Genomic DNA, 56,241 nt, shown 5'->3' with positions numbered 1-56,241 from the left:
AATCGAGGAGAGGAGAAACGTCCATCGGCGGATTCTAGCAATCTCTGCGGCGGAGCCCTAACCGATCTGCTTCCGTCGCCTGGAAATTTGGCTCGGTGAAACGGAGGTTGTAATGTGCTCAAAGGACCGGTTCTTATAATTAATTTAAGCCTTAAATTTGTAATAATAAGCCCTGTGGATAACTCGTAAATTCATTTTTTTACATCTCGAACATAGGGTTATGTGACATAAAATAACCACTAATCCTGTGGGTAAGCCGTGGATAGAATTAAGCGTGCAAGTTACCCACAAGATATCTACAGGCTTGATAACAGATTTGTAAACAACGCAATCAACGACCTAAGTCGTTGATTTTGAATAAGGCAGGATGTTCGTTCGGAAGAAGAGGGGAGGCGCTATGTCCCTTTCGGCCCGATCCGCGCCCGAAACAGCGGCCCCGTAGTAGAATGCGCGGCTCGACTCGACCATTCGGGTCTTTTCACTACACACATTTCGGGCACTGCTTCATGACGCAACTGACCAATGACACCTTTCTCCGCGCCTTGATGCGCGAACCAGTCGATTACACGCCGGTTTGGATGATGCGCCAGGCAGGCCGATATCTCCCCGAATACCGCGCGACCCGAGCCAAGGCCGGGAGCTTCATGGATCTGTGCAAGAATCCTGAGCTTGCCTGTGAGGTCACTCTGCAACCGCTTGAGCGCTATCCGCTGGATGCCGCCATCCTGTTCTCGGACATCCTCACGGTGCCCGACGCCATGGGTCTGGGTCTCTACTTCGCGGAAGGCGAAGGTCCGCACTTCGAGCGTCCTGTACGCACGCAGGCGGATGTGGAACGGATCGTCGTGCCCGATCCGGAAGGCGAGTTGAAATATGTCATGGATGCGGTCTCGACCATTCGCCGCGAGCTGAACGGTCGGGTGCCTCTCATCGGGTTCTCGGGTAGCCCTTGGACTCTGGCCACCTACATGGTGGAAGGTGGAGGTTCCAAGAACTTCTCAAAAATCAAGGGCATGATGTTTGATCGCCCGGATTTGCTGCATGCCTTGCTTGCCAAGACGGCGGATGCGGTGACCGCATATCTCAACGCTCAGGTCGCCCGGGGCGCGCAGGCTACCATGATCTTCGATACTTGGGGTGGCTCATTGGCGCCGGCCCACTATCGTGAGTTCTCGCTGGCCTACATGCAGCGTATCGTCGAGGGCCTGACCCGCGAGGCGGAGGGACGCAAGGTTCCGGTGATTCTCTTCACCAAGAACGGTGGTCAGTGGCTGGGCGATATGTCCAAGACAGGCTGTGACGCGCTCGGTCTCGACTGGACGACCGATCTCGCTGACGCCCGTCGCATGGTGGAGGATCGGGTGGCGCTGCAGGGCAATATGGATCCCTGCACGCTGTACGCCTCACCCGAGCGCGTCCGGGAGGAGGTCGCGCGCGTGCTGGCGAGCTACGGAAAGGGCCCCGGCCATGTCTTCAACCTCGGGCATGGCATCACCCCCGACGTGGATCCGGAGATTCCGGCTGCGATGGTTGCGGCCGTCCATGAGTTGAGCCGGCCCTATCACGCTTGATCTGGATCGGAAAGGCGGCAGTCTCCTCGTTGGGAGTCACGCCGCCAGGAACGAAAAAAGGGGTCCTTGCGACCCCTTTTTTCGTTCCTGTATTGGTCGGTCTCGAACGGATCAGACCGCCGTGGCCGCCTGGGCTCTGTCGATCGTGCTCGCGGCGATCCGGGTTTCAGTGCCACGGGTGTCTTCGAGCCCCATCAGCATTTCGCGCTCGAAGGCGGCCTCGTCGATGTGCGCACCAAGATAGCGGGCGATGGCGCGCATATCCGCCTCTCCGCTGCCGAGACAGCTGGTGCCGCCGGGGGAGGGGGTCATGTTGAAGATGATGCCCGCTCCATCGGTGATCTTGGCCTCGCCCATGCGCAGCTTCTTGGCCTCCTTGTCGATCAGCTGTGGACGGATGCCCCCGAATCCCTCGGCGTAACTGATATCCGACACCGAGATCGAGGGGACGATCTTGCGGATCTCCTTCACGAACAGATGGCGGTTGAGCTTGGGGACCTCGTAGAGAAAGTTGCGCAGGATGTAACGGCGGATGTCGGGAACCTTGATCTGATCCCAGAGCACGGCCGCGACCCGTCGATCGAAGCGCAGCACCTTGAAGAATTCGGCGATCGATGAGCGGTCGTAGCGTTCGAGCATGGGCAGCATGAGCGCGGTGGGTCCGAAGCGGGTCTTGCCGCGCTCCTTGACGTCGTGATCGCCATGTACCGCAGCGAAGGGCAGGTTGGGGTTCTGTACCGTATAGACCTTGCCGTTCAGGGCCTCCGGGGCGAAATAGAAGGACCCGGCGACCGGCAGGCAGGAATAGTTCAAACCCAGGCCCATCGCCTGGGCCATCAGCAACGAATGTCCGCCTGCACAGACGACCACGGCGCGCGCCTGTAGCAGACCTCGATTGGTCGAGAGAACGTAGAGGTCGTTCTCCTTGCGAATCCAGTCGACCTTGGTCGAGAAGAGCTGGCTGATCTGCTTGCCGTTGGTGCGATCCATACGCGTACAGGCCTGCGAGAACGACTGTGCCAGGGCCTGAAAATCGACCGCGCAATAGTCGTTCGGGGTTCCTGTCGCAACGATCTCCTCATTGCGCCAGTTCCCGTTCGTCAGGGCCACATTGGGTTCCAGCTCGGCGATCTGCTCGCGTTCGAGCAGCTGCATGCGCGGAAAGAGGTCCTTGAAGGTCTCGTAGCGTTGGCGAATGAGCTGACATTCGTCGCGACCGACGCCGAGCAGCATCTTGGGCATCGCGTGAACGATGCCATCGCGCTCGCTGGGCGCCAATTTGGTCGCGTAGTTGATCACCATGTAGGCGGTGCGTTTGACCGCCCTGGCCTTTTCCAGGGTGTAGTTGGTCTCGATGTCGCCACAGTGGATGGTCTGGCTGTTGCTGTGGGCGTGTGAATTGACCTTGGCGACACTGTCGTACTTCTCGACCAGACAGAGTCGGTTGAGGTCGGTGAACTTGGCCAATTCGTAGAGCAGGGCCGTGCCGGTGACACCGGCACCGACGATGAGGACATCGTAGTGAGTCGAAGCGGGCATCTTTCTGTCTCCTTAGAACGGCCTAATGCCGATCGCAGCAGTGCTTGTGCGGCGCAACAATGCATCACACTAGCCCATATGGAGCATAGAGAGAATGCGGGGATACGGATTTAATAGATTGATTTAGTCAATTATTCAGGCATTGAAATCGCTTCACGCCTGATGCCTGGCGGGCGCAGCCGGGGTGGACGGAGACCTCGGTGCGGCGATTGCCGTGAAATATGTATGGTCGCTGGCAGCCGAACATGGGTGTTACGCGATCCGAAGCCGGTCCAGCCGCAGTCGTTCGCGTCGATCGAACAGACGTTTGGAACCGAGCCAGACCGCCGCGACCGAACCGAGTCCGGTCCCGCCCGACAGCAAGAACATAATCAGCAACTGATACTTGGCCGCCTCCAACGGAGGGCTGCCGGCCAGGATCTGGCCGGTCATCATGCCGGGGAGGCTGACCAATCCGGCGGTTCCCATTGCATTGACGATGGGGATGAGGCCCGAGCGTAGCGCGTCGCGGCGGATATCCTCGATCGCCCGCTCCCAGCTCCCCCCGGCCAGCAGTCTGGCCTCGATCTGTCCGCGAGCCTCCCAGGCCTGGCGTGTGAGGCTGTCGAGCGCGATCGCCACCCCATTCATGGTATTGCCCAGCATCATGCCGAGGAGTGGAATCAGATACTGAGGTTCGAACCAGGGATCGACCCGGATGACGACCGTGAGGGCCAGAAAGATGACGGTGAAGGAGGAGAGGAACATCGAGAAGGCGCCGATTCCATAGCTCCAGATCCCGCGATAGCGTCGTTTCTGACGCTGCATCACCTCGAAGCCCGCTGCCGACAGCATCACCATGGACATGAGACCAATGAGTGCCAGATGGGTCTGGCTGAAGAGAATCTTCAGTACCAGTCCGACGAGCATGAGCTGAATCGTACTGCGCGCGGCGGCGATCAGGATGCGCCGCTCGACTCCCAGGCGCAGCCACCAGGACATGCCGGCCAGCAGCAGCACCAGTGCCGCCGCGAGCGCCAAGTCCCAGGGCGTCAGATGGATCATGGTCATGACTCGGGCTCCAGACGTCCGTCGCGAATCATGAAGGAGCGGCCGCCGAGCCGTTGGCGCTGTTCCGGGTCATGACTGACCCAGAGCACGCTGGCGGCATCGGTCTCTCGATACCGAGCGATCAGCGACTCGACGCGGTCGCGATTGGTCGGATCCAGGTTGGCGGTTGCCTCGTCGAGCAGCAGGGCTTCGGGGCGTTGCGCCAGAAGACGGACGAGCGCGAGCCGCTGGCGCTCGCCGGTCGAGAGTCGGGAGATCGACCAGCCGAGCACTCCTGCCTCGAAACCGAGCCGCTCCAGAAAGTCGGTGATCCCACGCGCGTCCTCGGGCAGATGCTCGCCGACGGTCTCGGCCCACCAGAAGGACTCGGCCGGCAGCAGCCCGACACGGCGTCGCCAGAGCGGGGCCGGCATGGACGAGCGCGCCTCATCGCCCAGCCAGACCTCGCCCTCGTTCGGATCCAGGTCGGCGATGGCGCGCAGCAACAGGCTCTTGCCCGAGCCCGAGGGACCGGAGAGAAAGACCTGCTCGCCTTGAATCAGCGTCAGATCGACGGGGGACAGAACGCGATGGCGGATCCCGTCGATGCGCAGGGCGGTCATCAGAGCCGTCGATAGACGAGGTCGTGGACGGGGTGGCCGAGCCGCTCGCCGCGTTGCTCGAATTTGGTCAGCGGACGCGACTCGGGGCGGGGCGCGTAGCGTCCGGGACCGGCGCTATTGACGAAGGTCTCCCGCGCCGATTCCAGGATCTCCAGCATCTGCTCGGCATAGGGCTCCCAGTCGGTCGCGGCATGGAAGATGCCCCCTGGACGGATGCGTCTGGACAGAAGCTCGACCAGTTCGGGCGAGAGGATGCGCCGCTTGTGGTGCTTGCGCTTGGGCCAGGGATCGGGGAAGAACAGCTGGACCGCGTCCAGGCTGGACTCCGGGATCGAGTGGGTCAGCACCTCGACGGCGTCGTGGCGCATGACGCGCAGGTTGGTCAGTCCGAGCCGCTCGATTTCGAGCAGCAGATGACCGACGCCCGGTCGATGGACCTCGATGCCGAGCCAGTTGCGCTCGGGATCCTGCTCGGCCATCTGGGCCAGCGACTCGCCGTTGCCGAAGCCGATCTCCAGTACGACGGGGCGTGCGTTACCGAACAGGTCGGCGAAATCGAGTCGTTGATCCGCTCGCCAGTCCAGGCCGAAGCGCGGCCAGAGTTCCGCGAAGGCGCGCTCCTGGGCGCTGGTGAGGCGCCCCTCGCGCAGTACGAAGCTGCGGATGGCGCGCAGACGCGAGGGGCTGTGTGGTGGTTGAGAGGGATTCACGGTCGGTTCATCGGACTGCATGGATGACGGGGACGATGCGAGGTGCGATCATCGGAAGAACAGCCCCTCGATCGGCGAGGAGGCCGAGGCGAAGCGCTTGGCCGGCATGCGTCCGGCGAGGAATGCCTCGCGCCCGGCTTCGATCCCCTTGCGCATGGCGCTGGCCATCAGCACGGGATTTTTGGCCGCCGCAATGGCCGTGTTCATGAGCACGCCGTCGCAGCCCAGCTCCATCGCCTCGGCGGCGTCGGACGCCGTGCCCACGCCGGCGTCGACCAGCACCGGGACCTTGGCGTTCTCGACGATGGTCAGGATGTTGAGCGGATTGCGAATGCCGAGGCCCGAGCCGATCGGCGCGGCCAGGGGCATCACGGCGACACAGCCCATGGACTCCAGCTCGCGCGCCACGATGGGATCGTCGTTGGTGTAGACCATGACGTCGAAGCCGTCCTTGACCAGCTCCTCCGCCGCCTTGAGCGTGGCCATGATGTCCGGGAACAGCGTCTTCTCGTCGCCCAGGACCTCCAGCTTGACCAGCTTATGGCCGTCGAGCAGCTCGCGCGCCAGTTTGCAGGTGCGCACGGCGGTTTCGGCGTCGTAGCAGCCGGCCGTGTTGGGCAGAATGGTGTAGCGATCGGGCGAGAGCACGTCGAGGATGTTGGGTTCGCCCGGATTCTGGCCCAGGTTGGTGCGCCGCACGGCCACGGTGACGATCTCGGCCCCGCTGGCCTCGATGGCCCGGGACGTCTCGTCCATATCCTTGTATTTGCCCGTGCCGACCAGGAGACGCGAGCGGTATTCGCGGCCCGCGATCAGGAGCGGGTCGGTGATCTGGTTGTCTTGAGACATGGAGTTCCTGCGCTGGTGTTGACTGTGCAATGAGGGGGGATGAAGAGGACCGCAAGCATGGACCCTTCGGGAGAGATCAGCCTCCGCCGACCGCTTGGATGATCTCCACCTTGTCCTCGGGATTGAGCCGATGCTCGGCGAAGCGGCTGCGTGGGACCAATTCGGCGTTGACCTCCACCGCGAACCGCTGGCCGCCGAGCGCCAGTTGCTCCAGGAGGTCCGACATGAGGCTGCCCTCGGCGATCTCTCTCTGTTCTCCGTTGAGAAGGATGTTCATCTCGACTCCGGTCGTACTGCGAGTCGGGCCGCGTGGGCGGCCCGCGCTCAGAATGCGGATAGGGCGTCAGCGGACGTGGTTGGCATCCTGGCCCAACATCTCCGGCGTCACCAATGTGATGCCGCCTTCGCTGACATAAAAGCCCGCCTTGCGGTCGGCCTCTGGGTCCATGCCGATAACGGTGCCTTCCGGGACCTGGCAGTAGCGGTCTAGGACCGCATTGCGAATGGTGCAGTTCCGCCCGATGTCCACGTCCGGCAGGATGACCGAGTCGGCGACATAGGCATAGGAATTCACGCGAACGTTCGAGAACAGCAGCGAATGTCTGACCGTCGCGCCCGAGATGACGCAACCGCCCGAGACCATGGAATCCACCGCCATGCCGCGGCGATCCTCGTCATCGAAGACGAACTTGGCCGGAGGCAACTGTTCCTGGTAGGTCCAGATCGGCCAGTTCTTGTCGTAGAGGTTGAGCGGCGGGGTAATGCCGATCAGCTCGAGATTGGCCTCCCAGAAGGCGTCTAGGGTTCCCACGTCGCGCCAATAGGCCTGTTCGCCGCTCTTGGGATCGCGGAAGGTATGGGCCATCACGCGATAGAGCTTGATGACCGAAGGGATGATGTCCTTACCAAAGTCGTGGCTCGAGGTGGACGTATCCGCGTCCTTGTACAGTTGTTCGAAGAGGAAGCCCTTGTTGAAGACATAGATGCCCATCGAGGCCAGGCAGCGATCCGACGAGCCGGGAATGGTTTCTGGATTCTCCGGTTTTTCGGCGAAGCGGCACACGCGACCCTCCTCGTCGACGGACATGACGCCGAACTCGCGTGCCCGATCCACGTCGACCTCCAGACAACCGACGGTCATGTCGGCCCCACTTTCGACGTGGTAGGCGATCATGGCGCCGTAGTCCATCTTGTAGATGTGGTCGCCAGCCAGCACGAGGATGTAGTCAGGATCGTGATCCCGGATAATATCCAGATTCTGAAAGACGGCATCGGCGGTACCGGCATACCAGGCCGTTTCGGCGACACGTTGCTGAGCCGGCCACAGCTCGACGAACTCGCCGAATTCGCCGCGCAGGAATCCCCACCCCTTCTGGATGTGCAGAATGAGCGAGTGGGCCTTGTACTGGGTCAGTACGCCAATGCGGCGGATGCCCGAATTGATGCAGTTGGAGAGAGGAAAATCGATGATCCTGAATTTACCGCCGAAGGGAACGGCTGGTTTGGAGCGCCAGGCGGTCAGGTGCTTCAATCGGGAGCCCCGACCCCCTGCCAGAATCAGCGCCAGTGTGTTTCGCGTCAGGCGACTGATGAATCTGGGGTTTGTATGGGGCATAAATCCTCCTGTCTAGTTGACGCTTCGGCAAATATGAGAGCGCCCGTATGGTACCATCAAGCGCATTTCAACCCTCCTAGATTCCAGCTTCGGAGTCCTGGAGCGGCTCGATCTCGATTCGAATCGGCGACGGTTTCCTGGCTACGCGTCGCGCCCTGGGCGTGAACGAACAGTCTAGGATTCATCATGCCCGTAAGGGTGCGTCGCCGCACCCCGTCCGCACCAGGACTGGTCTCCAGGGCTATTCCTGGGCGACCCGATTTCCTGATACCAGAGGAACACGAACGACATGGCAACCGCACATGGCTCCTCACCCAAGCTTCCCGAATCTCTGCTGCGCATCGTCGAGGCGCGCCACCATGACCCCTTCGAAGTGTTGGGGCGACACGAGGACGGTGGCCGGGCGATCGTGCGGGCCTTTCTGCCTCTCGCCGAACGGGTAACCCTGGTCGAACCTGCGGCTCCCATGAAGCGAATCGACGGGACCGACCTCTTCGTCTGGGAGGGCGCGGCCGATCAGATTCCAGACCGTTATCAGGTCGAATGGGAGGATAAGAGCGGGATCTCGCATCGCGCATACGATCCCTACTGTTTTCCGCTACAGCTCTCGGATTTCGATCTGCATCTGTTCGGCGAGGGCCGCCACTGGCATGCCTATCGTCTGCTCGGATCGCACGCGACCGAGGTCGAGGGCATTCCAGGTATCCAGTTCGCGGTCTGGGCGCCCAACGCCGAGCGCGTCAGCGTGGTCGGCGACTTCAACGCCTGGGACGGACGCGCCCATCCCATGCGCGTGCGTGGCGGTCATGGCGTCTGGGAGCTCTTCATCCCAGGGCTGGAGCGCGGCGGATTCTACAAATACGAGATCCGCGATCAACACACCAACATCCACGTCAAGATCGACCCCTATGCCCAGGCGTTTCAGGTGCGTCCCCAGACCGCCAGCCTGATCTCGCCCGAGAGCCAGTTCCGTTGGACGGACGAGGAATGGATGCGGCTAAGATCCACGGTCGACTGGCAGCATCGACCCATGTCGGTCTACGAGGTGCATCTCGGCTCCTGGCGCCAGTCGTCCGACGGTCGTTTCCTCAACTACCGGACCCTCGCCAAGGAGATCGGCGACTACGTCACCAAGATGGGCTTCACCCATATCGAGCTGCTGCCCATCACCGAGCATCCGCTCGACGCCTCCTGGGGCTATCAGTGCACCGGTTATTTCGCCCCGACCGCCCGCTTCGGTTCACCCGACGACTTCCGCTTCTTCGTCGATTATTTCCATCATCTGGGTATCGGCGTGCTTCTGGATTGGGTGCCCGCGCACTTTCCCAAGGATATCTACGCCCTGGCCCGGTTCGACGGCACTGCGCTCTACGAGCATGCCGATCCGCGTCTCGGCGAGCACAAGGACTGGGGGACGCTCATCTTCAACTTCGGTCGCAACGAGGTGAAGAATTTCCTGCTCTCCAGCGCACTCTACTGGCTCGACGAGTTCCACATCGACGGGCTGCGGGTGGATGCGGTCGCCTCCATGCTCTATCTCGACTATTCGCGTAATCCGGGCGAGTGGATCCCCAACAAATACGGCGGTAACGAAAACCTGGAGGCCGTGGACTTCATCCGCGAGCTGAACAGCGTCACCCACGAGCAGCATCCTGGCAGCCTCATGGTCGCCGAGGAATCGACCGCCTGGCCGGCGGTGTCGCGTCCGACCTATCTCGGCGGTCTCGGCTTCAGCATGAAATGGAACATGGGCTGGATGCACGACACCCTGTCCTATATGCAGAAGGATCCCATCTACCGCCACTTCCACCACGACCTGCTGACCTTCGGGCTGCTCTACGCCTTCACCGAGAACTTCGTCCTGCCCTTCTCGCACGACGAGGTGGTGCACGGCAAGAAATCCATGATCGACAAGATGCCGGGCGACGCCTGGCAAAAGTTCGCCACCCTGCGACTGCTCTATACCTTCATGTTCAGCTATCCCGGCAAGAAGCTGCTCTTTCAGGGGTGCGAGTTCGCTCAGGGCCGGGAATGGAAGTTCGACGAATCGCTCGACTGGGATCTCTTGGAGCGGTCGCCGCATCAGGGCATGCAGCGCCTGGTGGCCGATCTCAACCGGCTCTATTGCGAGCAGGTGCCGCTGCACGACGTGGATTTCGATGCCTCGGGGTTCGAATGGATCGATTGCCACGACAGCTCCCAGTCCGTGCTCAGCTACATTCGCAAGTCCCAGTCCGGGAAAGAGATCGTCGCGGCGGCGTTCAATTTCACACCGGTTCCTCGGAACGACTATCGTATCGGCGTTCCCGAGGCGGGTTTCTACCGCGAGGCCATCAACTCGGACGCCGAGATCTATGGTGGCAGCAATGTCGGCAATCAGGGCGGTGTCGAATCCGAGCCCGTGAGCTGGATGGGGCGGCCGCATTCGCTGATGATCTCGCTCCCGCCGCTCGCCGGCATCATCCTGGTCCACGAACCCTCGGAGACCGAGACGGACGAGATCCCGTCCGAGGATGCCGCCGAAGCCGCAGATACCCCAGCGGAGCCGACCGATGTCGACGATTGAGACAGAACTGGCGTCCGAACTGGACGTGGATCCGCTCGAACTCCAGCGGGTCCGGCTGAATCAGGAGACGGCGCGCATCCCCTGGTCCGAGCTTCAGCGCTTCTTTGCGCAGGGCTATGTGATCTGGGTGCATGACGATCTGGATCTGGTCGAGATGGCGTTGCGGTTCACCCTGGACGATGCCGCCGCCATCGACGCCGAGATGACGCGCGGCACGCTCTCCCGCGTCAGCGACGATCAGGCCAGAAACTGGTTCGAGTCTCAATCCAGCCTCTGGGCCGTGGTCGTCAAGCCTTGGATTTTGGTACAGGAAACGCGATGCACATCTGGGTCGACGCAGACGCCTGTCCAAGGATAATCAAGGACATCCTCTTCCGTGCAGTGGAGCGTGTCGGAATCGGCATGACGCTGGTCGCCAATCAGCCGATGAGCGTTCCGCCGTCGCGTCTGATCCGCGCCATTCAGGTCTCGGCCGGATTCGATGTTGCCGACAATGAGATCGTCCGCCGTCTGGAGGCGGGCGATCTGGTCATCACGGCGGACATCCCTCTGGCCGCCGAGGTCATCGCCAAGGGTGGACACGCCTTGAATCCGCGTGGACAGATCTATACCAGGGAGAACATTCGCGAGCGCCTGAATATGCGCGATTTCATGGAAACGTTACGCTCGACCGGAGTCGATACCGGTGGACCGGCGAGCCTCGGGCCGCGCGACAAGCAGGCCTTCGCCAATGCCCTGGACGCATTTCTCGCCAAACAGGGCGCTCATTGACCAATTGGAGCCCTGGACGCAAGCCATCGCTAGCCCTCGATAAAGGAGTCATCCAATGGCCGTACTCATACTGGGTTTGATCCTCTTCCTGGGGACGCACTCCATCTCCATCATAAAACCCGACCTCAGGGGCAACATCGTCGCCCGTTTCGGGGTCGTGCCCTGGCAGGCCGTCTACGCGATCCTGTCGCTGATCGGCTTCATGCTGATCCTCTCCGGTTTCGGCATGGCGGGCCAATCCCCCATCCTGGTCTACGATCCCGCGACCTGGATGCGTCATATCACCTTGCTGCTGATGTTGCCCGTCTTTCCATTGCTGTTCGCCGCCTATCTGCCCGGCCGTATCCAGACTGCGGTCAAGCACCCCATGCTGCTCGCGGTGAAGATCTGGGCCTTTGCCCATCTGTTGGCCAACGGCACCCTGGCCGACATCCTGCTGTTCGGCGCCTTCCTGGCCTGGGCCGTCGCCGATCGCATCTCACTCAAGCACCGGGTCGGTCCGCCGGTCCAGGGCGCGCCACCGAGTCCCCTAAACGACGCCATCGCCATCGTCGGCGGTCTACTGTTCTATCTGCTCTTCATGTTCTGGCTGCACAAGGCGCTGATCGGTGTCGCACCCATCGGCTGACCGGGTCATGCATCGAATCCGGGTTCAGAGCGCGCCCTTCGATAGCGCCGCCGAGCAGGCGGCGCTGGTCGGGGACAATGCCCGGATCGGTGCGCTGGTCAGCTTCGTTGGGCTTATGCGCGATCTCAACGCCGGACTCGGCGTCTCGCGCATGCGGCTCGAACACTATCCTGGGATGACCGAGAAGGCGCTCGCGGCCATCGCCGACGAGGCCGCCGAGCGCTGGGAGCTGGAGGGAATTTGCATCGTCCATCGTGTCGGAATCCTGGAGCCCAGGGATCCGATCGTCTTCGTCGGTGTTGTTAGTCAGCATCGCGGCGACGCCTTCCGCGCCTGCGAATTTCTGATCGACTACCTCAAGACCCGTGCGCCATTCTGGAAAAAAGAGGTCACCGACGCAGGTGAACGCTGGGTCGAGGCACGCTCGACCGATCAGGCTGCCGCCGAGCGTTGGTGAGCCGACTCTGATCGTTGCGGATCTCGCACCAGCAGACTGTATTCAGTCCCTTCCCTCCGTCTCCTCGATGATTGCCGGCATCTTCGCCACCGACTGCACTCGTAGATGGAGCGCAGCCTTGGACAGCAGGTGCGCGCTGACCGGCGCCGTGATGAAGAGGAAGAAGGTGACCAGCAGCTCATGCAGGCTCAGGCCCTCTCCCCGAAGGCTGAAATGGATCATGGAGGCGATCAGCAGGCTGCCGACGCCCAGCGTGGTGGCCTTGGTTGGGCCGTGCAGCCGGCTGTAGAAGTCACGTAGCCGCACCAGTCCGAGCGAGCCGATGAAGGTGAAGAGCCCGCCGAGCAGGATGAGCACGGCGAGTAGGATGTCGAGCACGGAATCGGCCATTCGCTGCTATCCCCCTCTATTCGATGATGTCGCCGCGCAACAGGTATTTGCAGAACGCGACCGTTCCGACGAATCCCATCATGGCGATCAGCAGCGCCGCCTCGAAATAGAGCGCCGAGTTCAGATGGATGCCGACCAGCACCAGCAGGGCGATGGCATTCACATAGAGTGTGTCGAGCGCCAGGATGCGGTCCGGCTTGTCCGGTCCGAACAGCAGTCGCCAGAGCGTCAGTGCCAATGCGGCCGTCACCAGTCCGAAGGCGATGGAGATGGAAAGGTCGAGAAAGCTCGCGGGATTCAGCATGGTTCGAAGATCTCCAGCAGTGGCGTCTCATAACGCTGTTTGATGCTCTCGACCAGCGCCTCCGGGTTGCGCACGTTCAGTCCGTGCACGACCAGATTGCGCCGCTCCGGATCCAGCCAGGCCGAGACCGTCCCAGGCGTGAGCGAGATGGTGTTCGCCAGCAGGCTGATCCCGAGATCCGAGCGCAGGTCGAGCGGAACCACCACGAATCCGGGCGCGACCCGCCGCGATCCGCGCAGGATGAGCCAGGCGACGGTCAGGTTGGCCGTGAGAATGTCGTGGAGGAGCAGGACGATGAAGCGCAGCAGCGTCAGCGGCCGATGGATACGGATGCGGTCGGGCCAGAAGCGTAGGGTGAAGATGGGGATGGCCCAGCCAAGCAGCAGTCCGAGCAGCAGATTGCCAAGGTCGAAGCTGTTGGACAGCAAGATCCAGATGAGCGTCAGCGTGGGCGTCAGGATGGGGTGGGGCAGCAGTTTCAGCTTCATGAGAGCGTCCTTCCTGCGTCGGGGGCGAGAACCGCCTGGATGTAGTCACCTGGATGCAGCAGTTGCTCGGCGGTCTCGGTCACGAATCTCAGGATGGGATCGGCCCAGATCGTCAGGCTCAGGCAGAGCCCCATGAGTCCGAGGATCGGCGTGATTCTGGATGCCGTGCGGCGGGTCGAAGGCGCCGCCGAACCGGTACCCTCGGCGCGCAGAAAGAGCAGGCTGCCCGAGCGCGCGAGCGCGACGATGCCGAGCAGCGATGAGATCAGAATGATCGCCATCAGCCCAGGCCAAACGGGGGTCTCCAGTGTTGCGCGCAGCACCAGCAGTTTGCCGACGAAGCCGGACAGCGGAGGCAGGCCCGCCACCAGTAGTGCGGCGACGAAAAAGAGTCCGCCGATCAGTCCTGCTGCCGGGATCGCCGGTCCGGGCGTCAGACGATCCGCATGGCTGCCGCGTCCATTCGCGATCAGGTCGGCGAGCAGGAAGAACGCCGCCGTCGCGAAGGTGGTGTGGGCCAGATAATAGAGTCCGGCCGCCGTGGCGTCCGGGCTTCCCAGGGCCAGCGCGGTCAGCAGCAGACCAACCGAGACCAGCACCAGATAACCGATCTGGCGACGCAATCCGGTCGCCGCCAGCGTGCCCAGCGTGGCCAGGATCAGCGTCGTCAGCGCCAGGGGCAGCAGCCAGTCGGCATAGAGCCCGGCCACTGGACCGGCGTCGGTGCCGAATACCAGCGTACCGATTCGCAGCAGACAGTAGATGCCGACCTTGGTCATGATGGCGAACAGGGCCGCGACTGGTGCCGAGGTCGCCGCGTAGGTGGCCGGCAACCACAGATGCAGCGGGGCCACAGCCGCCTTGAGGGCGAAGACGCCGAGCAGCAGCAGCCCGCCAACGCGTACCAGCCCCAGATTTTCGGCCGGCGTCTCGGTCACCTTGACCGCCATGTCGGCCAGATTGAGGGTGCCCAGGGTTCCGTAGAGGGTGCCGGCGGCGAACAGGAAGAGCGTCGATCCGACCAGATTCAGCGCTACGAAATGCAGCCCGGCGCGGGTGCGTTCGGCCCCGCCTCTGTGCAGCAGCAGACCGTAGGAGGCCAGCAGCAGGACCTCGAAGAAGACGAAGAGGTTGAAGAGATCGCCGGTCAGAAAGGCGCCGTTGAGCCCGAAGAGCTGTAGCTGGAACAGCGGATGGAAATGGCGGCTACCGCGATCGGTTCCCTGGATTGCGTAGAGGAGTGCGAAGCTGGCCAGCGCCGAGGTGACGAGGAGCATCCAAGCCGCCAGCCGATCCCCGACCAGCACGATGCCATAGGGCGCGGGCCAGTTACCCAGTGCGTAGACCAGAATCTCGCCCGAATCGACCTGGATCAGCACCAGCATGGCGAGCGCCACCTGAGCCAGGGTGGCGGTCAGGTTCATGGCGCGCCGCACGTCGAGCGACAGCCAGCGGCGCGTAAGCAGCAGGAGCGTGCCCGCCAGGAGCGGCAGGACGAGAGGGAGGATGAGTAGATGGCTCAAGCGACGTTCTCCTCATCGCGGTGGCCGTCGACCTGATCCGTACCCAGTTCTGCATGGGCCTTGAGCGAGAGCATGATGACGAAGGCGGTCATGGCGAAACTGATGACGATCGCCGTCAGGACCAGCGCCTGCGGCAGCGGATCCGTATAACCGTTGGCGGTGTCCGCGATGATCGCCGGCCGGCCGATGGAAAGCCGCCCGGTGGCGAAGAGAAAGAGGTTCACCGCGTAGGACAGCAGGGTCAGCCCCATCACCAGGGGGAAGGTTCGGGCGCGCAGGGTCAGATAGACCCCGATGGTCGTAAGAACGCCGATGATGGCGCTCATCAGGACTTCCATGACGCGCTCTCCGTTATCGTGCCGACTGGGATGTGACTGACCCGGTGCATCATACCCAGATGCACGAGGATCAACAGGGTCGCGCCGACCACCACCAGATAGACCCCGAGGTCGAAGGCCATCGCCGAGGCCAGCTCGAAGTCGCCCAACAGCGGCCAGTGGATGTGCGTGAAGGTCGAGGTCAGGAAGGGGTATCCGAATGCCAGACTCGCCAGCCCGGTTCCGGTGGCGATGAGCAGACCGACGCCGATCAGGGGGTGCATGTTGGCCGAGAGACGTCGATGGGTCCATTCAACCCCATTGGTCAGATATTGCATGATGAGTGCCGCAGCCGTCACCAGCCCGGCGATGAAGCCGCCGCCGGGCTGGTTGTGTCCGCGCAGGAAGATGAAGACCGATACCAGCAGGGCCAGCGGCAACAGCAATCGGGCCAGAGCGGCCATGATGGTGGGATGTCTGTCCCAGTTCCATGGACGGCCCTGAGGATTGGACGTCGGTCCTGGCAGATGCAGTTTGTGGAGCATGGCGTAGATTCCCAATCCGGCCAGGGCGAGTACCGAGATCTCGCCCAGCGTATCGAAGCCTCGGAAGTCGACCAGGATGACGTTGACCACGTTGTGTCCGCCGCCTCCAGGCACGCTGTTGGTCAGGAAATAGTCCGAGATGGGCGTATAGGGGCGGGTCAGGATCGACCAGGCCAAGGTTCCGGCACCGCCACCGACCAGCAGGGCCAACGTCAGGTCGCGCAGACGCCGCCAAAGCGGCGATTCTGCCGGGCTGCGCGGTGGCAGGACATAGAGCGCCAGGAGCAGCAACACGATGGTGACCACCTCCACCGTGAGCTGGGTCAGGGCCAGGTCGGGGGCGGAGAATTTGACGAAGATGAGCGATACCAACAGACCCAGCGCCCCCATGACGATGAGCGCCGTGAGCCGCAGTCGGTGAAGCAGCAGGGTGGCCACGGCCACCATGGACAGGGCCAGGGCGATGAAGATGCTCACGCCGTCCGGCGTCAGTAGACCGCGTTCGCCGGTCAGCGGCGAGCCGCTTCCGATGGCCCCGGCCAGACCCAATCCGAGCGCCGAGACCAGGAACAGCATAATCAGACGCTGTAGGGATCCGGTGTCCAGCATACCGGTCGTCAGGCGGGCGAGGGCGAATAGACCGTCGAGCAGCCGGTCGAAGAGCATCCGTCCGCCAAACCGGCCCGACATCTGATCGGCCATTTCGAATAGCGGCTGGCGACCGGCGTAGACCACGATCCCGCCGAAGAGCGCGACGACGCTCATGACGACCGGCAGGCCGAATCCATGCCAGATCGCCAGGTCGTACTCGGGCGGCGGCGCTTGGAGCAGGCTGGTGACCGCGACCTTGAGCAAAGGGGCCACGGTCAGCGCAGGCAAGATGCCGACTACCAGACAGATGGCGACCAGGATTCCGACCGGCGCCTTCATCCAAAAGGGCGGTTCATGGGGTTTGCGCGGCAGATTGATCGGGTCGCCATTGAAGAAGACGTCATGGATGAAGCGCAGCGAATAGGCGACGGCCATGATGCCCGCGAAGGCCACCGCCACCGGAAGCAGCCAGCCCCAGGGATGCTCGGAGAAGAAATCGGCCGTCTCGGCGAAGAACATCTCCTTGGAGAGAAAGCCGTTGAACAGCGGCACGCCGGCCATCGCCGCCGCCGCCACCATCGCCAGACTGGCGGTATAGGGCATGTAGCGCCAGAGTCCGTTGATTCGCCGCATGTCGCGCGTGCCGCATTCGTGATCGATGATACCGGCCGCCATGAACAGCGATGCCTTGAAGGTCGCATGATTGATAACGTGGAAGATCCCGGCCACGGCCGCCAAGGGTGTCCCCAGTCCGAACAGCAGCGTGATGAGTCCCAGGTGGCTGATGGTCGAATAGGCCAGCAGTCCCTTGAGGTCGTGCTTGAAGAGCGCGATCCAGGCACCGACCAGCAGGGTCGTCAGCCCGGTTCCGATGACCAGCAGGTTCCATTCGAACGTGCCCGAGAGCACCGGGAAGAGCCTGGCCATCAGAAAGATTCCGGCCTTCACCAGCGTCGCCGAGTGCAGATAGGCCGATACCGGCGTCGGCGCCGACATGGCGTGCGGCAGCCAGAAGTGGAAGGGGAACTGCGCGGACTTGGTGAAGGCCCCGAGCAGGATCAGCACCAGCATGGGCGTGTAGAGCGGATCGGCGCGGACCTGATCGCCCGCCGCCAGGATCACGGACAGATCGTAACTGCCGACCATCTCGCCCAGCAGCAGGAAACCGCCCAGCATCGCCAGTCCGCCCAGCCCGGTCACGGCGAGGGCCATGCGTGCCCCGTTGCGGGCCTCTTCCTCGTGACGCCAATAGCTGATGAGCAGAAAGGACGAGAGACTCGTCAGCTCCCAGAAGACCAGCAGCAGGATGAGATTCTCCGCCAGCACCACGCCCAACATGGATCCCATGAAGAGCAGCAGATAGGCGTAGAAGCGCCCCATGCAGTCGGTCGCGGTGAGATAGTAACGGGCGTAGAGGATGACCAGCAGCCCGATGCCCAGCACCATCGAGGCGAAGACCAGGCCCAATCCATCCAGTCGAAAGGCCAGATCCAATCCCAGGTCAGGGATCCAGGACCAGCGTTGAATCACCGTTTCGCCAGAGAAGGCGATCGGTATCGACGGGGATAGGGTGCCAAGCGCGCCCAATGCCACCAGACCGGCCGTCCAAGCGGACCATAGCCGGCCGAAACGAGACATCCAGGCGGTCAAACCAGCGCCCATCAGAGGGATGAGCACGACGAACAACAGATTCATGCGCGAGGGTTCCGTGATGTGGGCTGCTTCCTGTCGTGCTTCCCAGGATACCATCGAATGCCGCACGTGCCGTTCGGACGCTCATCGGCGTTCTGCCCCGTCGCGCCTTGACCCCGGGCGAACTTGCGGCTAGCGTCCGGGCTGTCCGGCTCAGAGGTGGCTACCCTGAAGAGCACGCCTTCATCCTCTGGGGTTGCTTCGTGCTATGAGCGTTCGGTTGCCCATCTTGAAGGCGATCTCCGCGAAAGAATGTACCTATCGTAGGATGTGGTGAGCAACGAACCGCATCGGTCGCGAAAGATGCGGTTCGCACGCTCACCGCATTCTACGGTGGAGGGTCTTTGTTGGAGGTCGCCAAGGTCCTTTGGGAGCCGTTCGGCGAGCGTATCCGTCATAACCAAGAGTCCCGCGATGTTCACGAATCTCCGTCTTTGGGCCAACAACCTCATCGGTGTCGGGGCCGCGATCCTCCTCGCCGTCTCGGTGCTGACCTTCTTCAATCTGCGCGGTCTGGACAATGTGCTCCTGGAAGCGGAGCGGACTGAACTGCAGCAATACTTCGAGGCCATTCAGGACGACGTTGCGGCCGAGACCCGTCTCTCCGGGGCGATGAGTGCGCTTGTCGCCAATATCCCCGAGGTCCAGCAGCATTTCGCAGCGGGCGATCGGGACTGGCTGCAAGCGCAATTGCTTCCGCCCTTCAAGGTCCTGGAGCACGACTACGGCGCCGTCCAGTTCCAGTTCCACACACCGCCCGCGACCTCCTTTCTGCGGCTGCACAAGGTCGAGAAATACGGCGACGATCTTTCCAGTTTTCGCCATTCGGTCGTGGATACCAATACCAAGCTGAAGCCACAGCGCGGTCTGGAGTCCGGGGTCGCCGGACTGGGTGCTCGCGGCGTGGTGCCGGTGTTCCATCAAGGACGCCACCTGGGCTCAGTCGAATTCGGCATGTCTTTTGGTCCGGACTTCTTTGCCGCCTTCAAGAAGGCCCATGGGGTGGAGGCCGGGCTCCATGTGTTTCGCGACGGGAAGATCGAAACCTTTGCCATGACCAAGGGCGATAAGCCGTTCCTGGATACCGCCAGCCTGCAGGCCGCCTTTGACGGGACCCCGCAATACAAGCGAGTCGAGATCGACGGCCTCCCCATGGTGGTGTATGCCGAGCGGGTCGAGGACTATGCCGGCGCTCCGCTCGGTGTCCTGGAGGTGGCCAAGGATCGCCTGCATTACCTTGACGTCGAGGCTCGGGCGACCCACCAGGCCTGGCTGATCGGCGCTCTGATGCTGCTGTTCAGTTTGATGATCGCGATCCTGACCGCACGCGTGCTGGCACGACGTATCCTCCGGGTCTCCGAGGGCTTGAACCGCGTGGCCGGGGGCAATCTGACCGGCGAGATCGTGCTGAAGGGACGCGACGAATTGGCTGAACTGGCCCAGGTCACCAACCAGATGCGCCATCATCTGCATGGGCTCGTGTCCCAGGTCGAGTCCGACGCCGCCTCGGTGCTGACCGCCGCGCGCGAGATCGCCCAGGCGGTCGACGGTCAGGCGGCAACCTCCAGCGAGATGTCGACCTCGGTGTCGGAAATCACCTCGACCATGGAGGAGCTCTCTGCGTCCTCCGGTCAGATCGCCGAGTACTCCGGCTCCGTGGTCGAGGTCGCCCGCCGCACCTACGATGGCAGCCGTCAGGGTTCGGAGGCCATGCAGCAGCTGGTCGGCAAAATGGAGGAGATTCGCCGCGACAATCAGCACTCGCTCAAGGAGATCGTCGACCTCGGCAGCAAATCGAAGGAGATCTCTAGGATCATGGAGATCATCGACACGGTTGCGGATCAGACCAAGCTGATTGCCTTCAACGCCGCGCTGGAGGCCGCCTCGGCGGGCGAGGCGGGTAAACGCTTCGGTGTGGTGGCGGCGGAGATCCGTCGGTTGGCCGATTCGGTCACCGAATCCACCAGCGAGATCGCGCGCAAGGTCGGTGAAATCCAGGAATCCATCAGCCGTCTCGTGATCACCTCGGAAAAGGGCACGGTCGGGATCGATCAGGGCATGGAGGCCTCCTCGCGCACCGCTTCCTTCCTCCAGGATCTGGTTCAGGCGGCGAGCGAAGCCACCAGTTCCGCTCAGCAGATCAGCCTTTCGACCCAGCAGCAGCGGACCGCGAGCAGTCAGGTCGTGGTGGCGCTCAGGGAGATCGTGACCGCCAGTTCCGACACCGCCAAGTCGGTCCGGCGGATCTCTGAGGTTGCTCAGGAGATGACCCAGCTCTCCGTCAATCTTAAGGTCCAGATGGACCGCTTCACTCTGAACGAACCGGCGACGGCGGCGCCCGACTCGGCCGATCCCGTCGCGCGGACCGACTGATGGAACCGGGCGACATGCAGCCGATCAGCGTGCTGGTGGTCGACGATAGTGGCTCGGTGCGGGCGCTGATTCGCGCCATGCTGGAAGACGAACCTGGGCTGCGGATCTGCGGCGAGGCCGAAAACGGTCGCGAGGCGGTCGAGAAGGTGCTGTCGCTCAAACCGAGCATCGTCACCATGGACTTGCAGATGCCCGAAATGGACGGCATGACCGCCATCGAGGAGATCATGGCCGTTCGGGCCACGCCCATCCTGGTGCTGTCCGACCTGGCCGATGCGCGCAACGCCATGCTGGCGGTCGAGCGCGGCGCTTTGGAGGCGACCTCCAAGCCGACCATCGATGACGGTTGCGCGTTGGCGGCCCGGCTCAAGATGCTCGCCGGCGTTCCGGTGATCCGCCATATCCGCCGGGGCCAAGCGGTCGCTCCGACGCATATCTCGCCTCAAATGTCTGTCGCCCCGATCCTGGCAGGCGCTGTCATGCGCGCTCCCTCTGCATCGGAGGCCGGTCGTTGCGAGGAGGCGAGCACCGATCAGGGGCGTGTATTCGCGATCGCCTCGTCGACGGGCGGTCCCCAGGCTCTGGCCAGCCTGCTGCCCGCACTGCCTGCGGACTTCCCGTCCCCCGTTCTGATCGCGCAGCACATCTCCGAGGGCTTCGCCGAGGCCATGGCGAGCTGGCTGAACGATCTCTGTCCGCTGACCGTCGCGGTCGCTCGGGAGGGCGAGCCGCTGCGACCTGGGTGCATTTATCTGGCCGATCCATCCGCTCACATGACCATCGGCACGGACCAGCGTATCCAGCTGACGCCCTGTGCCGAGTCGGATATCTATCATCCAAATTGCGACCGTCTGCTCGCCTCGGTGGCCGAGGTCTACGGCCGCCGAGCGGTGGGCGTGATTCTCACCGGCATGGGTCGCGACGGCGCGCGCGGCATGCTCGATATCCGTCGCGCGGGCGGCATCACCATCGGTCAGGACGAGGGCAGCTCGGTGATCTTCGGCATGAACCGAGAGGCCATCCTGTCCGGCGCCGTACAGTCCGTGCTTCCGCTGGATGCCATCGCCAAAGAGCTCGGTTGGCTCGCACGTTTCCCGCCGGCGGCGCGGCAGGCCGTGACGCCATGAATCTCCAAGCGGTTCAATCCTTCATCAAGGAACGACTTGGACTGCATTTGACCGAACAGTCCGGCGACGCATGGCGTGCGATGCTCGCCAAGCGCATCGCACGCGTTGGCGCAGACTCGGCCGATGCCTACCTGGAGCGTTTGCGTACCGATGAGGATGAACTGCAGACGCTCACCAGTCTGCTGACCATCAACGAGACCTACTTCTACCGCGAGCCTCAGCACCTGGATCTGTTGACCGAGCGTTTCTGCCCCGAGCTGATCGCCCGCATGCAACCCGGTCGGCCGATCCGGATCCTGTCGGTCGGGTGTTCCAGCGGAGAGGAGCCTTATTCCATCCTGATGGCGTTGCGCGAACGCTATGGCGAACTCGCCGATCGACTCTTCGATCTCAATGCCGGGGACGTCGATCAGGCCGCGCTGAAGCGCGCGCGCGCGGGCATCTACAATCGCTTTTCATTTCGCACCCTGTCGCCGGCTTTGATCGAGCGCTATTTCACGTCCGCCGAAGGAAGCCTTCGTCGAATCGATGAAGGTATCCGCCGCCAGATCACCTTCCAGCAACTGAACCTGTTGGCACCCGAGTATCCGGCGGATTTGCGGGGTCAGGATGTGCTGTTCTTCCGCAACGTCTCCATCTATTTCGACGCGCAGACCCGCGAGTTCGTTCTGCGTCGGCTCAAATCGCTGCTCAATCCAGGGGGGTATCTTATCGTCGGGATCTCGGAGACGCTGGCCAACGACCTCGGGGTTCTGGCGCTGCGCGAGCTAGACGGGGTGTTTTTCTTCGCGAACGCGTGCGCGGATGGACCCATCCTCCAACCATCGCTCGAATCCGGTCTTGGACCAGTGACGGGCGCGGCGGTGGAGCTCGCGTCATCGGACATCTCCAACCGGCGACCGAACGCTGTCCCGGAGGCCGGCCCGGCGATGCTCGGCGATCCACCTTTGAGGGGCGACGCCGACCGGCGAGAGTCGGGTGTGGACCCGATTCGAGCGGTTGGCGAACATCCAGTCTTCGCGCAATCCCTCGTAGAGACACCGATCGCTGCGCCGCCCGTTGGAGCAAGGGCCGAGGTTCCGGTTTCCACGTCTGCGGAGGCCGTCTACCAAGAGGCATTGGCATTGACCCAGTCCGAGCGCTTCGACGACGCCTTGGACCGGCTTGCCCCACTGTGCGCTGGCCTTGACTCACGCATCCAAGACCTGACGCTTCTGGCGCACATCCTACTGGAACGTGGCGACAGGCTCGCAGCGAGCGCGGCGGTGGAGCGAGCGCTCGCGATCGATCCCTGGTCTCTGGATGCCTTGCTGCTGTTGGCCCGTATCGCCCTGGGACAGGCGGATGTGGCAGGGGCGATCGGCCATCTGCGCCGTGCGATCTACCATCGTCCAGATGCCTGGCAGGCCCACTTTCGGCTCGCCGAGATCTACCGCGAGGACGGGCAGTCGGATCTGGCGCGGCGCGAGTATCGGATCGTCCTGCATCAATTGGAGCGTTTGGACATGGCGAGCCCCGTCCAATACGGCGAGCACGTCGATCGCGTGCAAGATGTCGTGCTACTGGCATTGCCTTACTCGCTTCGGGATCTGCGTCTGCTCTGCGAGACCCGATTGTCCCGACTCGACGCGATGCAGGCCTGAGGCGCGGTCATGGCCCTCGATATCAAGAAATTCCTCGGTCGCTTCACCGGCGAGGCACGCGATCATCTGGCTCGACTCGAGACCGGGTTGGCGACGCTGTCCGCCGGCGGGTCGCTCGACGGCGAAACCATCAACGGACTCTTTCGCGCAGCCCATACCATCAAGGGCTCCGCGCGCATGCTCAAGCTGGACAGCATTGCGGAGACCGCCCATCAGTTGGAGGAGGTGCTGGGGGCGCTGCGCGATGGCAAGCTTCAACAGCCCCCCGAGCTTGGCGGCCTCTTGATGCGCGGGGTGGATGCCATCAGCGCGCTCGTCGAGCAGGTGGAGCCGAGCGGCGGACAGCTCCCACCGCCGGATCAGGCGCTGTGCGCTGCGCTCGCCCAGGCCGCCACCGGTAACCCCTCCACGGCGGATGATGAGCGTCCGGGCGCGGCCGCCCCCGCCCCCCCTGACCCCGAACCCGAGGCCGGATCACCCGCTCCCGCTGTCGCATCGTCCGCCGGCGTTCGCGCCCCTGAGACCGTGCGCGTGCGTATGGAGAAGCTCGACGAGCTCATCAAGCTGATGGGCGAGGTCGTCTCCAGCCAGGGGCGATTCCGCCAGAAGCTGGTGGAGGCGAGGGCCTTGGATGCCGCCTTTCAATCGATGTTGCGTGACACGCGCGCCGCGCCGGACGTCGACGCGACGCGGTTGGCCGAACAGGCGGCGGCCTTGCATCGTTTTACGCTGAGCCTGCGCGACCTGATCCTGGAAGAGGAGCTGCTGACCGGCGACCTCAACGATCGGGCCTTGATCATGCGCATGCTGCCCTTGGCGATCGTCTTCGATCCCGTCGCCAGGGTTGCCCGCGAACTGGGTCGGGATTTGGGCAAGGAGGTGCATTGCGAGATCAGCGGTGGCGAAATCGAGCTGGATCGCCATCTCATCGACCGTTTGAGCGATGTCTTGGTGCATCTGCTGCGCAACGCCATCGACCACGGGATCGAGTCTCCTCAAGAACGCCAGGCTGCGGGCAAGCCGCCACTCGGCCGGATCCGTCTGTCGGCGCGTCAGGAGGGGGTGGGGATCCTGATCGAGATCGACGATGACGGTCGCGGGCTGGATCGCGACAAGATTCTGGCCAAGGCGGTGCAAAAGGGCTTGATCGATTCCGCCAGCGCGAGTGCGATCAACGACGATCAGGTCGCGGAGCTGATCTTTCAGCCGGGCTTCAGCACCAGCGCCATCATCACCGATGTTTCCGGTCGCGGTGTGGGCATGGACGTGGTCAAGCGCACCATCGTCGACGATCTCCAGGGCGCCCTGTCGGTCTCCTCGCGTCCGGGGAACGGGACCCTCATGCGTATCCAGCTTCCGCTGTCGCTCGCCATGATGCGCATCCTTCTGTTCCAGGTCGGAGGCCAGTCGTTCGGGTTAACCGCCCAGCATGTCGCGGAGCTGATCCGTATCCCCGGCGACGAGACCATCCAGATCGCCGATCGTCCGGCCATCGTCCTGCGCAACGAGTTCCTGCCTCTGATCCCCTTGGCGGAACTCCTGGATTTACAAGAACCCTCGGGGGCCGCAGGCGGAGCTGAATCGGATCGAGGCGCTGACGGCGAGTCCCATCTGGTGGTCGTGATCAAGGTCCATCAGTCCAAGCTGGGGCTGGTCGTGGATCGGCTTCTCGATGAGCGCGACATGGTCATCAAACCCCTGCCCGAACACCTGCGCGGTCTGGGCATGGTGGCCGGTATGGTGGTCACTGGGACCAACGAGCTGGTCAGCGTCCTTCAGGCCCCGGCACTGCTGGCCGCCGCCCGCCGCGTCCGTGGTGAGACGTTGACCGGGACGGAGCCAGCACACACGGGCGACAAGCCTCCGATGGGCCAGGGCCAGCAGATTCTGGTCGTCGACGATTCGCGGAACACCCGCGAGATCGAGAAAGAGATTCTGGAGGCCCATGGCTATCGCGTCACCCTGGCCGAAGATGGGCTGGATGGCTGGCAGAAGGCAGTGGGCGGCCACTTCGATGCAGTGCTGACCGATGTCGACATGCCCAACATGGACGGTTTTTCCCTGACCGCCCGGCTGCGTGAGAACGATCGCTATCACGGTATCCCGATCGTCATCGTGACCTCCCGTCAGAAGGAGGAGGACAAGCAGCGTGGAATCCAGGTGGGGGCCGACGCCTATATCGTGAAAGGCGATTTCAATCAGTCCAGTCTGGTCGAGACTCTGCGCAATCTGCTAGGGTGAGCCGACTTGAACGCACTCCGATCGGCGGCGTTCTGTGTTGGGAGGCGTCGCTGTCGAGAACGCCAATCGAGCAAGGCTGGGTGCGGTTTATCGACCCGACCTGGCACACGCATCTTTAGATCACGAGAGAGAGTTTGGAAACCGATGCATATTCTTGTCGTCGATGACGATCCACTAGCCGGGGAGATGACGGTCGCCGTTCTGGAGGACGCCGGACATGAATGCCGGCTCGTCGAACAGGGCCTGGAGGCATTGGAGGTGCTCAGCGGCACCGCGACTTTCGACCTCGTGGTTGCGGATATGCACATGCCCCTGATGAACGGGCTGGAACTCTTCGACGAGATGCGCGGTCAAGGGCTGACGATGCCCTTCGTGCTACTCACCGGCGACGATCCGCAGCCGCTGGCGGCGCAACAGCCAGGGCTTCTGGCTTGCCTGATGAAGGACAGTTCGATGGAGACGGATCTTCCCCGCGTCATCGCACAGCGCTAAATACACGAGCAACGGACATGGCCAGCGGCAAGACCGAGTCCTTCCGGGAGCGCAAACAGCGGTTGCGTCAGTCCTTTATCGAGCAGTTTCCGGGGCGCCTTGCCAAGGCGCGCGAACTGCTCGCCGGCCTGACCCCTGGGGCCGACCCGCGTGCGCAACTCGAGGCGCTCCATCTCATCTTTCACACCATCAAGGGGTCTGGCGCCTCCTTTGGTTTCGGCTCCATCAACGCATCGGCCAAGGCCGCCGAGCAGGCATTGCGCGAGGTGCTGGATCAGGACGCACGGGTGACGGAGCGCTTGATTCTCGATCTCGATCAGGGACTGCGGACCTTGGAGGCGCTCGACCTCGCGCTCGAGGCGGCCGCCTGTCCCGACCCGGGGCCGAGCTTCGAGATTCCCGCCCGTCAGTCGGTCGATGCCTGTACCAGGGGGCGGCTTCAGCGGTTGGTCTATCTGTGCGACGACGATTCGGTCATCGCCCAGGAGCTGTCTGGTCAACTGAGCTGCTTCGGCTATCAGGTCATCCCCTTCGTGACCTTGGATGCCCTGCGTCAGGCCTTTCAGAGCGAACGTCCGAGCGCGATCATCATGGACGTGATGTTCCCGGAAGGCCAGGACGCAGGCCCCGCAGTCATCGCGGAACTGAACGCCGCCATCGAGCGGCCGGTTCCCTGTGTCTTCATATCGAGCCGCAACGATTTCAGCGCCCGATTGCAGGCGGTCCAGTCCGGTGGAAGCGCCTACTGCGCCAAACCCGTCAATGCGGTCGAGATGGCGGAGGTTCTCGACCAGCTGACCAACCGCAGTCCTCCCGAGCCTTACCATATCCTCATCGTGGATGACGACCCCGACGTGGCCCAGTTCTTTTCCATGGTGCTGGAAGAGGTGGGGATGGTCACTCGGGTGGCGAACGAGCCCGAACGCGTGCCCGATACGCTCGATGGTTTCGATGCCGACCTGGTGCTGATGGACCTCTACATGCCCAATTGCTCGGGGCCGGATCTGGCGCGGGTGTTGCGCCAGATGCCCGGTTACCTCAGCCTGCCGATCATCTATGTCTCCTCGGAGACCAATGCCGACCGTCAGTTCAAGGCATTGGAAGTCGGCGCCGACGGTTTTCTCACCAAGCCGCTCGCGCCCGAGAGCCTGATTGCCGAAGTCAAGCTGCGTGCGGAGCGCATGCGCACCCTGCGCTCGCTGATGATTCGCGACGGTCTGACCGGACTCTTCAATCACAACACCATCCTCCAGTTGCTGGAGGTCACCGAGGCCGCGTGCCGTCGGAGTCAGACCAGTCTGTGTCTGGCCATGATCGACGTGGATCACTTCAAATCCGTCAACGATACCTACGGGCATCCGGTCGGAGATCAGGTGCTGATGGCCCTGAGCCGCACGCTACGTCTGCGACTGCGCGAGGCCGATCTGGTGGGACGCTATGGCGGGGAGGAATTCGCGATCATCCTGGTCGGTGTGGATGCCGCGCATGCGCAATCGATCATCGACGAATTGAGGGCCGATTTCGCCGAGGTGTCCTTTTTCGCCGACGGCGTCGAATTCCATTGCGCCTTCAGTGCGGGCATCGCCGCCTATCCGCAATTCGGCACTGCCTCCGCCTTGGTCGATGCCGCAGACCGGGCGCTCTATCGGGCCAAGCGTACTGGCCGGAATCGGGTCGTGATCGCCACGACCACGATCGAGTCGGCGAATCAATATCCTCTGGGGGAGATGGGCAATGAGCATTAGCACGGCGAGCGGGCCGAGCGAACAAGACCCGTTGGCATCGGCTCTGGATCCGTGTCGCGATGCCGATCAGAGCGTCGTCGAGGTCGAGGCCGCGACCGTCAAATTCGTCATCTTCGCCATCGATGACATGCTCTTCGCCTTTCCTGGCGGCAATGTCGCCGAAATCCTGCCGCTGACGACCATTCACTTCGTGCCGGGTTGTCCGCCCTCGCTGGAAGGCGTCATCAACGTGCGCGGCGATATCACCTCGGTGATTCGTCTTGGCGACCTGCTGGGATGCCCGCACGCGCCCGATAGCCGTCGCGCGGCGATCCTGCTGGGCCAGAGTCGCGGTACGAACGATGTCCCCATGCGCAGCGGCCTGCGTGTCGATCGGGTGGAGGATGTCCTGGATATCGTCGAGGAATCCATTCGACCGCCGACGGACACCCTGCCGGAGCAACTGCGCGGCCTGGCCACCGGCATTTTTCAACACCATGGCCACGCGGTCATCGTCCTGGATCTGGAGCGGCTGTTTCAAGACTACCGCTGCGCACTGCGCTGATGTCGAGGACGATGGACCAGCAAGCGACCGATGCGAGCGGGATCGATCTGGTGCGATTTCGCGTCGGCGCCCTGACGCTGGCCGTGGAGCGGACCAAGGTGCTCGGCATGCGCGAAACCCAGGATCCGCTCGCCCCCAGGCTGGCCGACCTGCTCCAGATCCCGGCGTCGGCGTCGGCGGCCGCCACCCTCGGCCGTCTCTTGGAATTCGACCATCCCGAAGGGCCGCACAGCCTGCGGGTGGACGAGCCGGTCATCCACTGGCGTTTCCCCGCTAGCGCCCTGCGACCCTTGCCGCCGCTATTGGCGGCCCGCCAGAGCCTGGCCTGCGTGCGTGCTCTGGCCTGTGTCGGACATCCACCCGATGACGGTCTGATCATCGTTCTCGATGCCTGGAAGTTACCCCGACTCGTCACGGAGGCGGACGACGACTCATCGAACCCGCCGATATCGCCCCGATAGACCTGAACGTCCATCGATTGCTTCCCGATATCTGGGTTTTCGGAAACAGGCCCGCTTGATGTAGGTGCGCATACATTCGCACCTACGAAATTCAGGCACGCGGCTGTTGGACGATTGGGGCGATGACGCCCTCATCGTGCCGATCCTGGTTACAATCGCGCACTTTTCCTGATCGACCCATCGAGCGCCAGACCATGTTTCTGTCACCCTTCTTCACCGAGGATGCCGGCATCGTCCGCATCTCCCCCGCCCAAGGCAGCGCCTTCGCCAAGGACATCGCCGGCGATTTCAATCAGATCCACGACGCAGACAATCCCCGCTTCTGTGTGCCGGGCGACCTGCTGTTCGCGCTCGCCCTGAGCCGGCACGGGATCGCGCGACAGATGACGTTTCGTTTCACCGGCATGGTGGGAGCGGGCACGACCCTGACCTTCGCGCAGGTCGAGGGTGGCGCATTGGTGACGGATGCGGCTGGCAAGTCCTGTCTGGAGGTGACATCGAGCGGCGAGGTGAGCCGGGATGCGCATTTCGCCGAGTCCCTGGTGCGGCGCTACGTCGCCTTCTCCGGCCAGAATTTTCCGCACATCCTGGTGCCGCTGATGGAGGAGCAGGGCGTCATGATCAACACCGATCGTCCGTTGGTGATCTACGAGCGCATGTCGTTCGACCTGGACCGACTGGATGCGCCGGATCTGGAGCTGACCCTGGTCGGCAGCCGGCTTGAGGTGAATGGCCGCCGCGGCGATGCGCGTCTGGAGTTCCAGGTCAGCAGCGCGGGCGAGCCGATCGGACGCGGCGCCAAGACGCTGATCCTGAGCGGCCTGCGTGGTCTGGATCGGGAGGCGCTACAGGGGTTGGTCGACCGTTACGAGGCCAAAAAGGCGGCCTATCTGGGCGCTGATTGAGCGTTCGGCTATTGCGGTCCGAAACGGAAAGGATTCAGCAGCTGAGCGCCCGTGGCCTCGAAATCAGCCAGATTTCGGGTCACGAGCGTCATCCCATGCTCGATAGCCGTTGCGGCGATGAGTGCGTCCCGCTCGGAGCGAGGATCGGGGACATGCAGCCGAGCGCAGCGAAGGGCTACAGTGGTATCGATCGGCAGCGTGCGTCCTGAAAATTCGGGCAGCACCCGAGCATCCATCCATGTACGCAGCCGGGCGCCTTGGGCCGCATCGCGTCGCTCAATCCGCAAGATGCCGATCTCAAGCTCCATGAGCGTCACGACCGAGACGTAGAAACTCGTGGCGTCTACGCTCGCAAACCACTGTATGACGTTCGCATCGGCTCTGCCGTCCCCGGCCTTGCGTAGCTCGGAAATGACGTTGGTATCGAGCAGATACATCAGGAGAGGTCCGCAGCTCGGCCTTGGATGTCGATGCGCGGTGGCTCGAACTCGATATCTGAGAGTCCGGGCATCGAAAGCGCATCGACGATGCTGCGATGTGTACCCGTCAGACGTTGGTACTCATCAAGACTCAAGAGCACATGAGCGGGTCGCCCTCGATCCGTGATGAACACGGGGCCGTTTCGCGTCGCGCGCTTGGCCTTTCCGACATCCTGATTGAATTCGCGGCTAGAAAGGGTCGTGATCGACATAGCAACCTCTCGCATTGTCTTTTGATATAGAAACGTTACTACTTTTTTGGTGGGCGTGTAAAACAGGCTACTCGGATTACCAGGCAGACTTGGTGTCGTGAAGCAGAGCTTCATGGCTGAGGTCACGAAGCAGGAGCTTCGTGACCAGAAAAAATCATTCGCGATGCGAATGCATTCGCACCGATGTCTCATGCAAGCCGCCGGTCTCGGAAGGCCCGGTCTCTGTTGTCGTTGGTTTCTAGCGCCGGGGCCTGTAGGGCGCGACGAAGAAGAGGATCGTCAGTCCGAGCAGCGAGAGTAGGGTGAGCCAGAAGGAGAGGCGGTTGACCAGGCGCCAGCCGGGGTTGGATTTGCGGGTGATCTGGAAGTCTTCGACGTAGACGGTCTCGCAGGCGCCGTTGCCGGTGTCGTCGCGGCGGGTGCTGGTTCCGCGACTGAATCCGCCGGCGTGCGAATAGTTGGCCAGCTTGCCGCTGAAGTGGATCTGGTCGCCGATCTCGGCCGATTTGATCGCGCGGTAGAGATAGCCGCTGTGGGTCAGCAGATGGTTGTTGGAGAGCTGGTTCCAGGCGAAGCGCTGGGCGGTGGCTGAGTCGTCGGTGGCGACCCAGCAGGTCCAGGTGGTGTTCTTGTAGGTCATGTCGCGGAAGACGCCGCTGGTGACGTTGTCGCCCCAGACGACGCAGAGGTCGCGGATGTTGATGAAGTCCTTCCAATCCTTGGCGTGGTAGATGTCCCAGAAGACGTCGCTGTCGTGCAGGCTGACCACCACGCCGTCGAGTTCGTAGTCGAACAGCGGTTCGATGCGGTATTGGATGCCCTCGGCCTCGATCTGGAACGGCTCGGTGCCGGTCGGGGTCTGGCGCGGCTCGACCAGTCGCGCGCTGTCGTAGAAGCTCGCGGGCGGCAGCTGGTCCTTCTGCCAATGGCTCCAAAGCAGCAGTCCGAGGCTGGCGAGGAAGAGGAGCAGGGTGAGCTGGTTGACCAGTCGGTAAGGGAAGGCGCTGGCGTCCGCTTGACGGAGGAGGGTGGCGCGCTCGGGCGTCTTGGATGGCGATCGGGCATGCACAAACTTGGAGAAGGCGATGCCGCAGCGGCGGCAGATGTCGCCGGGCGGTTGTTCCTCTCCGCAGTTGGGGCAGCGCATACCGCCCTTCTGTAGGTCCAGATCGCTGGGCTGCGCGAAGACGGCCGCCGCGCTCTGGGGCGCTTCGGTCGTTTCCTCACGGACGAGACACGCGATTCCGGCTGCCTCGAAGCGTGCTTGGGCGGCTTGCGCGCGCTCCAGGGTGAGGTCGTCTTTGAGTTTGCGGGGGCGTCCGTTGAGTGCCGCATCGGCCTGCGGCAAGGTCAGCCGCAGCAGTTCGGCGAATGCGGCGACGGCCTGGTGACGTGGCGTCCCTGGATGCAGCTCGCCGGATAGCATCAGTGAATAGCGTTTCAAGGGGCACTGACTCTCGCTCGATCTCATCAGACTCCATGGTACAGGCTCCTCACGCTCGCACCCGATGATTGGGTCACGGATCCGGCGTCCATCCGAATGGCGCTGATTGCTGGAGGCTGACGGTACGCTCAAGGGTTAAGATTGCCCGTTCGCCGAGTTCACCCGGTTTCACGCCTCAATCTGGCCACCCTACCGACGAGTGTCCCATGCCCGATCCGAACCGCATCGCCTGCTTTTTTTCCACCTCCGGTCACAGCGGCGTGGACCGCGCGGCTCGGCATCTGATTCCGGCACTCGCAGGGCGTGGCTATCGGGTCGATCTGCTCAAGGTGCGTCGGCACGGTCCGGTCCTGGATACGATCCCTGACGGTGTCCGGGTGATCGATTTGGGATCGCGCCATACTCTGGCCTGTCTCCCGGCGGTGGCGCGCTATCTAAGACGTTATCGGCCGGCGGCCATGCTCTCTGACAAGGATCGGGTGAATCGGGTCGCCCTCTTCGCCCGTCTGTTGGCGCGGGTGCCGACGCGTCTGGTGCTGCGCTCGGGGACCACGATCTCGATCGATCTGGCGAGCCGGAGCGCTTTGGAGCGCTGGGTTCAGCGCTGGTCGATGGGACGCCTCTACCCCTTCGCGGATCAGGTCATCGTTGCTAGCGAGGGCGTGGCGGACGACATGGCCGCCTATACGGGGCTATCGCACTTGCGCATCCGTGTAGTTCCGCCCCCGGTGGTGCCGGCCAGTCTGTTCGAGGCGCGCCAGCCGATTCCGGATCACCCCTGGTTCGGGCAGCCGGGCTCTCCGCTGATCCTGAGCGCGGGCGAATTGTGCAGCCGCAAGGACTTCGAGACCTTGCTCCGGGCCTTTGCGCGTCTGCGGGCCGACCGCCCCTGCCGGCTGATGATCCTCGGCAAGGGAGCCGCGCGCGAGCGTCTGCTGGTCCTGGCCGAGCAGCTCGGGGTCGCGCAGGATTTCGATCTGCCCGGCTATGTGCCCAATCCCTACGCCTACATGGCCCACGCCGATCTCTTCGCCTTTACCTCGCGCTGGGAGGGGCTGGGATTCGTGTTGATCGAGGCGCTTGCGGTCGGTACGCCCGTGGTCTCCACCGATTGCCCGAGCGGCCCGGACGAGATCCTGGGGTCGGGACGCTATGGTCCATTGGTTGCGGTGGGTGACGACGCGGGTTTGGCTGTGGCGATGGCGGAGACCCTGGATGCCCCGCTCGAAGCGGATTTTCTGCGTCAGGCCGCGCGTCCCTATGAGATCGAGGCGAGTGCGGACGCCTATCTGGATGCCATGGGGCTGCCGCACCGATGGCGGTCTTCGCCGTGAGGAGCGGGAATGACCGATTGCTGAACGCGAGAACGGGGCCAATGGCCCCGTCGAGAATGCGTTGATTGGGATCCGAAGGATGTCTTGCGGACCGGTTGCGCCGGCTCGCGTCAGGTATCAGGATCCGCCGCGCAGGGCGTAGGGGATCAGCGGAACCAGGCAGATGGCAAGCGCCAGCCAGAATGCCCGGCGTTCATTGGTACGCACTGTTTCCTGGGTCATGTCGGTCACCTCGTTTCTTGGCTTCACTGTAGTGGTTGCTGGGTTGGTTTCGAGACGGTGTCTCGGATCCTCAGGCACCGCCGCCGCGCAGGGCGTAGGGGATCAGCGGGACCAGACAGATGGCGAGCGCCAGCCAGAATGCCCGGCGTTCGTTGGTACGCACTGTTTCCTGGGTCATATCGATCACCTTGATTGTCGGATGTTGCAAGGAATGGTCGAACAAAAACTGTTCATCATACCTCTCGCCCTTCAAGATTGGCGTCCGTTCGACCGCTTACGGTCATCAAGATAGATGCATCTGCGGAAACGTCAATGAATACCATGTTCAATAGATGGGCGTTTCGCAGCTTTTTGCTGCGGAAATGAGGTGACAGGGGAGGACGAAGCCCCGGTTATGATCGGCTGGTAGCTGGCAACCGCCTCAACCCCCAACCATTCGCCGGATGCGTTGCGCGAGGTTGTCGAGGGATGCGGGCGAGTAGTCGCGCCAGTGGGCACGGACGAAGGCGTGGAAATAAAGATAGCGCAGATACTGCCGAACCAGCTCCCGATCCGGGGGTAGGGTCAGTGCCTGGGTCAGCCGGCTGGCGAGTTGGTCGCGCTCGGTCACCGGATGGACCAACCCCTCGCGCACATAGAAGTTGTTGCCGAGCGTGACGACCGGCTTGTCGAAGATGAGTCCCTCGATTCCAACCGTGGAGTTGATGGTCACGACACACTCGGCCCGCTGGAGAATGGTCCGAACGTCGCCGCCGCCGACCCAGATCAGGTCGGGGAAGGCCCGAGCCAGCGGGTCGTAGTCGGTTTTGTCCAGGTCGGCCGGATGGAGTTTGACGACCAACTTCAGGTGAGGGGCGACGCTGGCGAGTGCCTCTCTGACGTCGGCGATGGCCTGGTCGAGCCGGTTGGCGTAGATGGGCGAATGGATGGTGAGCTGGCTGTCGCTGCGAACCTGGAGCGGGAAGAAGACGAAACGCTCGGGCAGCGATGGGATCGCGCGCGGGATCAGCCGGTTGGCCTGGATCCGGGGATCGCGCTCGCCCCAATCGTTCCACGCCTGGATCAGATAGGCGAGTGGCGAGGGGCGCACCCGACCGCCCGGCGGTGGGCTCCGACGTGGCGGCCGACCGGCGCGGTAGTCGGCGAGCAGGGTCTCGAATTCCTGAGTCTGTTCCTGGCTGTAGATCTGCGCACGGATTTCGTCCAGATCCAGCTCGCATCCGATCGAGGCGAAGGCGTTGACCCCCTCGGGATCGATCTGGAGCGTATTCGGCAGATAACCGTTCTCGGCGAAGAGCCGAGGGATGCCGCGTCGGCGCGCCAGTTGGTCGGCGATGGCGGCGCTCAGGCCCGAGCCGTTCCAAAGGAAGATGCCTGCCGGCTCGATCTGGTCGAGGAAGGCGTCGATTGCGCCTGCCAGTTGGAAGAGGGCGGGTGACTGGCGTTCGACCAGCGCCCGGTCGTCCGTTTTGCGCAGCCGCGCGAGCAGCGCCTTGGTATCCAGCTCCGGGGGTGGCTGGTCCGTGCGTGCCGAGCCCGATCGCGGCAGAACCTCTTGGCCGAGCCGGCGCAGCAGGCTGCGGCTCTTGACTCGGGTCGAGAAGAAGACCGCTCGGTGCGTCGGGGCCAGCCGTTCGCCGACCGCCGCGAGGAATTGAACCAGGTTGGGGCCGGGCTCGATGAAGGCGATGGGCTTGGACGTCATGAGGGCTGTCCGCTCGCTCGGGGTTTCAGGTTCATCGCCAGCAGCCAGCAGGTCAGCAAGACGAAATAGCCGGCGGTGAAGCGCATCAGCAGGATGGAGTCGGTCAGCGAGTATTGCATGAAGCTCAGGATGAGGAGCACGCCGGCATAGCCCAGCGCGCGCTCGGACATCTCGGCACCCAGGATGGCGTTGCGGATGAAGAAGGCGAGCGGAACCAGATAGAGGAGCAGGAGCGATCCCAGTCCGAGCAGACCGCGTGTCGCCAATGCATGGATATAGTCGTTGTGGGCATGGGTGTGTCCGTTGCCGTGGTCGAACTCGACGATCGCCTGCGAGATGCGCCCTTCATCGGCGGCCTGCTTGAAATAGGCGTTGAGCTGTCCGACGCCGATTCCGATCAACGGATGTCCTTCATAGGCTTGCCAGGCGACGCGCCACATCTCGAAGCGCTCGCCGAGCGAGTTGCCGGCCTCGACGTTCGCCCCCGGCCGATAGTCGCGAATCTCGCTCACCGCCGCGCCGAAGCGCTCGCGGATCTGGTCCGACTGCGCCATGAGACCGACGCCCACCAGCACGAGACCCAGCAGTCCGAACAGGATGGCGCGGCGTCTCTTCGGGTAGCTGTGGATCAGGTGCAGCCCGATGACGAGCAGCCCTGTCGGCAGGACCACCCAGGCCCCGCGCGTGCCCGAGACCAGGCTTGCATAGAGACCGAGTCCGGCCGCGATCAGAAAGAGGATCGTCCAGATATGTCGACGTCCCTGGAAGGTGCTGGCCCCGAGCAGACAGAGCACGGCGCTCAGGGTCGCAATATCGCCGAAGGGGATCGGCTTGCCCTTGCTGCCGCCCGCGCGATAGACCAGGCCGGTGGCCTGCTCGTAGGCATGGGCGAAGGTGGGCATCTCCCAGAGCGCATAGATCCCCGAGAGTGCGGAGGTCATGGCCACGGCCACCCAGAACCAGGCGGGGCGCGGACGCACCTGGACCAAGAAGGGAAGCATCAGGGCGGCGGCGAGGAAGTAGACGAAGTTCTCCAGTCGGTCGACCGCATCCGGATTGAAGCCGATCCGCCCGGCCGAGATGACGGCAGCCATGGCATAGAGGAGGAAAACGCCGACCAGGACACGGGTTGATCCGTCGGCACCGATGCCGCGTCCGGATCTCAGCCGCAGCACCCACCAGAGGAGGCTGAACAACATGATCCCGTGGAGGATCGGGCCATGCAGCTGGTAGTAGGCCGCTGTGATCGTTGCGGCGCTAGCCGCGAGCAGTGCCGGGGTTAGGCGGAGGATGCGCTGTTCCACATCGATCCGCGCCAGAAAAGCCGGAAGCTTTGCCACCTGTGTCACCCCAGTGAAGACTGTCGGTTGTCGAGCGGGCGGGTATGATGCTGGGTCTTTCGGCGAAAAGGCCGGTCGTTCCGCCTCGGGTCGTTGGCCCGCGATCCTATCATGTCGCCGTGTAGGATTCGGGGAGATCGCGAGCGCGACTTGCCGTCGGCATGGGCCAGTAACGCTGGTTTATACTGCCGATCATTCTTTCCGATCTCTTCCGGTCGTGCCGCCCCGTGAGACCTCGATCGCCACGCCAGATGCGACCCGCATGAATTCCATCCTCATCGTTCGACTCAGCGCCATCGGGGACATCGTCTTCGCCTCGCCATTGATCGCGGCCCTGAGACGCAAATGGCCGCAGGCGCGGATCACCTGGCTGGTGCAGCCCGAATGCGTGGCCCTGCTCGACCAGCATCCCGACCTGGACGAGGTGATCGTCTGTCCACTGCGCCGATGGCAGCAGCTCTTGCGCGAGCGCCGCTTCGGCGAACTCTGGAACTGCATTCTGACTCTGCGCGAGAATCTGACCGCCCGCGATTTCGACCTGGCCCTCGATCTCCAGGGGCTGCTCAAGAGCGGCCTGCTGGCGTGGCTCTCGGGCGCGCGGGAACGCATTGGACTCGGTTCGCGCGAGGGCAGTCAGTGGCTCATGACCCGCCGCCTGCCACGCGGCGGCGACCCTGAGCGAATCGGCTCCGAGTATCTCTATCTGGCCGACCAGCTCGGGCTGCCGACCGACGATTTCCGTATGGCCGTCCACTACGCCCCCTCGGACGCGGCCTTCGCGGAGGAGACGATCGAGCGCGAGGGGCTCGGTGGCGGTTATGCCGTCTTCTGCCCCTTCACCACCCGGCCGCAGAAGCATTGGATCGAGGACCGGTGGGCACGGCTTGCGCCGCGCATCCGCGCCGAGCTGGGCCTGACCCCGGTGCTGCTCGGCGGGCCGGCCGATCAGGCCGCAGCCCACCGCATCACCGATGCCGCCGAGGCGCATCTGGTCGATCTCACCGGTCAGACCAGTCTCACCGAGGCGGCCGCCATGATCGACCGGGCCGATCTGCTGATCGCCGTGGATACCGGGCTCGGCCATATGGGCATCGCCTTCGGCACCCCGAGCCTGCTGCTGTTCGGTTCCACCTGTCCCTACACCGACACGACGCGGGACAACGCCAAGGTGCTCTATCACGCGCAGCCCTGTTCGCCCTGTAAGCGTCGCCCGACCTGCGAGGGTCGTTTCGACTGCATGCGTGCCATCAGCACCGACGAGATCATCGAGCGCGCGCGTCAGGTACTGCGGGTGGACCGGTGAGGATTCTTCACGTCGAGGGCGGGCGCCATCTCTACGGCGGCTCATTTCAGGTGCTGCATCTGCTGCGCGGGCTGGCCGCGCGCGGACATGAGAATCTGCTCGCCTGCCCGCGCGGCTGCGCGCTCGCCTCGGCTGCCGAGCCGGTCGCCGAGGTGCACGACATGCCCATGCACGGCGACGTCGATCCGCTGATGACGGCTCGGCTCCATCGTTTGATTCGAGCCTCTCGACCGGACCTGGTCCATCTGCACAGCCGTATCGGCGCGGACGTCATGGGTGGACTGGCGGCGCGCCTGGCCCGCGTTCCGGTGATCCATACCCGACGGGTCGACAACCCCGAGCCGCGCTGGCTGGTCGCGCTCAAATACCGCCTGCACGACCGGGTGATCGCCATCTCCGAGGGCATCGGCCGGGTCCTGGTCGGCGAGGGGCTTCCGCCCGCCAAGCTGCGTCTGGCGCGCAGCGCGGTCGATTTCGAGAGCTATGCCCGGCCCTGCGATCGGTCCCTGGTCGCCGAGCGGCTCGGCGTCGAGCCGGATGCCCTGTTGATCGGCGTGGTTGCCCAGCTGATTCAGCGCAAGGGGCACGCCGTTCTGCTCGATGCGCTGCCGCCGCTGCTCGACGCCCATCCCGATCTGCGGGTCGTCTTCCTCGGCCAGGGTCCCTTGGCCGATCCGCTGCGCGAGCGCATCGCCCGCGAAGGTTTGGCCGAACGGGTCATCCTGGCCGGATTCCGCGACGACCTGGACGTGCTGCTGCCCTGTTTCGACCTCATCGTGCATCCGGCCCTGATGGAGGGGCTCGGCGTCTCGCTCCTTCAGGCCGCGAGCGCCGGGGTTCCCATCGTCGCGAGCCGCGCCGGGGGTATCCCCGAGGCGGTTCGGCATGGCGAGAATGGTCTGCTGGTCCCGCCGGGCGATTCGGCCGCGCTGGGCGAGGCCATCGGCAGCCTGCTGTCCGGCCCGGAGCGTCGCCGAGAACTGGGCGACGCGGGCCGCGCCCTCATGGTGCGCGAGTTCTCCATCGACGCCATGGTCGAGGCCAACCTGGCCGTCTATCGCGAGCTGGTGTGATGGACTGAACGGCTGGGCGCGTTCTGTGCCCTGTGCGGTTCAGAGATTCTGTGAAGGATTGATCCCCATGTCCGAACCCAAGACCCTACAGATGGTGGCCAGCAAGGAACTCGGCGGTGCCGAGCGCTGGTTCATCCGTTTTGCCGCCGCGCTTGCCGAGCGTGGCGCGCCGGCCGAGTTGGCGTTTCGCGCCGGGAGCGCGCTGGACGGGCTCGATTTCGGATCCCTGCCGCTGCATCGCCTGCCCTTCCGTACCACCTGGGATCCCTGGTCGCGCCATGCGGTGAGTCGGCTGATCCGCCAGATCCGGCCCGACATCGTTCAGACCTACATGGGACGCGCGACCCGGCTCACCCATCTGCCCGAGCGCGGCGGGCCGGTGCATGTCTCGCGGCTCGGCGGCTATTACGCGCTGGATCCCTACCGTCACGCCCATGCCTGGATCGGCAACACCAAGGGGCTGTGCGACTGGATGGTCCGCAATGGACTGCCGGCCGAGCGGGTCCACCACATCTACAACTTCGCCGATCCGGCGTGCCCGGTGCCGTCCGAGCGGGGCGCCGAGTGTCGCGCCGCCCATGGCGTGCCCGAGGATGCCTGGGTGCTGGTCACGCTCGGTCGGCTGGTTCCGGTGAAGGGACATCGCTATCTGATCGAGGCCATGTCGCGTTTGCCCGCGACCATCGCCGGACGTCCGCTCTGTCTGCTTATGGTCGGCGACGGTCCGCTCGGCCCCGAGCTGCAACGGCAGGCGGAACAGCTCGGTCAGCAGGGACGTATTCTCTGGACCGGCTGGCAGCGTGATCCCTCGCCCTATCTGCAGATGGCCGACCTGGTCGTCTTTCCCTCGCTCGACGCCGAAACCCTGGGCAACGTCATCCTGGAAGCCTGGGCCTGGGAGCGCCCGCTGGTCACGGCCAGTTTCCGAGGCGCGCGCGAGCTGGCCCGTCACGGCGAGGACGCCTGGTGCGTACCCTGCGAGGACGCGATCGCGTTGGCACAGGGCATCGAGCAGACACTGTCGGATTCCTCTCTGATGCGTGCGATGACGGAACGTGGTCGCGATCGGGTCGAGCGCGAGTTCGGCCGCGAGGCCATCATGGCGCGTTACGCCGAACTCTATCGGTCCCTGGCGGGCTGAGCCGTACCTTTCCGCGAGGGTGCCCTGGCCCCGGATTAGGTGCTCGCTTCAGCCGGGCTACGGAACGGACGGCGCCCGAATTCACCGTCCGTTCCGGTGGTTGCGCTTACGCATTGTGTTTGTCAATGATTATGCAACAACCCATTTGGGAGATTGCGGGCTGCCTTGGGGGGGGGTGTAGCATGGCGGGCTATGTGACTCTTCCGTGAACAGCGTGAAATCATGATCATAGGACTGGATGTCGGCGGTACCCATACGGATGCCGTCTTGCTCGACTGCCGGGGAGTGGTCGAACGGGCCAAGGTTTCGACCGACGAGACCGATCTGTTCCGCTCCGTGCTGGCTGGACTCGATCTCATCTTGGAGGGAACGGATCCGGGCTGCATCACGCGCATCGTGCTCAGCACGACGCTTACCACCAACGCCATCGTCCGCAATCGGGTGGAGCCCGTCGGCATGATCGTCTGCTCCGGGCCTGGTTTGGATCCCGAGGTCCATCGCACCGGGCCGGATTATCACGTCGTCGCCGGGGCCATCGATCATCGCGGACGCGAGATCCGGTCGGTCGACCCAGACGAGATCGCGGCGATCGCCGCCGGATTTCGCGAGCGCGGTATCCGCCAGGTGGCCGTGGTCGGCAAATTCTCCTGCCGCAATCCGGCGCACGAGATGCGCATCGCCGAGCTGGTCGAGCCCTATGTCGAGCGTGTCTTCATGGGGCATCGAACCTCGGGGCACCTCAGCTTTCCGCGCCGCATCGCCACCACCTTCCTCAACGCCTCGGTCTATCCGATCCACCGTGCCTTCTTCGAGGCGGTGGGCGGCGCGCTGCGCGAGAAGGACCTGAGCGCCCCGGTTCACATCATGAAGGCCGACGGCGGCACCATGAGCCTGGAGGCCTCCATCGAGGCGCCCGGTCAGACCGTGCTCTCGGGGCCGGCGGCCAGCATCATGGGCGCCATCCCGGCCGCCCCGGCCGAGGAGGACGTGGTGGTGCTCGATATCGGCGGGACCACCACCGACATCGCCATCCTGGTCGGCGGCGTTCCGCTGCTGCAGCCGGTCGGCATCGCCTTCGGACGCTTCAAGACCCTGATCCGCTCGTTGCAGACCAGTTCGATCGGAATCGGTGGCGACAGCCACATTCAGGTCGGCGATGGCCAGTTGGCGATCGGTCCCGACCGCTGCGGTCCGCCGCGCGCCTTCGGCGGCCCCGAGGTCACGCCGACCGACGCCTTCGTGGCCCTCGGCGCGCTGAATGCAGGCGACGCTGCGCGGGCCACCGCCGGAGTCACCGAGATCGGCCAGAGGCTCGGTCTGGATGAGCATGCAGCCGCTCAGACCATCATCGAGACCGCCTGCGATCGCATTCTGGCGGCCGTCGATGAGATGGTGGAGCAGGTCAACGCCCAGCCCGTCTACACCATTCACGAGATGCTGGAGGGCTACCGCATCCGTCCGACGCGTCTCCTGGTGCTCGGCGGGCCGGCCGAGCATTTCGCGCCCTATCTGGCCGCGCGGTCGAGCATGAAGGTGTCGCTGGTGCCGGACTGGGGTGTGGCCAACGCCATCGGTGCCGCCATGGCTCGCACCACCTGCGAGGTCAGCCTGGTGGCCGATACCGAGCGCGGTCTGGTCAGCATCTCGAACAGCGACGCCCAGTGGCGCTGCGACCGTCACTACACGCGGATCGATGCATTGCGTCAGGCGAGCGAGGCCCTGCGCAACCTGGCCATCGACTCCGGTGCGGACGACGAGGACATGGATCTGGAACTGACCGAGGACATCCAGTTCAACATCGTCAACGGCTTCTCCACGACCGGGCGCAATATCCGGGTGAGTCTTCAGATCAAGCCGGGGCTCATCCACGGCTATCGGCTCCCTGGCTCGGCGTCCAGCCGCCTATTCCGGAGCGAAGGATGTTGAAGGCACCCCACAAGACCGGCCTGGTCTTCTTTCCGGCCTTCGATTGGGCCATCAGTCCGACCCATCCCGAGCGTGAGGAACGCCTGCTCTATACGCAGGATCAGGTGTTCGAGGAAGGCATCCTCGACATCGAGGGCATCGTCGAGCTCAGACCGGAGCTGGCGACCATTGAGGACGTGCAGCGCGTGCACTTCTGCGTGCCGGACGTCGAGTCGGCGATGACCGAATCGCACTTCATCAGCGCCGGTGGGGCCATGACCATCGGTCGCGCGGTGCTCGACGGCGAGATCGAGCGCGGCTTCGCCCTAGTCCGCCCGCCCGGCCATCACGCCATGCGCATGGTCCGGGGCGGCCGCGGCTTCTGCCAGGTCAACAACGAGGCCATTATGATCGAGGCGCTGCGCCAGCGTTACGGCATCCGCAAGGTCGCGATCATCGATACGGACTGCCATCACGGCGACGGTACCCAGGACATCTACTGGCACGATCCGGACACGCTCTTCATCTCGCTGCATCAGGACGGACGCACCCTCTATCCCGGACTGGGCTTTCCCGAGGAGCAGGGCGGACCCAACGCCCTGGGCACGACGATCAACATCCCGCTGCCGCCCAACACCTCGGACGCGGGCTATCTGGAGATCGTTCGCGACACGGTGCTGCCGATCCTGGAGGAGTTCGAGCCCGAGCTGATCGTCAACTCTGCCGGTCAGGACAACCACTATTCCGACCCCCTGACCAACATGAACTTCACGGCTCAGGGCTATGCCGAGTTGACGGCCCTGCTCAAACCTCACATCGCCGTGCTGGAAGGGGGCTATTCGATTGAGGGCGCGCTGCCTTACGTCAACATGGGCATCATCCTGTCCATGGCTGGAGTGGATTACAGCCATGTGATCGAGCCCGACCTCTGCCCAGAATCCATCGCCCAGCCGCCCGAAGTTACCGACTATGTGCGCCGTCTGGGCGAAATCACCCGGCGCAACTGGAGCGAGCGCCACGAGCGGCGCGCGGCTCTGCGCGCGAACGGCCAGACGATTCTGCGCCGTAGCCGCCAGGTCCAATACGACACCTCGGGCATCCTGGAGCGCCAGGAAGAGGCGATCCGTCTGTGCGATGACTGCGGCGGTGCGCTCCGCATCGAGTCGGTCACCGACCAGGGCGCTCCGGTGCTCGCCATCCATATCCCGCCGCACGCCTGCGACGCTTGCTGCCAAACCGGACGCGACTGGTTCGAACAGGGCAAGAAGGGCGATTTCGAACAGGTCTTCCTCCAGGATCGCCCCAACGACCGCTTCGAGGTCGCCTGACATCCAGTGATAACGCGCCTCGTCATCTTCAGAAGCCCCCGCAATCAGCGCATGGCCTCAAGTCCTGGACCGAGCCGGGTTGCGTCGCCCCGATAATGGGCCGCGAGATTTGCGGAATCTGCCGAGGTTTTCCCGGCATGAGGAGTCGACCGACCAGGGAGAGGAAGAGTCAGGGCTAGTCTCGGCGCGTGGCGTTAGGCGGCCTCATTTTGACGAATGATATTGTCGGTAATATCATCTAGCTGATGAACACCGCCACCAAACTGCTCGATGCGATGCGTCGCCACTCGCTGGATTGGCGCATCGAGCAGCTTCAGACAGTGGCGCGGCAGCATGGCATTGAATGGAGACAGGAGGGCTCCAGCCATTGCGTTTTCATCCGCCCGGACGGTAAGACGCTGCCTGTTCCTGCACATCGCCCGATCAAGCCGATCTATGTCAAAAAGTTTGTGGCCTTGGTGGTGGGAGATTAACCGATGCGAAACCTGGACGATTACCCCTTCGAGATTCGCCCACTGAAGGCCAGCGAGGGCGGTGGATACCTGATCTCTTACCCGGATTTTTCCGAGTGCATCTCCGATGGCGAGACCATTGAGGAGGCGATCCTTCATGGTCGTGACGCGCTGGCAGCCACCGTTGAGACGTTGGTGGCAAAGGGCTTTGCAGTGCCCGCGCCCAATAGCGGCGGCGTCGCCTCGGGGAAGTTCGTCGCTCGAGTCCCCAAGATGATCCATGCCCAGCTCGCCAGTCGCGCGAAGTCTGAGGGGGTCTCCCTCAATACGCTGGTGCTGACCTTCATTGCGGAGGGGCTGGGGCGGCGCGAGCACCGGGTTTAAGTCCCGCCATCATGTCATCAAAGGTCCACGTCGAATCCGCTGAGCGGCTGGTCGCTTGGCGTTAGGATCGCATCGCGCACCTGCGCCTCACATCCGCCCCCCACGCATCCCATCGGCGCTGCGCAGTCTGGGGGGCTTCTGCCGCTATCAGGCATGAGCGGATCAAACGATGATCAAGGCTAAGCTCTGCTTGAGACCCGTGCTAGCGGCTACCGACATGGACGGCCGGAAGGTTTGGTCATTCGCCGCGAATCGTCGGAGTGGTGCGAGGTGAGAGCCAAGTTGGTTCGAGCCGAATTGACCCAGACGATTGGCGAGCACTGGCGTCGCCGGGTGATGAAGTGGAACCGGGTTCAGAGGCGTGAGGGATACGAGCGATGACCCCGTTTAAACTTCGAGGCTTGGGCGTATACATCAACCAGCGCCACGCGCGGAGACCTGGGGCTGGCATGCCCAGATAGACAAAATCTTGGAAGCGTAAGGGGCCTTGATATGAAGAATCCGGCTTTTCTCACCCGCGTGGTCCTGCGCAACTACAAGAGCATCGGCAACTGCGATGTGCGTTTGCAGCCGTTGACCTATCTGGTCGGCGCGAATGGATCGGGCAAGAGCAATTTCCTCGATGCCCTCCACCTGGTGCGCGATGCGCTGAGCAGCTCGTTGGACAATGCGCTGAACGAGCGTGGCGGTCTCGCCGAAGTGCGTCGTCGATCGAGCGGTCATCCAACCCATTTCGGTATTCGGCTGGAGTTTGCGTTACCCGATGGGACGCCGGGGTACTATGCCTTCAATATCGGTGCGCTGAAGGGCGGTGGTTATGAGGTCCAGACCGAAGAGTGCGCCATCGCTGGCCTTGGCAAAGGCCCTTTCTACAAGGTCGAGCGGGGCAAGACGACCGCGACGAGCGAAACAACCTTCCCGGCAGTCACGGCTGACCGCTTGGCTCTAGTTTCCGTCTCGGGTCTGACCGCGTTTCGACCCTTGTTCGATGCGTTGACGTCGATGGGGTTCTACAACCTCAATCCGAAGCTGATGCGCGAGTTGCAGAAACCGCAGGACGGACGCCTGCTCAAACCGGTCGGCGAGAATATCGCCAGCGTCATCGGTCACCTGGAGCGGACCGCACCAGCGCAGATGGCAGTCATCCAGGAGTATCTGCAGACCGTCGTCCCCATGGTGCATGGCGTTGAACGGAAGCCGATCGGTCCGATGGAGACCTTGGAGTTTCGTCAGGAGGTGGCTGGTGCGAATCATCCTTGGCGATTTTTCGCGCAGAGCATGTCCGATGGCACCCTGAGGGCCTTAGGTGTACTGACGGCGCTGTTCCAAGGCAACCGGGACTACGCACCGACATTAGTGGGCATCGAGGAGCCGGAAACGGCACTCCATCCCGCCGCAAGCGCAGCCTTGCGCGAGGCATTGACGAGGGCGTCCGAGCACACGCAGATCATTGTCACCAGCCACAGCCCCGACCTGCTGGATGATCGCGCTCTGAGTGCGGAGTCACTGTTGGCGGTGGTGTCCGAGGGAGGCGAGACGCGCATTGCGTCAATCGACGAGGCATCGCGCGCGGCCATGCGTGATCATCTCTTTTCGGCGGGTGAGTTGTTACGGTTGAATCAGTTGGCGCCCGATCCAGCGGAGCTTGCCGCCCAAGCGCAACATCAGTCTGACTTGTTCGGCGAGGGTGAGGGCGAGCGATGAGCATCGTCGTCGCGATCGTCGAGGGGCATGGCGAAGTCGCCGCATTGCCCATCCTGCTGCGTCGGCTTGGCGAATGGCAAACGCCTGGAACATTCGTGCAGGCACCGCCGCCGATTCGTGTGCATCGTGACCGATTTCTCAACCGCGAGGACGAATTCCGACGGCATCTGTTGCTGGCGGCGGCAAAGTGTGGCGATTCAGGCTGGATACTGATCCTGCTGGATGCGGACGATGATTGCCCGGCGGAACTGGGGACGACGATTCTGCAACGGGCGCGGGACTGTGTTCCCCATCATCGCATCTCGGTTGTGTTGGCGAACCGCGAGTATGAAGCCTGGTTCATTGCCGCGGCCAAATCCCTTGACGGTCATCGCGGTTTTGCTTGCGACCCAGATACCAGCGTTGACGCGGAAACGCCGCGCGATGCCAAGGGATGGATGCGCGAGCGGATGGCGAGCGGGAGCTATCGCGAGACGACGGATCAGCCGGCCTTTTCGGCACTGATCGATTTACAGCAGGCATTCGACGGTAGCCGCTCCTTCCGCAAACTCTGCACTGAATGGCTCGGACAGGTGCAATCGGGAACTGAATCCGCCTGATCGCCCGGCTCGACAGGCCTCCCCCATGAACTCCCTAGAGCGCGCCCTGATCGAAAAAGCCGGCAACGACCACGGCGTTGAATACATCCTGCCCGTTGCGGATCAAGACGTTATCTCGCAGCCCAATCAGGTCGCGTTGGATTTCGAGGCAACACTTCATGCCGAACTCGCCCAACTTCCCAGCGCGCTCAGAGGCACCGAGGTCGAGCGACTCGGGCGTCAGCGCATCGGACAACAGGTCTTTCGCCAGGCCATGCTCGACTATTAGGGCAATGCCTGCGCCGTCACCGGCATCGCGCTCCCCGAGGTACTGCGTGCCAGCCACGCCAAACCCTGGGCTGACTGCGCGACTGATGCCGAGCGTCTGGCTGTCTTCAATGGCTTCTTGCTCAGCGCCAATCTGGATGCCCTGTTCGACCACTTTCTGGTCACGTTCAACGCGGATGGGGAACTGCTGATCGCGCCCAGGATTTCCGAGCAAGCGCGCGAACGGCTTGGCTTGAAAGATCCCCTGCGCCTGCGTTGGCTGGCCGACGAGCATTCGCCCTATCTGCAATTTCACCGAGAGCGATTCGCAGCGAGCGTCCATGCCTCCGTGTCTTGATGCTTGTGCTGAGACCGAAGTGGGCGCAGAGGTCATCGGCTTGCACGGACGGGGTTTGACTGGGGTCGAACAGGAAGTTGACCCGCCCCAGCGCATAGATGATCCCTCAGGCCCAAGTCCTGGATTTTCCGCAGAGCAGGGGCGAAGGCCGTTTTCTGCATCTCTACAAGTTGCGGAGACCTGTTTAGCACTCTATCTTTGATGCCTTTAAAAGCACGTTTAGATTGCTATGACGCATCGAATCCTGGCCGAAACAACTGCGAGCATCTCCGAACTGAAACGCAACCCCATGGGCACGGTGGCTGCGGGCGCCGGTCTCCCAGTCGCGGTCCTCAACCGCAACGAGCCGGCCTTTTATTGCGTACCGGCAGAGGCCTACGAGGCACTCATGGACCGTCTCGAAGACCTTGAGCTGAATGCCATCGCCGACGCTCGCCTTGGTGACGGGAAGGCGTTGATCAAGGTCTCGCTTGATGAGCTATGAATTGCTGTTTCATCCTGACGCCAGGGATGAGTGGGGAAGGCTGGACAGGACCGTCAGAGAGCAGTTCAAGAAGAAGCTGGCGGAGCGTTTGGAAGAGCCTCACATCCCGGCCTCAAGGCTCTCTGGGCGGCAAAACCGTTACAAGATCAAACTGAGGACGGCCGGATATCGGCTCGTCTACGAAGTACGGGACGATCAGTTGATCGTTCTGGTCATTGCCCTTGGCAAGCGCGAGCGGAGCGCGGTCTACAAGGCGGCTGCCAAGCGATAGCCTCTCAATGTTCGGCAATCGTGAGTGACGGCTTCATTTGGCGGAACTGTCGCAGATCCAGTCGGCTCTACTGACCGGAATTCGCGTAACGCAAACGTCTCGAAAACATGGCGATGAGGTGTAGACACGAATTCAGTCGCACTTCAGGCGTTAGCGATGCGCATGAATCCGCACCCACCTTGCGTGCTCCACCCCTTGCTCGATAAAGTCTGGAAGGCATATTATTAATCCTTTTACATCAGTAGTGATGTTTGAAACGTGATTACTGCCTCGCAAATTCGGGCGGCGCGCGCGTTGCTCGGTATCGATCAGCGTCAGCTCGCCGAGGCGGCGGGTCTTTCCCTGCCCACCATTCAGCGCATGGAGGCGAGCCAGGGTCAGGTGCGCGGCAATGTCGATTCGCTGGTCAAGTTGGTCGATGCGTTCGAACGGGCCGGGTTGGAGTTGATCGGGGAGGGCGCGGTCAGCTCCAGCGGCGGACGCGGTGTGCGTCTAAAGGCCGCGCCGGGGACGGGCGAGCCCTCATGAGCCTCTCTTTCGCCCTGCTGCTGGCCGGTCTGGCGGTGGTGCTGGCCTTGGGGTCCTCCGGCGTTGCGCTCTTCGCTGGCCGCGAGCCTCGGGTCCTGCGTGCCGCGGCCATGCCGCTACTGGGGCTGGCCGGGGTGGCCGCGACGCTCGCCGGACTGTTCGCCTTGCTCGGTGATGGCAGCGCCTCGACCACCTTGCCGCTCGGTTTGCCCTGGATGCCCTGGCACCTGCGGGTGGACGCGCTCTCCGGATTCTTCCTGCTGGTGATCGGGCTGGTCACCTGCGCGGTCGGACTCTACGGCCCCTCCTACGTGCGCGGCTTCGAAAGCGGTCGGGATTCGCTCATCGCGCTCGGCGGTTTCACTGGGCTCTTTCTTGCCGGCATGCTGCTGGTGGTGCTGGCCGACGACGCCTTCCTCTTCATGGTGGCCTGGGAGCTCATGTCCCTGTCCTCCTATTTCCTGGTCGCCTTCCAGCACGAGAACGCCGCCAACCGGCGCGCAGCCTTCCTCTATCTCTTGATGGCCCATATCGGCGGGCTCGCCATCCTGCTCGGGTTCGGGGTGCTGGCGGCCTTCGGGCACGGCTTCGATTTCGACGCCATGCGCGCGGCCGAACTCTCGCCGCTGTGGGCGAGCCTGGCCTTCGCTCTGGCCTTCCTCGGCTTCGGCATGAAGGCGGGTCTGGTTCCGCTGCACGCCTGGCTGCCGGAGGCCCATCCGGTCGCGCCCTCGCACATCTCGGCGCTCATGTCGGGCGTCATGCTCAAGGTCGCGGTCTACGGCTTCATCCGGGTCGTCTACGACCTCGTCGGCCAGGTCCAGTGGCAGTGGGGCGTGGTGCTGCTGGCGGTCGGCAGCGTCTCGGCGCTCATGGGGGTGCTCTTCGCCCTGATGCAGACCGACCTCAAGCGGCTGCTGGCCTATTCCTCGGTCGAGAACCTGGGCATCATCTTCATCGCCCTGGGGCTGGGGCTGTTGTTCCAGGGCACGGATCATCCGACCCTGGCGGCCCTGGCCTTCGTCGCCGCCCTCTATCACGTGATCAACCACGCCCTCTTCAAAGGGCTGCTGTTCCTGGGCGCCGGGGCCATCCAGCACAGCGCCCACGAGCGCGACCTGGAGCAGATGGGCGGTCTGCTGCGGCGCATGCCCTGGACCGGCTATTTCTTCCTCGTCGGCTGCGTTTCCATCTCGGCGCTGCCGCCCTTCAACGGCTTCGTCTCCGAGTGGCTGACCTTCCAGGCGGCGCTCCAGGCCTGGCAGCTGGAGAGCGGCGTGCTGCGTAGCCTCATCCCCATCGCCTCGGCGGTGCTGGCCCTGACCGGCGCGCTGGTGGCGGCCACCTTCGTCAAGGTCTACGGGGTGGCCTTCCTCGGCCAGGCGCGCTCGCGCCACGTCCGCCGGGCGCGGCCGGTGCCGCACGGGATGCGCGCCGGGCTGGGTCTGCTGGCCGCGCTCTGTCTGCTGTTCGGGGTGCTGCCGACCCAGATCATCGCCCTCATCGACCCGGTCGCCGAGCTGATGGTCGGCAGCGGCGTGCCCCAGGCCGGCGCCCAGGGCTGGCTGTGGCTGACGCCCATCGCGCCCGAGACGGCGAGCTACAGCGCACCCTTCTCGGTCCTGCTGCTCGCCCTGATCGCGGGATTCGCCATCTGGTGGTTCCGGCGCGGCACCGTCCGGCGCATCCGCCGCTGCGATCCCTGGGACTGCGGCTTCGCCCCGCCCGATCCGCACATGCAATACACGGCGACCTCCTTCGCCCAGCCGATCCGGCGCGTCTTCGCCCTGCTGTTCGAGATCGAGGAGTCGCGGCCGCCCTTCGAGGATGCCGCGCCGCGCTATCGGCTGCGGATCGGCGACCGCGCCTGGGGGCTGATCTACCAGCCGGTGGCGCGCGCGGTCGAGTCGGCCTCGCGGCGCGTGGTGCGGCTGCAGTCGGGCAACGTCCGCGTCTATCTGGGCTGGACCCTGGCCACGCTGCTGGTGCTGCTATGGATCATCTCCTGATGTTCGCCCGTTTCGGAGGAGGCGTCTGATGTCCGCCTGGCTCGTCGCACTGCTGCAGGCCCTGCTCTATCCGGCCCTGGCCCCGCTGCTGGTCGGCTGGGTGCGCAAGGTCAAGGCGCGGTTGCAGAACCGTCGCGGGGCCTCGGTGTTCCAGCCCTATGCCGATCTGCGCAAGCTGCTGGTCAAGGAGACCCGAGTCGCCCACACCGCCTCCGAGCTGTTCCGGATCGCGCCCTACATCGTCTTCGTCGCCACCTGGCTGGCGGCCGCGACCGTGCCTCTGGTGGCGCTCGACCTGCCGATCGCGGCGGTGGCCGACATCATCGTGCTGGTCGGTCTGCTGGCCCTGGCCCGATTCTTCCTCGCCCTGGCCGGGATGGACGCGGGCACCGCCTTCGGCGGCATGGGCGCCTCGCGCGAGATGCTGGTCTCGGCCCTGGCCGAGCCGGCCATGCTGATGGCGGTCTTCACCCTGGCCATGACCGCCCACAGCACCAGTCTGCAGAGCGTCATGGCGCATCACCTGGCCGACGGCTTCCTGCTGCGTCCCTCCTATCTCTTCGCCTTCGGAGCGCTGGTCCTGGTGGCCCTGGCCGAATGCGGCCGCATCCCGGTCGACAATCCCTCGACCCACCTGGAGCTGACCATGATCCACGAGGCCATGCTGCTCGAGTACAGCGGCCGTCATCTGGCGCTCATGGAGTGGGCGGCCCAGATCAAGCTGCTGCTCTACGGGGTGCTGATCGTCAATGTCTTCTTCCCCTGGGGCGTGGGGGCGAGCTTCGGCGTCCTGGCGCTCGGCTCGGGTCTGGCCGTGGTGCTGCTCAAGCTGCTGGTGCTGGGCGCGCTGCTGGCGGCGGGCGAGACGGTCCTGGCCAAGATGCGTCTGTTCCGCGTGCCCGGCTTCCTCAACCTGGCCCTGCTGCTGGCCCTGCTGGGTCTGCTGAGCCACGTCATCCTGGAGGTGGGCGCATGAGCCTGACGCTCCTGACCCTGCTGCAGCAGTTCGTGCTGCTGCTGGCGGCACTGGCGCTCTTCCTGTCCTTCGTGCTGCTGTCCCAGACCCGGCTGATCGCGGCCATCCGCGTCTTCGCCTGGCAGGGCGCGCTGGTGGCGGCGGTGACCCTGACGGTCGCGCTCGCCGGACACGCGCACCATCTCTATTTCTCGGCGGCCCTGACCCTGGCGCTCAAGGCGCTGCTCATCCCCGCGATGCTGCACCGCATGACCCGGCGTCTGGGTCTGGAGCGTCAGAGCGAGACCCTGAGCCGTCCGGCGCTGGTCATCATGGCCGCCGTGGTGCTGGTGATCTTCAGCTATTGGCTGGTCGAGCCCATGGTCGAGCACGGGTTGGCCTTCACCCGCAACATCATCGCGGTGAGCCTGGCGGTGGTGCTGATCGGTCTGCTGATGATGGTCTTCCGCCAGCAGGCGGTGGCCCAGGTGCTGGGATTCATGTCGATGGAGAACGGTCTCTTCCTCGCCGCCGTCTCGGCCACCGCCGGCATGCCCCTGGTGGTCGAACTGGGCGTCGCCTTCGACGTCCTGGTCGCCATGGTCCTGTTCGGCGTCTTCTTCTTCCAGATCCGCGAGAGCATCGACTCGCTCGACGTCGACCGGCTCAATCGGCTGACGGAGACGGCCGAGGAGGGCGGGGAATGAGGATCGAACCGCAAAGGCGCAAAGTGCGCAAAGGTTCTTGTTGCCGGGATTGCGGATCGGTCGCCCTGACCCTGTCCTTCTTCGCGTCCTTTGCGCCTTTGCGGTTCAATTCGGAGAGTTCGACGTGGAAGCCCTGTTTCTGACCCTGCTGACGCCACTGGTCGGCGGTCTGGTCCTCATCCTCATGCGCTCGCCCGGCCCAGCCGGGTGGCTGAATCTGGGCGTGTCGGCTCTCACGCTGATCGGGTCGCTGGGGCTGGCCTGGTCGGTCTGGCACCTGGGATCGGTGGCCGGGATGGGTTTCCGGGTCGATGCCTTCAACGTCTATCTGGTGGTGCTGACCGCCTTCGTGGGGCTGACCACGGGCATCTTCTCGCGGCCCTACATGCGTCACGTCCAGGCGAGCGGGCGGATCAGTGCTTGGAGTCTGCGCGTCTATCACGGCATGTATCAGGCCTTCATGCTGACCATGCTGGTGGCCCTGACGACGGACAACCTGGGCGTGCTCTGGGTGGCGGTCGAGGGTGCGACCCTGGCGACCGTGCTGCTGGTGTCGCTCTACCGCACGCCCGAGGCGGTCGAGGCGGCCTGGAAGTATTTCATCCTCTGCGGTGTGGGCATCGCTCTGGCGCTGTTCGGGACCGTGCTGACCTATTTCGCCGCCCAGCACGTGATGGCGGATCCGGGCACGGGGCTGACCTGGAGCGCGCTCTACGAGCGCTCGCACGACCTGGACCCGACCGTGATGCGCATCGCCTTCGTCTTCCTGCTGGTCGGCTACGGGACCAAGGTGGGTCTGGTGCCCATGCACCAGTGGCTGCCGGACGCCCATTCGGAGGGTCCGACGCCCATGTCGGCGGTGCTCTCGGGTCTGCTGCTGAACGTGGCGCTCTATGCCGTGGTAAGGCTCAAGATGCTGGTCGACGGATCCCTGGCCGAGACCGCGACTCCGCACCTGGCCGGCGCCCTGCTGATGGGATTCGGTCTGGTCTCCTTCCTGGTCGCCGGGCTCTTCCTGCACCGCCAGCGCGACATCAAGCGCATGTTCAGCTATTCCTCGATCGAGCACATGGGGCTCATGACCTTCGCCTTCGGTCTGGGCGGACCGCTCGCCACCTTCGGCGCGCTGCTGCACATGCTGGTGCATTCGCTGACCAAGTCGGCCATCTTCATCACCGTGGGGCACGCGACCCATGTCGCCGGCACCCAGTCGATCGACCGCATCCGCGGGCTGATCCGCACCCAGCCGGCCATCGGCTGGTCGCTGCTGTTCGGCGTGGTCGCCATCGCCGGCTTTCCGCCGTTCGGGGTCTTCACCAGCGAGTTCCTGCTGCTGACCGCCACCATGCAGTCCCAGCCCTGGTTCACGGTGGTGCTGCTGAGCGGTCTGGCGGTCGCCTTCGCCGGGCTCTTCCGCCATCTGCATCCCATGGTCTACGGCGTTCCGCCCGAGGGCCAGCGTCCGGTCGAGGCCAACATGCTGCCGGTCTACTTCCATCTGGGGCTGGTGCTCTGGCTGGGTCTGGCGATCCCGGACGTGCTGTCCGCCTGGCTGGACCGGGCGACCCAGCTCATCACCGGGGGACATTTGCTGTGAGCGAGACCCAGAACCGCTTCGAGTGGCTGTCCGAATATCTGGTTCGGCCGGCCTACGGCTGGGCCGGCGAGCGCGATGCGGATCCCGACGTCCTGGCGCCGGCCCGCCGTTTCCTCTTGGACCCCGAGGCATGGGGGATGGCGGCGCGTCTGGCGGCCTCCATGGGGCTGCGCCACGCCGGGCTCTGGGCCGATCCGCTCGATGCCGAGGGCGAGGCGGGCGTGATGCGGGTCCAGGCCTGCCTGGAGCTCGAGGGCGACTATCTGGTATTGGAGACCCAGGTCCCGCTCGACCGGCCGACGATCGACTCGCACACCCCCACCTATCCCGGTCTCGACCGTCTCGAGCGTCATGCCCATGACCTGACCGGGCTGAACTTCACCGGTCACCCCGACGCACGCCGATGGACCCGTCACCAGGCCTGGCCCGAGGACCGTTTCCCGCTGCGGCGGGATTTCCCGCTGGGCGGCGAGCGCTCGGCCCGCACCCCGGCGGACGCCGACTATCCCTTCGTGCGGGTCCAGGGGGCCGGGGTCTACGAGATCCCGGTCGGTCCGGTGCATGCCGGCATCATCGAGCCGGGCCATTTCCGCTTCCAGGCCATGGGCGAGGAGGTGCTGCGTCTGGAGCAGCGGCTCGGCTACGTCCACAAGGGCATCGAGAAGCTGGCGGTGGGGCGGGATCCGTCCGGTCTGGCCCGGCTCGCCGGCCGCGTCTCGGGCGACTCGACCCTCGCCCACGCCTGGGCCGCCTGTCAGGCGATGGAGCGCGCCGCCGGCTGCGAGGTTCCGCCACGCGCGCTCTTCCTGCGCGCACTCATGGCCGAGCGCGAGCGCATCGCCAACCATCTGGGCGACATCGGCGCCATCTGCAACGACGTCGGCTTCGCCTTCGCCCTGGCCCAGTGCGGCCGGCTGCGCGAGCAGTGGCAGCGGCGCAGCCATGCACTCTTCGGCCATCGCTTCATGATGGACGGGGTGATTCCGGGCGGCGTCGCCTGCGACCTGACGGCAGAGGGCTTCCAGCAGCTGCGTCTCGACCACGCGGCGCTGCACAAGGTCATCGAGCCGCTGTTCGACGTCATCCAGGACCATCCGTCGCTCGACGACCGTCTCATGCGCACCGGCATCCTGTCCGCCGAGGACGCCCGGGCGCTCGGTTGCACCGGCTACGTCGGCAAGGCCAGCGGCCAGTCCTTCGACGTCCGCCGCGACAGCCCCTACGCACCCTACGACCAGCTGCGGGTCGAGGTCCCGGCCGAGACGGCCGGCGACGTCTCCGCCCGCGTCGCCGTGCGCATCGCCGAGGTCCGCGCCAGCCTCTGGATGCTCGACCGCCTCCTCGACGCCCTGCCCGAGGGCGAGATCGCCGCCCCCTTCACCCCACCGCCATCCGGCACCATGGGCCTCGGAATCATCGACGGCTGGCGCGGCGAGATCATCGCCTTCGTCCGCTTCGGCACCGACGGCCGAATTGCACGATACTTCCCCCGCGACCCCAGCTGGTTCACCTGGCCCGCACTGGAGCGGCTCATTCTCGGGAATATCGTTCCTGACTTTCCTGTGTGTAATAAGTCGGTGAATGGGGCTTATTCGGGAGGGGATTTGTAGAGGCGAGTTATGATGTGTGTACTGGGATTGGGGGGGATAGAACGAGAGACTGGTAAGCTAGTGGTTCATTTTACCTTGAGTATAGTTGGGAATAATAAATGTCTGAAGCGAAGGTTTCTTTCGAGTATGGCATCAAGGATGCGGAAGATTTGCTTGATCATTTTGATTCGATTAACACTAAGCCTCCGCCTGAAAATGCTGAGGTTTTGAAACGTGCTGGTTTAGTAATGGCATTGACAGCTTGGGAAACTTACGTCGAAGATCGAGTGACAGAAGATTTGGCTAAAAAGCTGAGTGCTGTTTCTGGAAGTTATGCAGGTAATTTTATCGAAAATCGGTTGCGGCTAGAGCTGAAGCAGTTTAACACTCCAAGTGCAGATAAAACGAAGAAACTATTCCTCGATTATCTTGATATTGATGTGACTCAAGGATGGAAGTGGGCGAATACCGATCCTGGAAAAGCGAAGAAAAATTTAAATGAATGGATCTCGAAGCGTGGCGATGCTGTTCACCGATCTAAGCCCGTCAGTAATGGCTCGCCACTTCCACATCTGATCAAGAGGGATGAGCTGGTAAAAGCAATTCGTTTCATTAAAGATTTAGTGAACGCGACGGAAGTATATCTCAATGAAAATATTTAAAAATCAACTTAATTTTTCGGCTGAATTATACTTTTTTAAGTAAAATCAAAGTCGAATCTTGCAATTAAGCGCTAGCGTTATTGTTGGATTCAGGTTTCTATGGCTGCGTTGTGGGTAAAATGTTCCACACGATTTGTCAGAGTCAGTAAACCTCACATGCACATCGGGGATGTCTTTTGAAAGGTCCAAGTCCTAACGATAAAGAACCTATGAAGGGATTTCCTCAAGTAGGATATTTGAAGAACTTCATTTCTTCTGAAAACATTGTTGTTGGTGACTATACCTACTACGATGATCCTGAAGGCCCCGCCCGATTTGAGAGCAATGTTCTTTATCATTTTCCATTTATTGGAGATAAGCTTTTAATAGGGAAATTCTGCGCCATTGCGAAAGATGTTAAGTTTATTGTCCGAAGCAGGGTTAAAACCACCGCCTTTAGGCGGTCAGATTTATCTTTGAAGCCTTTTGCAA

54 protein-coding genes and 2 pseudogenes (1 of these 56 only partly in view) are annotated in these 56,241 nt (G+C 63.5%); 36 read left to right on the top strand and 20 right to left on the bottom strand.

Annotated elements, in window-relative coordinates:
- Positions 1-25, bottom strand: partial view of a DNA helicase II gene (gene uvrD, locus ACFSJC_RS13090; protein ID WP_386027358.1) — the 5' portion only. Its footprint begins 2,153 nt before the window's first position; the window shows 25 of its 2,178 coding nt (coding positions 1-25); it begins with the start codon at positions 23-25; its stop codon lies beyond the left edge, outside the window.
- Positions 26-506: 481 nt separating this feature from the next.
- On the opposite strand from uvrD, the gene hemE reads away from it, so the two are divergent.
- Positions 507-1,571 (top strand): uroporphyrinogen decarboxylase, encoded by a 1,065-nt coding sequence (gene hemE, locus ACFSJC_RS13085; protein ID WP_386027356.1) that lies wholly within the window; start codon positions 507-509, stop codon positions 1,569-1,571.
- A 111-nt stretch (positions 1,572-1,682) separates the two neighbouring features.
- On the opposite strand, the gene ACFSJC_RS13080 is transcribed toward hemE, so the two are convergent.
- The 7 genes from ACFSJC_RS13080 to glgC all read right to left on the bottom strand — a co-directional run bounded on the left by ACFSJC_RS13080 (position 1,683) and on the right by glgC (position 7,936).
- Positions 1,683-3,110, bottom strand: coding sequence for an FAD-dependent oxidoreductase (locus ACFSJC_RS13080; RefSeq protein WP_386027355.1), 1,428 nt, complete (start codon positions 3,108-3,110; stop codon positions 1,683-1,685).
- Between the two features lie 252 nt (positions 3,111-3,362).
- The gene (locus tag ACFSJC_RS13075) at positions 3,363-4,160 is read right to left on the bottom strand and encodes an ABC transporter permease (protein ID WP_386027354.1); all 798 of its coding nucleotides are present in this window, start codon (positions 4,158-4,160) and stop codon (positions 3,363-3,365) included.
- The gene (locus ACFSJC_RS13070; RefSeq protein WP_386027353.1) at positions 4,157-4,762 is read right to left on the bottom strand and encodes an ABC transporter ATP-binding protein; all 606 of its coding nucleotides are present in this window, start codon (positions 4,760-4,762) and stop codon (positions 4,157-4,159) included. The genes ACFSJC_RS13075 and ACFSJC_RS13070 overlap by 4 nt, the downstream gene beginning before the upstream one ends.
- Positions 4,762-5,493, bottom strand: a complete 732-nt coding sequence (gene trmB / locus ACFSJC_RS13065) for a tRNA (guanosine(46)-N7)-methyltransferase TrmB (protein ID WP_386027352.1) — start codon at positions 5,491-5,493, stop codon at positions 4,762-4,764. The genes ACFSJC_RS13070 and trmB overlap by 1 nt, the downstream gene beginning before the upstream one ends.
- Before the next feature lie 27 nt (positions 5,494-5,520).
- Complete coding sequence (locus ACFSJC_RS13060) at positions 5,521-6,321, bottom strand: thiazole synthase (protein ID WP_386027351.1); 801 nt, start codon at positions 6,319-6,321, stop codon at positions 5,521-5,523.
- 76 nt (positions 6,322-6,397) lie between these two features.
- Positions 6,398-6,598, bottom strand: coding sequence for a sulfur carrier protein ThiS (thiS, locus tag ACFSJC_RS13055; protein WP_386027349.1), 201 nt, complete (start codon positions 6,596-6,598; stop codon positions 6,398-6,400).
- 66 nt (positions 6,599-6,664) lie between these two features.
- On the bottom strand, positions 6,665-7,936 hold the full coding sequence (gene glgC / locus ACFSJC_RS13050) for a glucose-1-phosphate adenylyltransferase (protein ID WP_386027347.1): 1,272 nt from the start codon (positions 7,934-7,936) through the stop codon (positions 6,665-6,667).
- A gap of 289 nt (positions 7,937-8,225) precedes the next feature.
- Between glgC and glgB the strand changes: the two genes are divergently transcribed.
- From glgB to moaE, 5 genes are read left to right on the top strand one after another with little or no spacing between them, the layout of a single operon-like run.
- Positions 8,226-10,502, top strand: a complete 2,277-nt coding sequence (gene glgB / locus ACFSJC_RS13045) for a 1,4-alpha-glucan branching protein GlgB (protein WP_386027346.1) — start codon at positions 8,226-8,228, stop codon at positions 10,500-10,502.
- On the top strand, positions 10,489-10,860 hold the full coding sequence (locus ACFSJC_RS13040; RefSeq protein ID WP_386027345.1) for a DUF2288 domain-containing protein: 372 nt from the start codon (positions 10,489-10,491) through the stop codon (positions 10,858-10,860). Before glgB ends, ACFSJC_RS13040 begins: the two co-directional genes overlap by 14 nt.
- Positions 10,821-11,273, top strand: coding sequence for a YaiI/YqxD family protein (locus ACFSJC_RS13035; RefSeq protein ID WP_386027344.1), 453 nt, complete (start codon positions 10,821-10,823; stop codon positions 11,271-11,273). Before ACFSJC_RS13040 ends, ACFSJC_RS13035 begins: the two co-directional genes overlap by 40 nt.
- Before the next feature lie 55 nt (positions 11,274-11,328).
- Entirely contained in the window at positions 11,329-11,901 is a 573-nt protein-coding gene (locus ACFSJC_RS13030; RefSeq protein WP_386027343.1) for an NnrU family protein, read from the top strand.
- A 7-nt stretch (positions 11,902-11,908) separates the two neighbouring features.
- Entirely contained in the window at positions 11,909-12,358 is a 450-nt protein-coding gene (gene moaE / locus ACFSJC_RS13025) for a molybdopterin synthase catalytic subunit MoaE (RefSeq protein WP_386027342.1), read from the top strand.
- Between the two features lie 42 nt (positions 12,359-12,400).
- Here the strand turns inward: moaE and ACFSJC_RS13020 are convergent, their stop codons facing one another.
- Genes ACFSJC_RS13020 through ACFSJC_RS12995 form a run of 6 tightly spaced genes read right to left on the bottom strand, consistent with a single transcriptional unit; the run spans position 12,401 to position 18,211 of the window.
- Positions 12,401-12,748 carry a Na+/H+ antiporter subunit G gene (locus ACFSJC_RS13020; RefSeq protein WP_386027341.1) on the bottom strand — a complete coding sequence of 116 codons (348 nt, stop codon included), beginning with the start codon at positions 12,746-12,748 and terminating at the stop codon, positions 12,401-12,403.
- 16 nt (positions 12,749-12,764) lie between these two features.
- A complete protein-coding gene (locus ACFSJC_RS13015; protein WP_386027339.1) occupies positions 12,765-13,052 on the bottom strand; it encodes a K+/H+ antiporter subunit F in 288 nt (95 codons plus the stop codon).
- Entirely contained in the window at positions 13,046-13,540 is a 495-nt protein-coding gene (locus ACFSJC_RS13010) for a Na+/H+ antiporter subunit E (RefSeq protein WP_386027338.1), read from the bottom strand. Before ACFSJC_RS13010 ends, ACFSJC_RS13015 begins: the two co-directional genes overlap by 7 nt.
- On the bottom strand, positions 13,537-15,063 hold the full coding sequence (locus ACFSJC_RS13005) for a monovalent cation/H+ antiporter subunit D (protein ID WP_386027337.1): 1,527 nt from the start codon (positions 15,061-15,063) through the stop codon (positions 13,537-13,539). The genes ACFSJC_RS13010 and ACFSJC_RS13005 overlap by 4 nt, the downstream gene beginning before the upstream one ends.
- Entirely contained in the window at positions 15,060-15,401 is a 342-nt protein-coding gene (locus ACFSJC_RS13000) for a Na+/H+ antiporter subunit C (protein ID WP_386027335.1), read from the bottom strand. Before ACFSJC_RS13000 ends, ACFSJC_RS13005 begins: the two co-directional genes overlap by 4 nt.
- A complete protein-coding gene (locus ACFSJC_RS12995; protein WP_386027334.1) occupies positions 15,389-18,211 on the bottom strand; it encodes a monovalent cation/H+ antiporter subunit A in 2,823 nt (940 codons plus the stop codon). The genes ACFSJC_RS13000 and ACFSJC_RS12995 overlap by 13 nt, the downstream gene beginning before the upstream one ends.
- 411 nt (positions 18,212-18,622) lie before the next feature.
- Between ACFSJC_RS12995 and ACFSJC_RS12990 the strand changes: the two genes are divergently transcribed.
- The 9 genes from ACFSJC_RS12990 to ACFSJC_RS12950 all read left to right on the top strand — a co-directional run bounded on the left by ACFSJC_RS12990 (position 18,623) and on the right by ACFSJC_RS12950 (position 29,739).
- Complete coding sequence (locus ACFSJC_RS12990) at positions 18,623-20,581, top strand: methyl-accepting chemotaxis protein (RefSeq protein ID WP_386027333.1); 1,959 nt, start codon at positions 18,623-18,625, stop codon at positions 20,579-20,581.
- Between the two features lie 14 nt (positions 20,582-20,595).
- Entirely contained in the window at positions 20,596-21,708 is a 1,113-nt protein-coding gene (cheB, locus tag ACFSJC_RS12985) for a chemotaxis-specific protein-glutamate methyltransferase CheB (protein ID WP_386027331.1), read from the top strand.
- Entirely contained in the window at positions 21,705-23,351 is a 1,647-nt protein-coding gene (locus tag ACFSJC_RS12980; protein WP_386027329.1) for a CheR family methyltransferase, read from the top strand. The genes cheB and ACFSJC_RS12980 overlap by 4 nt, the downstream gene beginning before the upstream one ends.
- Positions 23,352-23,360: 9 nt before the next feature.
- Positions 23,361-25,592, top strand: a complete 2,232-nt coding sequence (locus ACFSJC_RS12975) for a hybrid sensor histidine kinase/response regulator (protein WP_386027328.1) — start codon at positions 23,361-23,363, stop codon at positions 25,590-25,592.
- Between the two features lie 144 nt (positions 25,593-25,736).
- The gene (locus ACFSJC_RS12970) at positions 25,737-26,084 is read left to right on the top strand and encodes a response regulator (protein WP_386027326.1); all 348 of its coding nucleotides are present in this window, start codon (positions 25,737-25,739) and stop codon (positions 26,082-26,084) included.
- A gap of 17 nt (positions 26,085-26,101) precedes the next feature.
- The gene (locus tag ACFSJC_RS12965) at positions 26,102-27,829 is read left to right on the top strand and encodes a GGDEF domain-containing response regulator (RefSeq protein WP_386027324.1); all 1,728 of its coding nucleotides are present in this window, start codon (positions 26,102-26,104) and stop codon (positions 27,827-27,829) included.
- Complete coding sequence (locus tag ACFSJC_RS12960; RefSeq protein ID WP_386027323.1) at positions 27,819-28,373, top strand: chemotaxis protein CheW; 555 nt, start codon at positions 27,819-27,821, stop codon at positions 28,371-28,373. The genes ACFSJC_RS12965 and ACFSJC_RS12960 overlap by 11 nt, the downstream gene beginning before the upstream one ends.
- A gap of 11 nt (positions 28,374-28,384) precedes the next feature.
- Positions 28,385-28,834: a hypothetical protein gene (locus tag ACFSJC_RS12955; RefSeq protein WP_386027322.1), complete on the top strand. Its 450-nt coding sequence runs from the start codon at positions 28,385-28,387 to the stop codon at positions 28,832-28,834.
- 194 nt (positions 28,835-29,028) lie between these two features.
- Entirely contained in the window at positions 29,029-29,739 is a 711-nt protein-coding gene (locus ACFSJC_RS12950; RefSeq protein WP_386027321.1) for a DUF3581 family protein, read from the top strand.
- A gap of 8 nt (positions 29,740-29,747) precedes the next feature.
- Here the strand turns inward: ACFSJC_RS12950 and ACFSJC_RS12945 are convergent, their stop codons facing one another.
- The 3 genes from ACFSJC_RS12945 to ACFSJC_RS12935 form a co-directional block, all read right to left on the bottom strand.
- The gene (locus ACFSJC_RS12945; RefSeq protein ID WP_386027320.1) at positions 29,748-30,176 is read right to left on the bottom strand and encodes a type II toxin-antitoxin system VapC family toxin; all 429 of its coding nucleotides are present in this window, start codon (positions 30,174-30,176) and stop codon (positions 29,748-29,750) included.
- On the bottom strand, positions 30,176-30,544 hold the full coding sequence (locus tag ACFSJC_RS12940; RefSeq protein WP_386027319.1) for a type II toxin-antitoxin system Phd/YefM family antitoxin: 369 nt from the start codon (positions 30,542-30,544) through the stop codon (positions 30,176-30,178). The genes ACFSJC_RS12945 and ACFSJC_RS12940 overlap by 1 nt, the downstream gene beginning before the upstream one ends.
- A gap of 124 nt (positions 30,545-30,668) precedes the next feature.
- A complete protein-coding gene (locus ACFSJC_RS12935) occupies positions 30,669-31,901 on the bottom strand; it encodes a hypothetical protein (protein ID WP_386027318.1) in 1,233 nt (410 codons plus the stop codon).
- Positions 31,902-32,080: 179 nt separating this feature from the next.
- Between ACFSJC_RS12935 and ACFSJC_RS12930 the strand changes: the two genes are divergently transcribed.
- On the top strand, positions 32,081-33,208 hold the full coding sequence (locus tag ACFSJC_RS12930) for a glycosyltransferase (RefSeq protein ID WP_386027316.1): 1,128 nt from the start codon (positions 32,081-32,083) through the stop codon (positions 33,206-33,208).
- Positions 33,209-33,851: 643 nt separating this feature from the next.
- Here the strand turns inward: ACFSJC_RS12930 and ACFSJC_RS12925 are convergent.
- Both ACFSJC_RS12925 and ACFSJC_RS12920 read right to left on the bottom strand, forming a co-directional pair.
- On the bottom strand, positions 33,852-35,135 hold the full coding sequence (locus tag ACFSJC_RS12925) for a capsular polysaccharide export protein, LipB/KpsS family (RefSeq protein WP_386027315.1): 1,284 nt from the start codon (positions 35,133-35,135) through the stop codon (positions 33,852-33,854).
- Complete coding sequence (locus ACFSJC_RS12920) at positions 35,132-36,475, bottom strand: O-antigen ligase family protein (RefSeq protein WP_386027314.1); 1,344 nt, start codon at positions 36,473-36,475, stop codon at positions 35,132-35,134. The genes ACFSJC_RS12925 and ACFSJC_RS12920 overlap by 4 nt, the downstream gene beginning before the upstream one ends.
- A 262-nt stretch (positions 36,476-36,737) precedes the next feature.
- On the opposite strand from ACFSJC_RS12920, the gene ACFSJC_RS12915 reads away from it, so the two are divergent.
- The 10 genes and pseudogenes from ACFSJC_RS12915 to ACFSJC_RS12870 form a co-directional block, all read left to right on the top strand.
- Positions 36,738-37,778, top strand: coding sequence for a glycosyltransferase family 9 protein (locus tag ACFSJC_RS12915; RefSeq protein ID WP_386027313.1), 1,041 nt, complete (start codon positions 36,738-36,740; stop codon positions 37,776-37,778).
- Positions 37,775-38,851: a glycosyltransferase gene (locus ACFSJC_RS12910; protein WP_386027312.1), complete on the top strand. Its 1,077-nt coding sequence runs from the start codon at positions 37,775-37,777 to the stop codon at positions 38,849-38,851. Before ACFSJC_RS12915 ends, ACFSJC_RS12910 begins: the two co-directional genes overlap by 4 nt.
- A gap of 67 nt (positions 38,852-38,918) precedes the next feature.
- Positions 38,919-39,992 (top strand): glycosyltransferase, encoded by a 1,074-nt coding sequence (locus ACFSJC_RS12905; protein ID WP_386027311.1) that lies wholly within the window; start codon positions 38,919-38,921, stop codon positions 39,990-39,992.
- A gap of 222 nt (positions 39,993-40,214) precedes the next feature.
- Positions 40,215-41,918, top strand: a complete 1,704-nt coding sequence (locus tag ACFSJC_RS12900) for a hydantoinase/oxoprolinase family protein (RefSeq protein ID WP_386027310.1) — start codon at positions 40,215-40,217, stop codon at positions 41,916-41,918.
- A complete protein-coding gene (locus ACFSJC_RS12895) occupies positions 41,912-43,225 on the top strand; it encodes a histone deacetylase family protein (RefSeq protein WP_386027309.1) in 1,314 nt (437 codons plus the stop codon). The genes ACFSJC_RS12900 and ACFSJC_RS12895 overlap by 7 nt, the downstream gene beginning before the upstream one ends.
- A 245-nt stretch (positions 43,226-43,470) precedes the next feature.
- The gene (locus ACFSJC_RS12890; RefSeq protein WP_386027308.1) at positions 43,471-43,698 is read left to right on the top strand and encodes a type II toxin-antitoxin system HicA family toxin; all 228 of its coding nucleotides are present in this window, start codon (positions 43,471-43,473) and stop codon (positions 43,696-43,698) included.
- A gap of 3 nt (positions 43,699-43,701) precedes the next feature.
- Complete coding sequence (locus ACFSJC_RS12885; RefSeq protein ID WP_386027306.1) at positions 43,702-44,061, top strand: toxin-antitoxin system HicB family antitoxin; 360 nt, start codon at positions 43,702-43,704, stop codon at positions 44,059-44,061.
- Between the two features lie 492 nt (positions 44,062-44,553).
- A complete protein-coding gene (locus ACFSJC_RS12880) occupies positions 44,554-45,765 on the top strand; it encodes an AAA family ATPase (protein WP_386027305.1) in 1,212 nt (403 codons plus the stop codon).
- Positions 45,762-46,364 (top strand): DUF4276 family protein, encoded by a 603-nt coding sequence (locus ACFSJC_RS12875; protein WP_386027303.1) that lies wholly within the window; start codon positions 45,762-45,764, stop codon positions 46,362-46,364. The genes ACFSJC_RS12880 and ACFSJC_RS12875 overlap by 4 nt, the downstream gene beginning before the upstream one ends.
- A 292-nt stretch (positions 46,365-46,656) precedes the next feature.
- Positions 46,657-46,743: pseudogene (locus tag ACFSJC_RS12870) on the top strand (hypothetical protein); the annotation flags it as partial.
- Positions 46,744-46,798: 55 nt separating this feature from the next.
- Here the strand turns inward: ACFSJC_RS12870 and ACFSJC_RS12865 are convergent.
- Positions 46,799-47,068 carry a DUF6398 domain-containing protein gene (locus ACFSJC_RS12865; RefSeq protein WP_386027418.1) on the bottom strand — a complete coding sequence of 90 codons (270 nt, stop codon included), beginning with the start codon at positions 47,066-47,068 and terminating at the stop codon, positions 46,799-46,801.
- A gap of 129 nt (positions 47,069-47,197) precedes the next feature.
- Here ACFSJC_RS12865 and ACFSJC_RS12860 point away from each other — a divergent pair, with 129 nt between their 5' ends.
- The 10 genes and pseudogenes from ACFSJC_RS12860 to ACFSJC_RS12815 form a co-directional block, all read left to right on the top strand.
- Positions 47,198-47,452 (top strand): type II toxin-antitoxin system Phd/YefM family antitoxin, encoded by a 255-nt coding sequence (locus ACFSJC_RS12860; protein ID WP_386027302.1) that lies wholly within the window; start codon positions 47,198-47,200, stop codon positions 47,450-47,452.
- Positions 47,442-47,723, top strand: coding sequence for a type II toxin-antitoxin system RelE family toxin (locus ACFSJC_RS12855; protein WP_386027301.1), 282 nt, complete (start codon positions 47,442-47,444; stop codon positions 47,721-47,723). Before ACFSJC_RS12860 ends, ACFSJC_RS12855 begins: the two co-directional genes overlap by 11 nt.
- Before the next feature lie 258 nt (positions 47,724-47,981).
- Positions 47,982-48,251 (top strand): helix-turn-helix domain-containing protein, encoded by a 270-nt coding sequence (locus tag ACFSJC_RS12850; RefSeq protein WP_386027300.1) that lies wholly within the window; start codon positions 47,982-47,984, stop codon positions 48,249-48,251.
- Entirely contained in the window at positions 48,248-50,260 is a 2,013-nt protein-coding gene (gene hyfB, locus ACFSJC_RS12845; protein ID WP_386027298.1) for a hydrogenase 4 subunit B, read from the top strand. The genes ACFSJC_RS12850 and hyfB overlap by 4 nt, the downstream gene beginning before the upstream one ends.
- 28 nt (positions 50,261-50,288) lie before the next feature.
- Positions 50,289-51,236: a respiratory chain complex I subunit 1 family protein gene (locus ACFSJC_RS12840; protein ID WP_386027296.1), complete on the top strand. Its 948-nt coding sequence runs from the start codon at positions 50,289-50,291 to the stop codon at positions 51,234-51,236.
- Positions 51,233-51,922 carry a formate hydrogenlyase gene (locus ACFSJC_RS12835; RefSeq protein WP_386027294.1) on the top strand — a complete coding sequence of 230 codons (690 nt, stop codon included), beginning with the start codon at positions 51,233-51,235 and terminating at the stop codon, positions 51,920-51,922. Before ACFSJC_RS12840 ends, ACFSJC_RS12835 begins: the two co-directional genes overlap by 4 nt.
- Positions 51,923-52,046: 124 nt before the next feature.
- Entirely contained in the window at positions 52,047-53,519 is a 1,473-nt protein-coding gene (locus ACFSJC_RS12830; protein WP_386027293.1) for a hydrogenase 4 subunit F, read from the top strand.
- Positions 53,516-55,129, top strand: coding sequence for a hydrogenase large subunit (locus tag ACFSJC_RS12825; protein ID WP_386027292.1), 1,614 nt, complete (start codon positions 53,516-53,518; stop codon positions 55,127-55,129). Before ACFSJC_RS12830 ends, ACFSJC_RS12825 begins: the two co-directional genes overlap by 4 nt.
- 98 nt (positions 55,130-55,227) lie before the next feature.
- Positions 55,228-55,770 carry a HEPN domain-containing protein gene (locus ACFSJC_RS12820; protein ID WP_386027290.1) on the top strand — a complete coding sequence of 181 codons (543 nt, stop codon included), beginning with the start codon at positions 55,228-55,230 and terminating at the stop codon, positions 55,768-55,770.
- A gap of 209 nt (positions 55,771-55,979) precedes the next feature.
- Positions 55,980-56,241 (top strand): annotated as a pseudogene (locus ACFSJC_RS12815) (chloramphenicol acetyltransferase); the annotation flags it as partial.

The sequence above is a fragment of the Thiorhodococcus fuscus genome (genome assembly GCF_042682685.1).
Lineage (GTDB): Bacteria > Pseudomonadota > Gammaproteobacteria > Chromatiales > Chromatiaceae > Imhoffiella > Imhoffiella fuscus.
Note: the sequence above shows the minus strand (reverse complement) of the source record. Positions and strands in the feature narration are given on the sequence as shown.

Bases quoted from the DNA above. Each gene is read 5' to 3' on its own strand.
- hemE (WP_386027356.1), top strand. From the start codon at position 507: ATGACGCAACTGACCAATGACACCTTTCTCCGCGCCTTGATGCGCGAA.
- ACFSJC_RS13080 (WP_386027355.1), bottom strand. From the start codon at position 3,110: ATGCCCGCTTCGACTCACTACGATGTCCTCATCGTCGGTGCCGGTGTC.
- ACFSJC_RS13075 (WP_386027354.1), bottom strand. From the start codon at position 4,160: ATGACCATGATCCATCTGACGCCCTGGGACTTGGCGCTCGCGGCGGCA.
- ACFSJC_RS13070 (WP_386027353.1), bottom strand. From the start codon at position 4,762: ATGACCGCCCTGCGCATCGACGGGATCCGCCATCGCGTTCTGTCCCCC.
- trmB (WP_386027352.1), bottom strand. From the start codon at position 5,493: ATGCAGTCCGATGAACCGACCGTGAATCCCTCTCAACCACCACACAGC.
- ACFSJC_RS13060 (WP_386027351.1), bottom strand. From the start codon at position 6,321: ATGTCTCAAGACAACCAGATCACCGACCCGCTCCTGATCGCGGGCCGC.
- thiS (WP_386027349.1), bottom strand. From the start codon at position 6,598: ATGAACATCCTTCTCAACGGAGAACAGAGAGAGATCGCCGAGGGCAGC.
- glgC (WP_386027347.1), bottom strand. From the start codon at position 7,936: ATGCCCCATACAAACCCCAGATTCATCAGTCGCCTGACGCGAAACACA.
- glgB (WP_386027346.1), top strand. From the start codon at position 8,226: ATGGCAACCGCACATGGCTCCTCACCCAAGCTTCCCGAATCTCTGCTG.
- ACFSJC_RS13040 (WP_386027345.1), top strand. From the start codon at position 10,489: ATGTCGACGATTGAGACAGAACTGGCGTCCGAACTGGACGTGGATCCG.
- ACFSJC_RS13035 (WP_386027344.1), top strand. From the start codon at position 10,821: ATGCACATCTGGGTCGACGCAGACGCCTGTCCAAGGATAATCAAGGAC.
- ACFSJC_RS13030 (WP_386027343.1), top strand. From the start codon at position 11,329: ATGGCCGTACTCATACTGGGTTTGATCCTCTTCCTGGGGACGCACTCC.
- moaE (WP_386027342.1), top strand. From the start codon at position 11,909: ATGCATCGAATCCGGGTTCAGAGCGCGCCCTTCGATAGCGCCGCCGAG.
- ACFSJC_RS13020 (WP_386027341.1), bottom strand. From the start codon at position 12,748: ATGGCCGATTCCGTGCTCGACATCCTACTCGCCGTGCTCATCCTGCTC.
- ACFSJC_RS13015 (WP_386027339.1), bottom strand. From the start codon at position 13,052: ATGCTGAATCCCGCGAGCTTTCTCGACCTTTCCATCTCCATCGCCTTC.
- ACFSJC_RS13010 (WP_386027338.1), bottom strand. From the start codon at position 13,540: ATGAAGCTGAAACTGCTGCCCCACCCCATCCTGACGCCCACGCTGACG.
- ACFSJC_RS13000 (WP_386027335.1), bottom strand. From the start codon at position 15,401: ATGGAAGTCCTGATGAGCGCCATCATCGGCGTTCTTACGACCATCGGG.
- ACFSJC_RS12995 (WP_386027334.1), bottom strand. From the start codon at position 18,211: ATGAATCTGTTGTTCGTCGTGCTCATCCCTCTGATGGGCGCTGGTTTG.
- ACFSJC_RS12990 (WP_386027333.1), top strand. From the start codon at position 18,623: ATGTTCACGAATCTCCGTCTTTGGGCCAACAACCTCATCGGTGTCGGG.
- cheB (WP_386027331.1), top strand. From the start codon at position 20,596: ATGCAGCCGATCAGCGTGCTGGTGGTCGACGATAGTGGCTCGGTGCGG.
- ACFSJC_RS12980 (WP_386027329.1), top strand. From the start codon at position 21,705: ATGAATCTCCAAGCGGTTCAATCCTTCATCAAGGAACGACTTGGACTG.
- ACFSJC_RS12975 (WP_386027328.1), top strand. From the start codon at position 23,361: ATGGCCCTCGATATCAAGAAATTCCTCGGTCGCTTCACCGGCGAGGCA.
- ACFSJC_RS12970 (WP_386027326.1), top strand. From the start codon at position 25,737: ATGCATATTCTTGTCGTCGATGACGATCCACTAGCCGGGGAGATGACG.
- ACFSJC_RS12965 (WP_386027324.1), top strand. From the start codon at position 26,102: ATGGCCAGCGGCAAGACCGAGTCCTTCCGGGAGCGCAAACAGCGGTTG.
- ACFSJC_RS12960 (WP_386027323.1), top strand. From the start codon at position 27,819: ATGAGCATTAGCACGGCGAGCGGGCCGAGCGAACAAGACCCGTTGGCA.
- ACFSJC_RS12955 (WP_386027322.1), top strand. From the start codon at position 28,385: ATGGACCAGCAAGCGACCGATGCGAGCGGGATCGATCTGGTGCGATTT.
- ACFSJC_RS12950 (WP_386027321.1), top strand. From the start codon at position 29,029: ATGTTTCTGTCACCCTTCTTCACCGAGGATGCCGGCATCGTCCGCATC.
- ACFSJC_RS12945 (WP_386027320.1), bottom strand. From the start codon at position 30,176: ATGTATCTGCTCGATACCAACGTCATTTCCGAGCTACGCAAGGCCGGG.
- ACFSJC_RS12940 (WP_386027319.1), bottom strand. From the start codon at position 30,544: ATGAAGCTCTGCTTCACGACACCAAGTCTGCCTGGTAATCCGAGTAGC.
- ACFSJC_RS12935 (WP_386027318.1), bottom strand. From the start codon at position 31,901: ATGAGATCGAGCGAGAGTCAGTGCCCCTTGAAACGCTATTCACTGATG.
- ACFSJC_RS12930 (WP_386027316.1), top strand. From the start codon at position 32,081: ATGCCCGATCCGAACCGCATCGCCTGCTTTTTTTCCACCTCCGGTCAC.
- ACFSJC_RS12925 (WP_386027315.1), bottom strand. From the start codon at position 35,135: ATGACGTCCAAGCCCATCGCCTTCATCGAGCCCGGCCCCAACCTGGTT.
- ACFSJC_RS12915 (WP_386027313.1), top strand. From the start codon at position 36,738: ATGAATTCCATCCTCATCGTTCGACTCAGCGCCATCGGGGACATCGTC.
- ACFSJC_RS12905 (WP_386027311.1), top strand. From the start codon at position 38,919: ATGTCCGAACCCAAGACCCTACAGATGGTGGCCAGCAAGGAACTCGGC.
- ACFSJC_RS12900 (WP_386027310.1), top strand. From the start codon at position 40,215: ATGATCATAGGACTGGATGTCGGCGGTACCCATACGGATGCCGTCTTG.
- ACFSJC_RS12895 (WP_386027309.1), top strand. From the start codon at position 41,912: ATGTTGAAGGCACCCCACAAGACCGGCCTGGTCTTCTTTCCGGCCTTC.
- ACFSJC_RS12890 (WP_386027308.1), top strand. From the start codon at position 43,471: ATGAACACCGCCACCAAACTGCTCGATGCGATGCGTCGCCACTCGCTG.
- ACFSJC_RS12885 (WP_386027306.1), top strand. From the start codon at position 43,702: ATGCGAAACCTGGACGATTACCCCTTCGAGATTCGCCCACTGAAGGCC.
- ACFSJC_RS12880 (WP_386027305.1), top strand. From the start codon at position 44,554: ATGAAGAATCCGGCTTTTCTCACCCGCGTGGTCCTGCGCAACTACAAG.
- ACFSJC_RS12875 (WP_386027303.1), top strand. From the start codon at position 45,762: ATGAGCATCGTCGTCGCGATCGTCGAGGGGCATGGCGAAGTCGCCGCA.
- ACFSJC_RS12860 (WP_386027302.1), top strand. From the start codon at position 47,198: ATGACGCATCGAATCCTGGCCGAAACAACTGCGAGCATCTCCGAACTG.
- ACFSJC_RS12855 (WP_386027301.1), top strand. From the start codon at position 47,442: ATGAGCTATGAATTGCTGTTTCATCCTGACGCCAGGGATGAGTGGGGA.
- hyfB (WP_386027298.1), top strand. From the start codon at position 48,248: ATGAGCCTCTCTTTCGCCCTGCTGCTGGCCGGTCTGGCGGTGGTGCTG.
- ACFSJC_RS12840 (WP_386027296.1), top strand. From the start codon at position 50,289: ATGTCCGCCTGGCTCGTCGCACTGCTGCAGGCCCTGCTCTATCCGGCC.
- ACFSJC_RS12835 (WP_386027294.1), top strand. From the start codon at position 51,233: ATGAGCCTGACGCTCCTGACCCTGCTGCAGCAGTTCGTGCTGCTGCTG.
- ACFSJC_RS12820 (WP_386027290.1), top strand. From the start codon at position 55,228: ATGTCTGAAGCGAAGGTTTCTTTCGAGTATGGCATCAAGGATGCGGAA.